This is a genomic window from Streptomyces sp. NPDC013157 (assembly GCF_042899865.1).
In the GTDB taxonomy this organism is placed as follows: domain Bacteria; phylum Actinomycetota; class Actinomycetes; order Streptomycetales; family Streptomycetaceae; genus Streptomyces.
Map to the genome: position 1 here is coordinate 270,538 of NZ_JBIBAK010000015.1, position 51,341 is coordinate 321,878.

The window sequence follows — 51,341 nt, forward strand, 5'->3', positions numbered from 1 at the left end:
CGGCAGTCGGCGCAGTGTGGCACTTCGCGGCGGAGCACGCGGGTCCGGCGGCGCCCTTGAAGGGGCGCGGGGAACTGCGCGACCTGCCATGACGGCGCGGCGGTCGGCAGTCGGCGCGTCGCGGCACTTCCCACGGGAGCGCTCGGGCCCCGTGGCAAGTGGGGGGCGGCCGCGTCGTACCAGCGGCCGCCCCCCACGGAGTGTCACGCGCTGACCGTCTCCCCGGGGAGCGCGAGGTCAAGGTCGACCGCCCGGTCGTCCCCGGCGTGGGTCGCGGACGAGGCGAGCGGACCGTGGCCCGCCGCCTTCGCGGCCAGCACGTACGCCCCCTCGGCCGGCACCGCGAGCGCGTACGTGCCGTCCTCCGCGGACAGCGTCGCCCCCGCCTGCCGCCCGCGCCGGTCGATCAGGGTCACCTTGGCGCGGGCCACCGGCACGCCCGTGGCGTCCAGGACGCGGCCGCGGAAGCCGCGCAGCACCGCCTCGGCGCCCGCGAGCACCGCCTCCTCCTCGCTGCTCGCCCGCAGCTGCGTGTGCTGGGCGACCTCGGCCGGCCGGCCCCGCTTCGGCAGGAGCAGGGCGAGCACCAGACCCACCGCGACCGCCCCGGTGGCGATCAGGAACGAGACCCGGAAACCGTGCATGGTCGGGATCGCGACGCCGCCCACGTGGTTCGCCGTGTTGGCCAGCACCATGCCGATGACGGCGCTGGACACGGACGTGCCGATGGACCGCATCAGCGTGTTGAGACCGTTCGCCGCGCCCGTCTCCGAGGCCGGGACCGCGCCGACGATCAGCGCGGGCAGCGAGGAGTAGGCGAGGCCGATGCCCGCGCCGAGGACGACCGCGATGACCAGGCTCTGCCAGGGCGCGCTCATCAGGCCGAGACCGGCGCCGTAGCCGATGCCGATGATCAGCATGCCGAGGATCAGGGTGGTCTTCGGGCCGTACTTGGCCGACAGGCGGGCGTAGACGGGGGCCGTGAACATCATCGTCAGGCCCAGCGGGGCGACCAGCAGGCCGGCGGTGACCATCGACTGGCCGAGGCCGTAGCCGGTGGCCTTCGGGAGCTGGAGCAGCTGCGGCAGGACCAGCGAGACGACGTAGAAGCTGACGCCGACCATGATCGAGGCGAGGTTGGTGAAGAGCACGGCCGGGCGGGCCGTGGTGCGCAGGTCGACCAGCGGGGCCGAGTGGCGCAGTTCGAAGACGCCCCAGAGCAGGAGGACGGCCACCGAGGCGGCGAACAGGCCGAGCGTGGTGCCGGACGACCAGCCCCAGTCGCTGCCCTTGGTGATGGGCAGCAGGAGCAGCACCAGACCGGCCGACAGGCCGATCGCGCCGGGCACGTCGAAGGAGCCCTCCGCGCGCATCGGGGATTCCGGTACGACGAGGAGGGTCAGGGCTATGGAGAGCACACCGAGGCCGGCGGCGCCGTAGAACAGGGCGTGCCAGTCCATGTGCTGCGCGACCAGGGCCGCGGCGGGCAGCGCGAGGCCGCCGCCGACGCCGATCGAGGAGCTCATCAGCGCCATGGCCGAGCCGAGCTTCTCGCGCGGCAGCATGTCGCGCATCAGGCCGATGCCCAGCGGGATCGCGCCCATGGCGAAGCCCTGGAGGGTACGGCCCACGATCATCGTGAGCAGGTCGCTGGTGAGCGCGCTGATCAGCGCGCCGACCACCATCACGGCGAGGCTCAGGATCAGCATCCGCCGCTTGCCGTAGAGGTCGCCGAGGCGGCCCATGATCGGGGTGGCCACGGCGCCCGACAGCAGCGTCGACGTCAGGACCCAGGTGGCGTTGCTGGGTTCGGTGCCCAGCAGCTGCGGGAGGTCCTTGATGACCGGAACGAGCAGGGTCTGCATCACCGCGACCACGATGCCCGCGAAGGCGAGGACCGGGACCACGGCCCCGCTCGCGCCCCGGGCGGGCTGGTCGGTCGTGTGCGTCATGGGGTGGGGCCTCCGGGCCGAGAGAGTGACGGGAAGTACGGCATGCGTGCGGGATAAGTGCTCGGTAAACCTCGTATGCACAGGCAACTATTCCGTTGCTTCGAGCTGCTAACGAATCCTTGACCCTCCCATGGGTTTCTGACCCACCGTCAAGGTCTGGTCTGTTGGTGGAACGTGTTCTACTCTTCCGCGTCATGGCTGCTGCGAAGGCGTACGTCGCCGGGGTCGGAATGACCAAGTTCGAGAAGCCCGAGAGCCGTGACTGGCAGTACTGGGACATGGTCCGGGAGGCCGGCGGCTCCGCGCTCGCCGACGCCGGGATCTCCTACACCGATGTGGAACAGGTTCCCGTCGGCTACTGCTTCCAGCCCTCGACCGCCGGCCAGCGCGCCGCCTACGAGCTGGGTCTCACCGGCGTCCCCGTCTACAACGTCAACAACAACTGCGCCACCGGTGCGACCGCGCTGATGCTCGCCCGCCAGCTGGTCGAGGGCGGGGCGGCCGACTGTGTCCTGGCCCTCGGCTTCGAGAAGATGAAGCGGGGCGCGCTGGGCGGCGGGGCCGACGGCGGCGACTTCGCCACCTCTCCGGTCGCCCGGCACTACGGCGTCATGGCCGCCCGGCACGGCTTCGAGATGACCCCGCCCACCGCGCAGATCTTCGGCGACGCGGCCCGCGAGCACATGGAGCGGTACGGCACGACCGAGGCGCAGCTCGCCGCCGTGGCCGCCAAGAACCACCGGCACTCCGCGGACAACCCGTACGCCCAGTTCCAGGACGTGTACGACGTCGCCGGCATCCTCGCCGCCCGCACCGTGCACCGCCCGCTCACCAAACTCCAGTGCTCGCCCACCTCCGACGGCGCGGCGGCGGCCGTGGTCGTCTCCGAACGGTTCGCCGAACGGCGCGGCCTCACCGGTCTGGTCGAGATCGTCGCGCAGGCGATGACCACCGACACCGAGGAGTCCTTCGCGTCGGGCTCGTGCATCGACGTCGTCGGACAGCCCATGTCACGGGCCGCGGCCCGGCAGGTGTACGACCGCTCCGGCCTCGGCATCGAGGACGTCGACGTCGTCGAACTCCACGACTGCTTCTCGGTCAACGAGCTGCTGACCTACGAGGCGCTCGGCATGTGTGCCGTCGGCGAGTCGGGCAAGCTCGTCGAGTCCGGCGCGACCACGTACGGCGGCCGGTGGGTGGTGAACCCCTCCGGCGGGCTCATCTCCAAGGGGCATCCGCTGGGCGCGACCGGACTCGCGCAGACCGCCGAACTGGTCTGGCAGCTGCGCGGCACGGCCGGCGACCGGCAGGTGACCGGGGCCCGGGTGGGGCTCGCGCACAACATCGGGCTGGGCGGCGCGGCCGTGGTGACCCTGTTCCGGCGGGCGGCGTAGGCCGTACGACCGAGGGCCGGGGACCGAGGGCCGGGCGGGTCGCATGGGCCGAAAAGCCGATGCAAGGACCGCAACCGGCTTGAGAGCATCACACCCATGCTCGAAGCCGCGGACACCTCACACATATCCCGCCGTGTCGCGTCCCCCGCCTGGCTGGTGGTGTCGCTCGCGTGCGCCGGGCAGTTCCTGGTCGTGCTCGACGTGTCCGTGGTGAACGTGGCGCTGCCGTCGATGCGGACCGACCTGGGGCTGAGCGCCTCGGGCCTGCAGTGGGTGGTGAACGCGTACGCCATCGCCTTCGCCGGGTTCATGCTGCTCGGCGGCCGGGCCGGTGACCTGTACGGGCGCAAGCGGATGTTCCTGGTGGGGCTGGGCCTGTTCACGCTGGCCTCGCTCGGCGGCGGGCTCGCCCAGGACGGCTGGCAGCTGCTGCTCGCCCGCGCCGTGCAGGGGCTGGGCGCCGCCGTGCTGGCGCCCTCGACGCTGACCCTGCTCACGGCCGCCGTGCCGGAGGGACCGGCCCGGGCACGGGCGATCGCCACCTGGACGGCGGTCGGCGCAGGCGGCGGCGCGGCCGGCGGACTGGTCGGCGGCGTCCTGGTGGACGTGCTGTCCTGGCGCTGGGTGCTGCTCATCAACGTGCCGGTGGGCGCGGTCGTCCTCGCCGGGTCGTTGCGGTGGCTGACGGAGAGCCGGGCCGGGGACGGCCGGCGGCTCGACCTGCCCGGCGCGCTGCTGGTGACGGCGGGCCTCGGGACGCTGGCGTACGGCATCTCGCAGACCGAGGCCGAGGGGTGGACGGCCGCCGCCGCCCTGGTCCCACTGGCCGCCGGACTTGCGCTGCTCGGGCTGTTCCTGGCGGTCGAGGCGCGTACGGCGGCCCCGCTGATGCCGCTCGGGCTGCTCGGCAGGCGGCCGGTGGCCTCCGCCAACGCGGCCATGCTGGTCTCCGGTTCGGCCATGTTCTGCATGTGGTACTTCATGACGCTCTACGCCCAGAACGTCCTCGGTTACAGCCCGCTGGAGGCCGGTCTCGCCCTGGTGCCCAGCTCGGTCGCGGTGCTCGTCGGCTCCAAGGCGGCGCCGCGGCTGATGCGGCGGGCGGGGGCGCGGACGGTGGCGGTGTCCGGCACGCTGGTCGCGGCGGCCGGGTTCGCCTGGCAGTCGACGATGGGCCCGCACGGCGCCTATGCGACGGCCATCATGTTCCCCGGCATCCTGATGCTGCTCGGCGCGGGCCTGGCCGCGACCCCGCTGGCCGCGCTGGCCACGTCCGGGGCGGCGCCGGCGGAGGCCGGACTGCTCTCCGGGCTGGTCAACACCTCGCGCACGATGGGCGGTTCGCTGGGGCTCGCGGTGATGTCGACGGTCGCGGCGGCCCGGACGGGCGGGGGCGAGGGGGCGGCCGCCCTGACGGCGGGGTACGCGGCCGTCTTCCGCGCCGGCACCGGGGTGCTGCTGGGCGGGGCGGTGCTGATGCTGCTGTGGCTGCCACGCCGGAGGGTCCCCGCGAAGTAGGGCGGAAATTCCGGGACGGCGGGCAACGGTCCGGGCGGCTCGTGGACTCCTTTGTGTATCTAGGAGGTGCCCATGGGGGAGCGGAAGGATGCTCGGAACGAGGAGTTCCAGAGCTTCATGATCGGCCGCTGGCCGCGGCTGATGCGTACGGCATTTCTCCTCACGGGGGAGCAGCACGCCGCCGAGGACCTGGTCCAGTCGACGCTCGAACAGGTCTTCGTGGCATGGCGGAAGGTCGGTTCGGCCGACGACCCGGAGGCGTACGTACGGCGCGTGATGATCAACGCGCACGCACGCAGGCACAGAAGGAAACTCAAGGAGTTCCTCGCGCCGAAGGACGACTCGGGCCTGGTGCGCGAGGTGCCGGACACGGGTGACCGGATCGCCCAGGCCGACGACCGCAGCGCCCTGATCGAGGCACTCGCCCAACTGCCGCCACGGCAGCGGGAGGCGGTGGTGCTGCGCTACTGGGAGGACCTGACGGAGACCCAGGCGGCGCAGGCGATGGGCTGTTCGGCGGGCACGGTCAAGAGCAACGCGGCCAAGGGCATCGCGAAACTCCGTGCCATACCGGGACTGGCCGACATGGTGACGCAGGGAGGGCGTAACTGATGAGCGCGGACCGGGAGAACCACGACATGACACAGGCGGAGTCGGACATCGCCCTCCTCCTCGCGGACGCCGCGGACGAGGTCGAGATCGGCATAGCCCCCGTACAGGCGGTGCTGCGCGGCGGCCGGCGGCGCAGGTCCCGGCGGTGGGCGGTGGCGGCGGCCACGGCGGTGGCGGTGCTGGGCGGATCGGCGGGGGTGACGCTGGCGTTCGCCGGGCTGCCCGGGGAGCACCGGGCGCAGGAAGTGGCGAAGCCGGCGTCTCCCGAGGCACGGCACGTGTACGAGCCGCAGGTCACCGAGCTGTCGAGGGGCGTCTACAAGGGTCAGGAGTGGCACGTCTCGGTGCAGGTCTGGGGCGCGCCGCGTACCAGGGCGGAGGCAGAGCGGCAGTGGCATGCCATGTCCGCGCTAGGCATGGCGCCGGCCGTCGGCAAGCCCGCGGAACTGGTCGGAAAGATCTCGTACTTCGCGGTCCGGGCCCATGGCGGTGACCACCCGCAGCAGTTGATGTTCAACTCGGTGAGTGCACCGGAGCCGCAGGTCGGCACGGACCTTCAGTCCATGGCGACCCGCTTCACGCCCGACGCAGCCAGCTCCGGCCAACTGGTGATCGGCGAGGTGGCCACGACTGCGCGGGAAGTCACCTGCTGGTGGAAGGACGGCACCTCGACCGTCGCCCGGGTGGCGACCGGCCATACCCCCGGCGACCCCGTGTCGGCGATCCGGCCGGCCGCCGGCTCCTCGTGGGCCGACTGGTTCGTGTGCGTCTCCCCGGAGGGCAAGACCTTCAAGGAGGTGAAAGTGACGAAGTGATGCCGTCGGCGACCCGCCGGGAGGTCACAGCCACCCCTGCTGCCGGGCCTCCCGTACCGCCTCCGCGCGGTTGCGGGTGCCGGTCTTGCCGATCGCGGCGGAGAGGTAGTTGCGGACCGTCGACTCCGACAGATGCAGCTTCGCCGCGATGTCGGCGACGGTCGCGCCGTCCACCGACGCCTTCAGCACGTCGCACTCGCGGGCGGTGAGCGGGTTCGGCCCGGCGCTGAGCGCGGCGGTGGCGAGCGCCGGATCGACCACGGTCTCCCCGGTGAGCACCCGCCGGATCGCCCGGGCCAGTTCCTCCACCGGCCCGTCCTTGACGAGGAACCCGGCCGCCCCGGCCTCCATCGCCCGGCGCAGATAGCCGGGCCGGCCGAAGGTGGTGAGGATCAGGACCCGGCAGTCCGGCGCCTGCTCGCGCAGCTCCGCCGCCGCGTCCAGGCCGCTCATGCCCGGCAGTTCGATGTCGAGGAGGGCCACGTCGGGCCGGTGGACGAGCGCGGCGTCCACGATCGCGTCGCCCGTCCCGACCTGGGCGACGACCTCTATGTCCGGCTCCATCCCGAGCAGTAAGGCGAGAGCCCCGCGCATCATCCCCTGGTCCTCGGCGAGGAGCACCCTGATGGACTTGGCGGGCCGGTGGTCCCGGGGCATCTCGTTCGCAGGCTCGTACACAGCCCAAGCGTAGCCTCGGGCCCGGCAATTAAAGAATAGCCATTGTTCTGCGCCGCAGGTCTTGACGGCGGTTGACGGTGCTCAAACAATCGCCTCTGCAATTCCCCGAATGGTCGGCGAATGGTCGGCATTTCGACAGCTGAATAGGTTCGGTATTTCGATCGAACGACGTTCGGGATACCGGACGCCCAGAACCCGCACCGCCCTACGAGGAACCAAGAAGAGGTGCACCGTGTTCTCAGTGCCCGTACGAGCCCTGCGCTCCTGTCCGCCGCGCATCCGGAGAGCCGTCCTGTCCGTGCTCGCCGCGTTCGCCACGATCGCCGCGCTCGTCGTCGGGGCCGGCGCCCCCGAGGCGTCCGCCGCGAGTTCGCTGCCCTGTGACGTCTACGCCGCCGCCGGCACCCCGTGCGTCGCCGCGCACAGCATGGTCCGGGCGCTGTACTCGTCGTACAGCGGCTCCCTCTACCAGGTGCAGCGCGCCTCGGACGGCGCCACGGCCAACATCGGCCTGCTGTCCACCGGCGGCTACGCCAACGCGGCCGCGCAGAACTCCTTCTGTGCCGGTACGACCTGCATCGTCACCAGGATCTACGACCAGTCGAGCAAGCACAACGACCTCACGGTCGAGGGTGCGGGCGGGGCCGGCGCGGCCGATGTCGGGGCCCCGGCGGACGCGCTGCCGGTGACCGTCGGCGGGCACCAGGTCTACGGCCTGGAGATCTCGGCCGGCATGGGCTACCGGGACAACTCCACCTCGGGAGTCGCCACCAACGGCGCCGCCGAGGGGATGTACATGGTCACCTCCGGCACCCATGTGAACGGCAGCTGCTGCTTCGACTACGGCAACGCCGAGACCAACAACAAGGACACCGGCAACGGCCACATGGACGCCATCAACTTCGGCACCGAGTGCTGGTTCTCGCCCTGCTACGGCTCCGGCCCCTGGGTCCAGGCGGACCTGGAGAACGGGCTGTTCGAGTCCAACCTCGGCTACAGCACCAACTCCTCCAACACAGGCACCGGCGCGATACCGTTCGTCACCGCGCTGCTGAAGAACAACGGGCAGGACCATTTCGCACTGAAATGGGGAAACGCACAATCGGGCGGTCTCACCACCACCTATTCCGGCAGTGAGCCCAGTACCAGCAGCGGTTACTCGCCGATGCACCAGGAGGGCGCGATCGTCCTCGGCACCGGCGGCGACAACAGCAACGGCTCCATCGGCTCGTTCTTCGAGGGCGTGATGACCTCCGGCATCCCGACCGACGCCGCCGACGACGCCGTCCAGTCCGACATCGTCTCCGTCGGCTACGGCGGCGCGACCGGCTCCACCGGCAGCCTCGGCTCCGCCTCGGAGATCTCCCTGAAGGCCACCACGTCCTGCTGCACCACCGACTACGTCCGCCACCAGAACAACGCCGGCGTGCTGTCCGCCATCACCTCCAGCAGCGCCACCCTGGACAAGAACGACGCCACCTGGATCGTCCGCCCCGGCCTCGCCGACAGCTCCTGCGTCTCCTTCGAGTCCCGGAACTACCCCGGCGACTACCTGCGCCACTACAACTACAAGATCTACCGGCAGCCCATGGACGGCACCACCACGTTTCGACAGGACGCGACCTTCTGTCCGACGACCGGCAAGAGCGGCACGGGCACGTCCTTCGCCTCGTACAACTATCCGACGAAATACCTGCGCCACTACAACTACAACCTCTACATCGCGAGTGACGGCGGCTCCAACGCCTGGGACAGCGCCACGTCCTGGACCGACGACGTGAGCTGGGTCGTCAGCTCGCCCTGGGCGCCGTAGCCGCCGCCGAGGCGAGCAGTTCCAGCGCCTCGGTGGGAAGTTCCGCGGTGACCGTGAAGCCGCCGCGCGGCGCCGGGCCGGCCGTGAGGGAGCCGCCCGCCGCCGCGAGGCGCTCGGTCAGCCCCTTCAGGCCGGTGCCGCCGATGCCCTCCGGGCAGGGCTCGGCGGCCACCGCGCCCGAGCCGTCGTCGGTGACCGTCAGCCGGGCCCGCCCGGCGGTGCTGTCGACGGTGATCTCGCAGCGCGTGGCGTCGCTGTGCCGGACCACGTTGGTGACCGCCTCGCGCACCACCCAGCCCAGCAGCGTCTCGGTCTGCGGGACGAGCGGCGCCCCCGTCTGCCGGACCACCGGCTCCACGCCCGCCGCCGTCAGGGCCGAGCGGGCCCGGACGAGATCGGCGGCCAGACTGCCCTCCCGGTAGCCGGTGACCGCCTCACGGATCTCGGTCAGCGCCTGCCGGCCGACCGACTCGATGTCGGAGATCTGCGTCAGCGCCGCGTCCAGGTCCCGGGGCGCAACCCGCCGGGCCGCCTCCGACTTCACGACGATCACCGACAGGGTGTGCCCGAGCAGGTCGTGCAGATCCCGCGAGAAGCGCAGCCGCTCCTTCTCCACCGCCCGCCGGGCCAGCTCCTCGCGGGCGGCGCGCAGTTCCCGCACGGCCTCGGAGAGGGAGAGGATCGCGGCGGTGATCATCGTCGACAGGAAGGTGCCGTAGGCGATGGTGATGGCGTCGGAGCCGTCCCGGTACCAGGAGACCGCGCCCGCGAAGCAGGCCAGCAGGATGCCGGTCCGGCCCAGCCAGGGTCCGCGCAGTGCCGCGCCCGCGGCCAGGCCGAGCAGCGGGAAGAACATCAGCCAGCTGCCGCCGTAGCCGAGGGCCAGGCACGTGGTCAGCAGGCCCATCAGCAGCAGGGCGACACGGGTGGAGGCGGCCTCCCGGGCCTCCTTCCGGAAGGAGCGGAAGGTCACGTAGATGTAGAGGGAGTTGAAGGCGAGCAGGCCGACCCCGCCGATCCACGGGTCGGCCGTCTTGCCCTGGAGCAGGTTGGAGAGGGAGCCCAGCCCCATCAGCAGCCACGGGAGCAGGGCGAACCCGGAGGGTGGCGGCCCCGCCTGCTCGGGCAGCTCACCCTTCTTCCGGGCGGCCTTCTGCTGCTCCTTGAAGCGGGTCATGTCCTCCCGCCACTGGGCACGGGCCGTCCGCCACCCGTCCGCCTGACACTTCACCTGCTGCCACCACGCCATGCCACTCTTCCCCCGATCTGTACGGATCTGACCCGCTGTGCTCCATCCGGCCGTACTGTCCGGCGGTACGACCCTACGGAAGGCGGCGCGGGTTCGGCAGAGGCGGATGTACGGCGGCGGGCAGGACAAATGTCATGGTCCGGCGGCGCAGCATCTGACACTACGTCAGGAGCCTTCACAAGTGCGGAGCGCTGGGCTATACAAGGTGCGCTGGAATGGAACGCGTTCTAGATCTGCACCCGTGGACGACCTCGGTGCGGCCGACGGTGCGGACGGCCGTGCCGAGGTCTTGAGACATCTCAGGAGCCGTATGCCCATCGACGCCGCCAAGGCCCTCGCCGCCGAACCCAGGTCAGGGGAGATCCGCTGGGAGCGCCGGGACGTCCAGCTCTACCACCTCGGCATCGGCGCGGGCCGCCCCGCCACCGACCCCGACGAATTGCGCTACACCCTGGAGACCCGGCTGCACGTCCTGCCCAGCTTCGCCACCGTCGCGGGCGCCGGCTCCCCCGGGGTGATCAGCGGACTGTCCATGCCCGGCGTCGACGTCGACCTCGCCAAGGTGCTGCACGGCGGCCAGTCCCTCACCCTGCACCGCCCCATCCCGGCCGCCGGCACCGCCACCGCCACCGGGCGCATCGCCGCGGTCTACGACAAGGGCAAGGCGGCCGTCCTGGTGATGCGCACCGAGGTCGCGGACGCCGACGGCCCGCTGTGGACCAACGACGCGCAGATCTTCGTACGAGGGGAGGGCGGCTGGGGCGGCGACCGCGGCCCCTCGACCCGGCTGGAGCCGCCCGCCGGTGAACCGGACCGGACCGTCGAGCGCCCGGTCCGCGAGGACCAGGCCCTGCTCTACCGCCTCTCCGGCGACTACAACCCGCTGCACGCCGACCCCGAGTTCGCCAAGCTCGCCGGCTTCGACCGCCCCATCCTGCACGGGCTGTGCACCTACGGGATCACGCTCAAGGCGGTCGTGGACACGCTGCTCGGCGGGGACGTCGGCCGGGTGCGGTCGTACACGACGCGGTTCGCCGGAGTGGTGTACCCGGGGGAGACGCTCCGGGTCCGCATGTGGCGGGGCGACGGGCGGATCCGGGTCGCCGTCAGTGCCGTAGAGCGCGAGGACGCGCCCGTCCTCGCCGACACGATCGTCGAACACTCTTGATCAGTTGAGCAGCTGAGCAGTTGAGGGGAGCCGCACCATGCGCGCAGCCGTACTGCACGAGATCGGCCAGGAGAAGCTGGACGTCCTCGACGACGTCGAGGCGGTGGGATTCGGGCCCGGCAGGGTGCGGATCCGGGTGCGCGCCACGGGGCTGTGCCACTCGGACCTGTCGGCGATGAGCGGGGTGCTGCCGCAGCCGGGACCGTTCGTGCCGGGCCACGAGGGCGCGGGCGAGGTCCTGGAGGTGGGCGAGGGCGTCACCCGGGTGAAGCCCGGCGACCGGGTGGTCGTCTGCTGGCTGCCGGCCTGCGGTGCGTGTCCGGCGTGCAAGCGCGGGCAGACCGAGCTGTGCCTCGCCGGGTTCATGAACGCCGGCACCCCCAACTTCCGGCGCCCCACCGGCGACGTCTTCGGTTTCGCGGGCACCGGCACCTTCGCCGAGGAGGTCGTGGTCGACGCCGGGTGCGCGGTGCCGATCCCGGACGACGTGCCCTTCGACATCGCCGCGCTGATCGGCTGCGGGGTCACCACCGGACTCGGCGCGGCCCTCAACACGGCCGACCTGGAGGCGGGTTCGTCGGTCGCCGTCATCGGCTGCGGAGGCGTCGGGATCTCGGCGATCCAGGGGGCGCGGCTCAAGGGTGCGGCCGAGATCGTCGCCGTCGACCCGGTCGAGTCGCGGCGCGAGTCGGCGCTCAGGTTCGGGGCGACGAAGGCGGTGTCGCCGGACGAACTCCCCGGCGCCAAGCAGGAGGTCACCGCGGGCGAGGGCTTCGACTACGTCTTCGAGGTCGTCGGCAAGTCCGCCACCGCCCGGGCCGCGTACGAGAACACCCGGCGCGGCGGCACCCTCGTGGTCGTCGGCGCGGGAGCCATGGACGACTTCCTCCAGCTGAACATGTTCGAGCTGTTCTTCGACGAGAAGCGGATCCTGCCGTCCATGTACGGCGGCGGGGACGTGGTCCGCGCCTACGAGCGGACGATCGCCCTGTGGCGGGCGGGCCGGATCGACCTGGAGGGCCTGATCACCCACCGGGTGCCGCTGGCCGACATCAACGAGGCCCTGGACCAGATGCGCACGGGCACCTCCCTGCGTACCTGCATAGAGATCTGAGGGGCCGCCGTATGCAGGAGAGGCCGCTGGAAGGACTGACCGCCGTCGTCACGGGGGCGGGCCGGGGCCTGGGCCGGGCCGAGGCGCTCGAACTGGCCCGGCTGGGCGCGGCCGTCGTCGTCAACGACTTCGGCCAGCCGGGCCGGGACGGCTCGGGGGCGGCCTCCGCGGCGCCCGCCGAGCAGGTCGCCGAGGAGATCCGCGCGGCGGGCGGCCGGGCCGTCGCCCACACCGGGGACGTCGCCGACTTCTCCCAGGCGCGAGACCTTCTCGCCCTGGCGACAGCCCATTACGGAAAGCTGGACATTCTCGTCAACAACGCCGGGATCCTGCGCGACCGCATGGTCTTCTCCATGACCGAGGACGAGTGGGACTCGGTGATCAGGGTCCACCTCAAGGGCCACTTCAACACCACCCACTTCGCGGCCGCGCACTGGCGGGACCGCGCCAAGGCGGCGGGGGGCGGGAAGGTCTACGGCCGGATCGTGAACACCTCCTCCGAGGCCTTCCTCGCCGGCTCCGCCGGCCAGCCCAACTACGCGGCCGCGAAGGGCGGCATCGTCGGCCTGACCACCTCCACGGCCCTCGCCCTCGCCAAGTACGGCGTCACCGCCAACGTGATCTGCCCGCGCGCCCGCACCCGGATGACCGAGGACGTCTTCGCCGGCTTCGAACAGCCCGCCGAGGGCCTCGACCCGCTGGCCCCCGAGCACGTCGCCCCACTCGTCGGCTACCTGGCCTCCCCGGCCGCCGGACGGATCAACGGGCAGCTGCTCGTCGTGCACGGCGGCATGGTCGCGATCGTCGAACGACCGCGCGTGCAGGCCAAGTTCGACAGCAAGCAGGACACCTTCGACTACGCCGAACTCGACGCCGTGCTCACGCCGCACTACGCGGAGCGGCCGGCGGGGGAGACGTTCGCGGCGGCGGAGGTGCTGGGGCTGAAGCGCCAGTGACATGTGACATACCACCGGTTGGTATGCCGCAGTGAGCGAGGCGCGGAACGCGAGCAAGGCGAAGAACGCGCGCACGACACAGAACGCGCGCACGACACAGAACGCGCGCACGACACAGAGGAGGGGCCCGCCGGTCACCCGGTGGGCCCCTCCTCCTTACGTACCGTCAGGCCGCCGACTCGACCGGCTCCGGCTTGCGGTGCCGGCCGCTCGGGGCCGTCTCGCTGTCCTGGGCCGAGACGTGACCACGGTGCTTGCCGTGGCCGTCCGTCTCCGGAGGCTCGGCGGACAGCTGCTGGGACGTGCTGGCGTCGTTCATCGGAAGAATTCACCCCGTCAACATGATCTTTCTTACAGCGCGGCGAGTCTAACCGGCCCACCACGGGGCGAATCCAGGCGGCCACGCCGACCGCAGCTAGTTCGTTACAAGCCGTGCCAGCGGGGCCTGTTGGAGGGGTACCGGCCGGGCCGCGACAGGTCCCGGAGGATCCGGTTCCGCCGGCTCCCCGGGCGTACCCGACGCCCCGGCAGCCGTGCCGTCCCGAACCGGATCCCCCGGGCCCGCGTCCCCCGGCCCCCCGTGTTCCCCCGTCTCCCCCCAGGGCACCGCCACCGCCGCCACACCGCACGGGACCTCCCCCGTGGCGTACGGCAGTCGCAGCACCCCGTCCTGCGTCCACACCCCGGCGCCCGTCAACCACCCCTCGGGCGCCGGGAGATGCCAGATCCTGCGCGCTCTGGGCCGCCAGGCCCCCACCCAGCTGCCGAGCGGACCGTCGATCCGCAGTGCCACCGCGCAGCTCTCCGGCACCAGCACCTGCCCCGGCTGGGCGGCGAACGGGGTGACCACGCAGTCCGGGCACTCCGGCACCCGCAGGCTCTCCGGGAAGCGCACCGGCAGCGTGGAGCCGAGGACACCCCAGCCCAATCGTTCCTGCCCGGGGCTGGGTGCGTCCGAGCCGACCAGGATCAGCCCGCTGTCCGGGTCGGCGAGCAGCAGCCGGTCGTCGCTGTCCGCCGCGATCTGCAGCAGCGGCGACACCTCGCCGGCGCGCTCCAGATCGACCACGACCGCCTTGGTCCGCCCGCCCAGCTCCCGGTCCAGGGCCAGCATCCGCCGGGCCCGGTCCAGCCAGACCCCGCCCGAACACCGCCCCGGCACCACCGCGAGCTGCTCCGGCCCGAAGGCCCCGCCCGCCACCAGCCAGACGGCGGAGGAACGCGGCCCCACCGCGAGCGCGTAGGCGTGCACGCCCCCCGGCGCCGGCGGCAGCAGCCGTAGCGAGGCACCTTCGTCCCGGCACTCCACCGCGCCCAGCGGCAGCTCACCGGTGCCCGGTCCGGTCGGATAGAGGAGGGCGAAGTGGTGCCGCCCGTCCACCAGCCGGCGGATGAGCACCCGCCCGTCGCCCAGCGGCTGCACCTCCGTGTCCGGCTCCTCCGGCTGGTTGCAGGGGAGCGGTACGGCGTAGGGCTCGGGGCCGTCCAGCGTCCACCGCTCCGGGTACCAGGAACCTTCCTGCTGGGTCAGCCGGGCCGCGTACGCCCCGTCCACCGTGATCGTGCAGCCCGCCCCCGGCACGCTGTCTTCCTCGTCCGCAGCCGGGGGTTCGATCGCACAGGCCGTCATCGTTCGGTCACCTCCGGCCACGAAGCTAGTTTTCGTACGCACAGGCGGGGCACCGGCTGCAGACGGCTTCACACATACGGGTGCACACTCGACGATTCGCCTGAGGAAACCGGGGCGGGTGTGCTGGGCGTCGCCTCCGGTGGGCGAGCAGGTACAGCCCCGCGGAACAGGCAGGTAGCCTTTTCCCCGTGCCCCGTCTGTCAGAAGTCATCGCCGCGCTGGAGAACCTGTGGCCCGCCGAGCGGGCCGAGTCCTGGGACGCGGTCGGTACGGTCGTGGGCGACCCCGACCAGGAGGTCACGCGGGTCCTCTTCGCCGTCGACCCGGTCCAGCCGATCGTCGACGAGGCGGTGAAGCTCGGCGCCGACCTGCTGGTCACCCACCACCCCCTCTACCTGCGCGGTACGACTACGGTCGCGGCCTCCCACTTCAAGGGCCGGGCGGTGCACACCCTGATCAAGAACGACATCGCGCTGCACGTCGCCCACACCAACGCCGACACCGCCGACCCGGGCGTCTCCGACGCCCTCGCGGGCGCCCTGGACCTGCGCGTCGTACGGCCCCTCGTCCCGGACCCGACCGACCCGGAGGGCCGCCGGGGCCTCGGCCGCGTCTGCGAGCTGGACCACCCGGTGACCGTCCGCGAGCTCGCCGACCGGGCCGCCGCCCGCCTCCCCGCCACCGCCCAGGGCATCCGCGTCGCCGGCGACCCCGAGGCCCTCGTCCGTACGGTCGCCGTCAGCGGCGGCTCCGGCGACAGCCTCTTCGACGTCGTACGCGCCGCCGGCGTGGACGCCTTCCTCACCGCGGACCTGCGCCACCACCCGGCGTCGGAAGCGGTCGCCCACAGCCCCCTCGCGCTGCTCGACGCGGCGCACTGGGCCACCGAATGGCCCTGGTGCGAGCTGGCCGCGACCCAGCTCGACGAAATCTCCGACCGCCACGGCTGGGACCTGCGCGTGCACGTCTCCAGGACGGTCACCGACCCCTGGACCAGCCACTCTCCCTCCCTTGGAGCCCCCAACTGAACGCAGCGCCCGCCGACCAGATCCGACTCCTCGACGTCCAGGCCCTGGACGTACGCCTCCAGCAGCTGGCGCACAAGCGGAAGTCACTGCCCGAGCACGCCGAGATCGAGTCGCTGACCAAAGACCTGACCCAGCTGCGCGACCTGCTGGTGGCCGCGCAGACCGAGGAGAGCGACACCGCCCGCGAGCAGACCAAGGCCGAGCAGGACGTGGACCAGGTGCGCCAGCGCGCCGCCCGCGACCAGCAGCGCCTGGACTCCGGCGCGGTCACCTCCCCGAAGGACCTGGAGAACCTCCAGAAGGAGATCGTCTCCCTCGCCAAGCGCCAGGGCGACCTGGAGGACGTCGTCCTGGAGGTCATGGAGCGCCGCGAGTCCGCGCAGGAGCGGGTCGCCGAGCTGACCGAGCGGGTCGGCGCGGTCCAGGGCCGGATCGACGAGGCCACTGCGCGCCGGGACGCGTCCTTCGAGGGGATCGACGGCGAGGCGGCGACGGTCACCAAGGAGCGCGAGGTCATCGCGGGCTCGGTCCCGGCCGACCTGCTCAAGCTCTACGACAAGCTGCGCGAGCAGCAGGGCGGCATCGGCGCGGCCAAGCTCTACGCCCGCACCTGCCAGGGCTGCCGCCAGGAGCTCGCCATCACCGAGCTGGCCGAGGTCCGCAAGGCCGCGCCCGACACCGTGGTCCGCTGCGAGAACTGCCGCCGGATCCTGGTGCGCACGTCCGAGTCGGGCCTGTAGAAACAGTCGAGGTCTTAAGGGGCGTACGTGGCAAGGGAGTTCATCGTCGAGGCGGACGGCGGCTCCCGGGGCAACCCGGGGCCGGCCGGCTACGGCGCGGTGGTCGTCGACGCGGCGACCGGCGAGACGCTGACGGAGGCGGCCGAATACCTCGGCGTCGTCACCAACAACGTCGCCGAGTACCGCGGCCTGCTGGCGGGCCTGCGCGCGGCCCACGACCTGGACCCGGCCGCCACGGTCCACGTCCGCATGGACTCCAAGCTGGTCATCGAGCAGATGTCCGGCCGCTGGAAGATCAAGCACCCCGACCTGAAGCCGCTGGCGACGGAGGCGTCCCGGGTGTTCCCGCCGGGCCAGGTCACGTACGAGTGGATCCCGAGAGCCGAGAACAAACACGCCGACCGCCTGGCGAACGAGGCGATGGACGCGGGCAAGCGGGGCGAGCAGTGGTCGGCTTCGGGGTCTGCCGCGGAATTCGACGCCCGCGCCACAGCGCCCCGTAAGGGGCGCGGGGAACTGCGCGACAAGCCCCCACCGGCCGGCACGGTGACGACTGCCGAGACGCCCCGCGTCGACTTCCGCGCCGCGCGCAACGTAGCGACAGCGCCCGTACCCAGGCCCACCGTCGGCTGGGCCTCGTCGCCAGACATGGGCGCCCCCGCCACCTTCGTCCTCCTCCGCCACGGCGAAACCCCCCTCACCCCCCAGAAACGCTTCTCCGGCAGCGGCGGTACCGACCCGGAACTCTCTCCCGTCGGCCTGGAGCAAGCGCAGCGCGCGGCCGTCGCCCTCGCCCGCCGCGGCACGATCGAGACGATCCTCGCCTCCCCCCTCACCCGCACCCGCCAGACCGCGGCGGCCGTCGCCGAGCGCCTCGGCCTCGGCGTCACGATCGAGGAGGGCATCAAGGAGACGGACTTCGGCGCCTGGGAGGGCCTCACCTTCGGCGAGGTCCGCGAGCGCTACCCCGACGACCTGACCGCCTGGCTGGCCGACCCGTCGGCCCACCCCACCGGCGGCGGCGAGAGCTTCGCCGAGACCGCCACCCGCATCGCGGCCACCCGCGACAAGCTGATCGCGGCCTACGCGGGCCGCACGGTCCTGCTCGTCACGCACGTCACGCCGATCAAGACGTTCGTGCAACTCGCCCTCGGCGCCCCGCTCCAGTCCCTGTTCCGGATGGAACTGTCGGCGGCCTCGTTGTCCGCGGTGGCGTACTACGCGGACGGCAACGCGAGCGTACGGCTCTTCAACGACACGTCCCACCTGCGTCCCTGAGGCCCGCCGCCGCCCGGGCCAGCACCTCGACGCGGGCCCAGTCCCGGGCGGCTACGGCATCGGCGGGGACCATCCAGGTACCGCCCACGCAGCCGACGTTCGGGAGGGCGAGGTACTCGGGTGCGTTGTCCGGGCCGATCCCTCCCGTCGGGCAGAACCGGGCCTGTGGCAGCGGTCCGGCAAGGGACCTCAGATACGCCGTGCCGCCCGCGGCCTGCGCCGGGAAGAACTTCATCTCCCGCACCCCGCGTTCGAGCAGCGCCACCACCTCGGAGGCGGTCGACACCCCCGGCAGGTACGGCACCCCGGACGCGGCCATCGCCGTCAGCAGCCCGTCCGTCCAGCCGGGACTGACCAGGAACCGCGCCCCGGCCGCGACGCACTCCGTCACGTGCGCGGGCGTGAGGACCGTACCCGCGCCGACCACCGCGTCCGGCACCGCGGCGGCCACGGCCCGGATCGCGTCGAGCGCGGCCGGCGTCCGCAGCGTCACCTCGATGACGGGCAGCCCACCGTCCACCAGCGCCCGCGCCAGCGGTACGGCGTCGGCGGCGTCCTCGACCACGACGACGGGCACGACGGGCGCGAGATCCAGCACGGAGGTGGGCATGGCGAACATCCTGCCCACGCGATGCAGAGCACGCAAAGGGCATTGCGCATGCTGCAATGCGGCTTTACGGGCGCCTCAGTGGACCTCTGTCACCAGCACGTCCAACGCCCACGGCTGCCCCGCCTTCGCGGGCGCCTCCGCCTCCGCCTCGTACCCCAGCTCCCGCAACGCCTCCACCAGCTCGCCCGGACCGGCCGGCGCGATCCCGGCGGCCAGCAGACTCCGCACCATCCGCCCCTTCGTCGCCTTGTTGAAGTGGCTGACCACCTTCCGGGTCGGCGCGTGCAGCACCCGCACGGTCGCCGTCCGCCCGGCCACCTCGCCCTTTGGCTTCCACGCGGCCGCGTACGCCGCCGACCGCAGGTCCAGCACCAGCCCCGTCCCGGCCGCCTCCGGCAGCACCTCGGCCATCGGTCCGCGCCAGTGCGTGCCCAGCGCGCCGAGACCCGGCAGCCTGACCCCCATCGAGCAGCGGTACGACGGGATCCGGTCCGTCACCCGGACCGCGCCCCACAGTCCGGAGAAGACCAGCAGCGACCGCGCGGCCCGCCGCTTCGCGGCCGCGTCGAGGGAGGCCAGGCCCAGGGCGTCGTACAGCACCCCGGTGTAGATCTCCCCGGCCGGCCGGGCGCCCGCCGTCCGCAGCGCCGCGTTCTTCGCGACCTCGCCGCGCAGCCCCTCGCTCAGCCCGAGCACCTCGCGCGCCTTCTCCTCGTCACCGGCGCACAGGTCGGCCAGCTCGCCGAGCACGGCCTCGCGCGCCGCCGCGAGTCCAGGCAGGGACAGCGACTCCGGCTTCAGCGGGGCGCCACGGCCCGAGGACGCCTTGCCTTCCGACGGCGGCAGCAGGACCAGCACGGATACTCCTCTTCACCAAGGACGTTCATCATCAACGCTCCGCGCCAGCGTAGAGCGCCGGAGCGGTGCGATGTGACTACGCTCGTCCTATGCCCCGCCGCCACATCCGTGTCAAGGGTGCCCCCGAGGCGCCCCTCCGGGCTGCGCTCGCCGCCCTCCGGACCGACCTCGGCGTCCCCGAGACCTTCCGGTCCGAGGTCCTCGCGGAGGCCGAGAGCACCGCCAGGTTCCCGGCCGTACCCGGCCACGACGCGACCGACATCCCCTTCTTCACGGTCGACCCGCCCACCGCGAACGACCTGGACCAGGCGATGCACCTGTCCCGGCACGACGGCGGCTACCGCGTCCGGTACGCCATCGCCGACGTCGCCGCCTTCGTCGTACCGGGCGGCGCGCTGGACTCCGAGGCGCACCACCGCGTCAACACCCTCTACTTCCCGGACGAGAAGGTCCCCCTGCACCCCGCCGTCCTCAGCGAGGGCGCGGCCAGCCTGCTCCCCGGCCAGACCTGCCCGGCCGTGCTGTGGACCATCGGCCTGGACGGGGAGGGCCGGACCGTGACCGCCGACGTCCGCCGGGCCCTCGTCCGCAGCCGGGCCAAGCTCGACTACGCGGGTGTGCAGAAGCGGATCGACGAGGGGACCGCCGAGGAGCCCGTCGCCCTGCTCAGGGAGATCGGCGAGGCCCGCGAACGCCTGGAAGTCGCGCGCGGCGGTATCTCCCTCAACGTGCCCGAGCAGGAGATCGTCGAGTACGACCACACCTACGAGCTCACCTACCGCGCCCCGCTGCCCGCCGACGCCTGGAACGCCCAGATCTCCCTGCTCACCGGCATGGCCGCCGCCGACCTGATGCTTGCTTACGGCACCGGCGTCCTTCGCACCCTGCCGACCGCCCCCGACGGCGCGGTCGCCCGCCTGCGCCGCACCGCGCACGCCCTGCGCATCGAGTGGCCGCACCACGTCTCGTACGCCGCCCTGATCCGCTCCCTGAACCCGCGCCGCCCCCGCCACGCGGCCTTCCTCCAGGAGTGCACCACGCTGCTGCGCGGCGCCGGCTACACGGTCTTCCGGGACGGTGTCCTCCCCTCGAACACCGCCCACGCGGCCGTCGCCGCCCCCTACGCCCACTGCACCGCGCCACTGCGCCGCCTGGCCGACCGCTACGCCTCGGAACTGTGCCTGGCGGCGGCCGCGGGCGAGGAGCCGCCCGACTGGGTGCTGATGGCGCTGGACACGCTCCCCAAGCAGATGGCCGAAGGGGCACGGCGCGCCGGCACGGTGGAGCGGGAGTGCGTCGACATCGTCGAGGCGGCCCTGCTCAAGGACCGGGTCGGAGAGGTCTTCGACGGGTGCGTGGTGGAGGTCGAGCCGCGCCGGCCGACCGTGGGCAGGGTGCTGCTGCAGCAGCCCGCCGTCATAGGCCGGATCGAGGCCGCCCACCCTCTCCCACTGGGCGAGCGGCTGCCGGTGCGGCTGACCGAGGCCGATCCGGGGACGACGAAGGTGCGGTTCGCGCCCGCGTGAGCCGTCGTCCGGCGGCGCGGAGCCGCCGGACGCGAGCGAGGCGAGGCTCAGGCGGCGACGAACCAGCGGGTCAGGACGGCGTCGAGGTCGGCTCCCTGGCCGTTCGCACCCTGGTTGCTCTCGTCCTGGCTGTGCCCGTCCGCGGCCCAGGCCACGAACCCGTCGGGCCGTACGAGGAGACCGGTCAGCTCCGGCCGCCCCGGGCAGGCCGCGGTGACGACGTCCACCCGGTCGCCGTACCCCTCCGCGCGGGCGCGCAGCTTCGGGTCGTCGGCGAGGTCGAGGAGCAGGGCGCGGCCGTCGTGCAGGTGGTCGCCGAGCCGGGTGCCGTCGGAGAGCTCCAGGTCCGGGGCGCTCTGCCCGGTCAGCGGGTGGTCGCCGGGCAGGTCGTAGTGCTGCCAGACACCGGAGATCTGCTTGACGAGGTACGTCGTCCCGGTCGTCGTCAGCGCGAGGTCGGTGACCACCCGGCGCAGGGCGCGGGCGTGCCGGTCCGGGCGCATCACGGCGATCTGGGCGCGGGTCCAGTCCAGCACCCAGGCGCCGATCGGGTGCCGTTCGGCGGTGTAGCTGTCGAGGAGCGAGTCGGGGGCGGCTCCGCGCACCACGGCGGCCAGCTTCCAGCCGAGGTTCATGGCGTCCCCGAGCCCGAGGTTGAGCCCCTGCCCGCCGAACGGCGAGTGCACGTGCGCCGCGTCCCCCGCGAGCAGCACCCGGCCCTTGCGGTAACCGCTCGCCTGCCGGGCGTTGTCGGTGAACCGGGTCGAGGAGTGCACCTCGTGGATGGTCACCTCGGCCACGCCCGACACCCGGCGCAGAGCGGCCTGCAACTCCCCGGCGGTGACGGGCGCGGAGCGGTCGGCGGGCGGCCCGTCGAACTCGACGGTGAGGATCCGGCCCGGGAAGGGCCCGTTGACGTACGTCCCCACGTCGGTGGTGTTCCACCCGGCCCCGAGCCGCTCACCGCCGCTCATCTCGACGACCGCCTGGTAACCGGTGATCTCCGGCTCGGTCCCGGGGAAGTCGAACCCGGCGAGCTTGCGGACGGTGCTCCGCCCGCCGTCGCACCCCACCAGCCAGCCGGTGCGGACGGTGTGGTCACTGCCGAGACGTACGGACACCCCCTCGTCGTCGGCGTCGAAGCCGGTCAGCTCCACGCCCCGGCGCACCTCGACGCCGAGCCGCTCGGCGCGGGCGCCCAGGATCCGCTCCAGCTCCACCTGCGGCACACCGAGGCCGACGCCGTCGGCGGGGCCGATGTCGGCGAACGCCGGGTCGGAGCCGTCGAACAGGTCACCCCGCATCATGATCCCGGCGAAGTGCCCGGCGAACTTCGGGGGAGTCCGGGGCGCGTCGGCCGCCCCGGCCCCCTGCTCCCGGTCCCGGTCCCGGTCCCCGAGGAAGGCCCGCATCCGCCACCGGTTCCGCTCCCAGGCCGCCGCGAGGTCGGGCAGCAGCCCGCGCCGGTAGAGGCTCACCGCGCCGGCCGTGTTGATCCCGCCCGCCTTGATGGTCTCGTCCACCTCGGCCAGCCGCTCCACGACCAGCACCTTCGCCCCGCCGAGCCGCAGCTCGCCGGCGAGGAAGAGACCGACGGGCCCGCCGCCGGCCACCACCACGTCGTAGTCCGTGCCGGTGTCGCCGTTCTTGTCATTCCTGCTGTCCGCAGTCGTCATGCTCTCGTTCATGACTTCACTGTAGTCACTAAAACTTTCGAGCGGCTATAGTTTTCTCGTGATCGATGAAAACAGGCCGGGCGGGCCGCGGGAGTCCCTGCGGGAGCGCAAGAAGCGGGAGACGCGGCAGCGGATCTCGAACGTCGCGACGGTGATGTTCCGGGAGCGCGGCTTCGACCATGTGACCGTCGCGGAGGTCGCGCGGGCGGCCGGGGTGTCGGCGATGACCGTGTTCAACTACTTCCCGCGCAAGGAGGACCTGTTCCTCGACCGCATCCCGGAGGCCGTCGCGGCCTTCGCCGGTGCGGTGCGGGACCGGGCGCCCGGCGAGGCCCCGCTCGCGGCGCTGCGCCGCCTGGCCTTCCGGTTCATCGACGCGCGGCATCCGCTGGGCGGCGTGGGGGAGAACTTCGGTGGCTTCTGGCCGGTCGTCGCCGACTCGCCGGCGCTGCGGGCCCGCGCCCGTGAGGCGGTCGAGGAGGTGGAGCGGGCGCTGGCCGGGGCGCTCGCCGAGGCCGGGGTGGCCGACCCGGAACTGGTGGCGGCCGTGACCGTGGCCGCGTACCGCTCGGTGTGCGTCACCTCGGTGAGCCGTCAGCTCGCGGGCGACCCGTTCGCGGAGATCGTCGAGGACCACCGGCGGCGGATGGGGGCGGCGTTCGACGCGCTGGAGCGGATGGTGCGGTAGTCGCCCCTCTCCCTTGACGGCTAACACCGTTAGCCTTACCGTTATGGCTAACGGCGTTAGCTGAATTGCCTCTGGAGGCAGCCATGACCGGCACCACGAACGTCACCCCCGCCCTCCGCACCGCCACCACGGTGGCCCGCCGCACCGCCTGGCTGGCCGCCGCCCTGTTCTGGACGGCGTTCGCGGTCCTGGAGGGCGTGAACCACGGCTGGCTCGCAGGCGCCCTCGCCCTGCTCTTCCTTCTCCTCCCGGACCTCACCTTCCTGGTCGCCCTCGACGAGGCGCCCCGGATGGCCAAGGGGCAGCTGGCGCCGCGCGCGGTGCCGTACTACAACGCGATGCACCGGGCGCCGGTCCCGCTGGCGCTGCTGGTGGCCTACGCCTTGGGGCCGTTCGCCTGGCCCCCTGCCTTCGCCGCGCTGTGCGGCTGGCTGGCCCACATCTCGTACGATCGCGCCTTCGGGTACGGGCTGCGGACGAAGGAGGGCTTCCAGCGTGACTGAGGCGACTGGCATGACCGGTGGGACCGGTGGGACTGGTGGGACTGGTGGGACTGGTGGGACTGGTGGGACCGGTGGGACCGGTGGGACCGGTGGCGTGACCGACGCGACCGACCGGCTGACGCCGAGGGCGCGGGAGATCGTCGCGGCGGCCAGAGAGCTGCTGGAGGAGTCCGGACCCACCGTCCTCACCATGCGCACCCTCGCCGACCGCCTCGGCATCAAGGCCCCGTCGCTCTACAAGCACTTCCCCGACAAGCACGCCGTGGAGGTCGAACTGGCCGCGCAGATGCTGGAGGAGTCGGGGGAGGCACTGGAGACGGCCGCGTCCCGGCACCCCGGCTCACTGGAGGCCCTGGCCGAGGCGTACCGCGACTACGCCCTGGCCCACCCGCACCTCTACTGCCTCGCCACCGAACGCCCCCTGCCGCGCTCCCTGCTGCCCGCCGGCCTGGAGGACCGGGCCGCCCTCCCTCTCCTGCGAGCCTGCGGCGGCGACCGGGACCTGGCCCGCGCCACCTGGGCGTTCGCGCACGGCATGGTGGTCCTGGAGATCCACGGCCGCTTCCCGCAGGACGCCGACCTGGACGCGGCATGGAAACGGGGCCTGAAGGCGTTGCACCCTTAGCGCAAGGGGGGTGCCGAGAATGGCTGAACACGCACGGTGGACAAGAGCACGGCTGGGCCGCTGCGGCCCGTCGCTCGACATGCTGACGGCCCGCTTCGACAAACACGTGTACGCCCCGCACACCCACGCCGAGTTCTCGATCGGGGTGACCGTGGGCGGCGCCGAGGTGATCGCCTATCGGGGCGGCCACATCCACACCGGACCCGGCGCGATCGTCGTCCTCGCCCCCGGCGAGATGCACACCGGCGGCCCGGCCACCCCGGCCGAGGGCTACGCCTACCGCGCCCTGTACGCGGACCCGTCCCTGCTGGCGGACGGCACGCTGGACGCCGTACCGCACTTCCGGGACCCGGTCGTCGACGACCCGGAACTGACCGCGGCCATCCGCCAGGCCCACACCGACCTGGCCGCCTGCCCGGACCCGCTGGAGGCCGAGACCCGCCTCCCCTGGCTGCTGACGGCCCTGTCCCGCCGCCACTCCACGGCACGACCGGCGCGGGACGTGGTCCCCGGCGCCCACGGCATATCCCTCCTGGTCCGGGACCGCCTCGCCGACGAACTCACCTCCCCGCCGACCCTCGCCGACCTGGCGGCCGACCTGGGCCTGTCCCGCTACCAACTCCTGCGGGCCTTCCGTACGACGATGGGCGTACCGCCGTACGCCTGGCTGGCCCAGTACCGGGTGAACCGCGCCCGCTGCCTGCTGGAGGCGGGCGTGCGCCCCGCGGAGGCGGCCACGCTCGTGGGCTTCGCGGACCAGGCGCACCTGACCCGCTGGTTCCGCCGGGTGCTGGGGGTGACCCCGGCGGCCTACCGCAACAGCGTTCAAGACGCGGCACGGTCCTGACAGCGAAGCTTCCGGTATGACTGCACGCGGCTGGTTCCTGTTCTCCCTCATGGGAGTGATCTGGGGCATCCCCTATCTGATGATCAAGGTGGCGGTGGACGAGGTGTCCCCGTCGATGGTGGTGTTCGCGCGGTGCGCGGTCGGCGCCCTGCTCCTCCTCCCCCTGGCGATCCGCCAGGGCGGCCTGTTCCGCACCCTGCGCACCCACTGGCGCCCGATGCTGGCCTTCGCGTGCATAGAGATCATGGGCCCGTGGTTCACCCTGACCGACGCCGAACGCCACCTGTCCAGCTCGACGGCGGGCCTGCTGATAGCGGGCGTACCCATCGTCGGCGTAGTGGCGGCACGCTACTTCGGCGGCGAACGGGAACACCTGGGCGTACGCCGGATCACGGGCCTCCTGATCGGCCTCGCCGGCGTCGGCGTCCTGACCGTCCCCCACCTGACCGGCGGCGACGCCCGCTCCCTGGGCGAGGTCCTGCTCACCGTCATCGGCTACGCGACCGCACCCCTGATAGCGGCCCGCCGCCTCAAGGACGTCCCGACGCTGCAGCTGATAGCACCGTGCCTGACCCTCGCGGCCCTGGTCTACGCCCCGGCGGCCGCGGCCACCTGGCCGACCGCGATGCCCTCCACGAACGCGTTGCTCTCCCTCCTCGCCCTGGGCGTCCTCTGCACGGCGGTGGCCTTCGTGGCCTTCCTGGAACTGATCAAGGAGATAGGCCCGACCCGTTCCACGGTGATCACGTACGTCAACCCGGCGGTGGCGGTGGCGGCGGGCGCCCTCTTCCTGGGCGAGAGCTTCACCGCGACGATCGCCGTGTCCTTCGCGCTGATCCTGACGGGGTCGGTGCTGGCGACGATGGCCTCGGCACCGAAGGGGGCGGCACGCCCGGTAACATGGTCGACACGGCAGACGAGCCGGGCGGACGGCCGCGTGGAGTCCCCTTGACGGGGGGCTTCCCGAGGAACGTCCGGGCTCCACAGGGCAGGGTGGTGGCTAACGGCCACCCGAGGCGACTCGCGGGACAGTGCCACAGAAAGCAAACCGCCGGGGACCTCGGTCCTCGGTAAGGGTGAAACGGTGGTGTAAGAGACCACCAGTGCCCAGGGTGACCTGGGCAGCTAGGTAAACCCCACCCGGAGCAAGGTCAAGAGGGGCCGCTGTAAAAGGCGGCCCTGCGGGGACGTTCGAGGGCTGCCCGCCCGAGCCCCCGGGTAGACCGCACGAGGCCGGTGGCAACACCGGCCCTAGATGGATGGCCGTCGCCCCGACTCCCGCGAGGGACCGGGGTACAGAACCCGGCGTACAGCCCGACTCGTCTGCCGCCACCTGCGGCTTTGCCTGGGAAAGGGCCTCTGACCTGCGTCGGAGGCCCTTTCCGGTCTTTCGGAGGCTTGCCGCGTTACGCGGCGGAAAGTCCCTCGGAAGTCCCTCAGACAGCACTGAAAGTCCCTGAAAAGTCCCTGGAGCGGAGGGGCGGGCGAGGCTCCTGGCCTGGGCATTCGCGACAGCCATTGGAGCAGCATCCTGGGGTCGCAGAGCTTGGTGCGGCCTTGGCCCGATGGGATTACGCGGCCTCGGTGTCGGCCGTCGCGTCAGCCCGCACGGCTCATTCGGCGCTGGCTGAGTCGGGGGTGCATCCTTCGAGGCTCTCCCAGCTGCCCGGCCACCGTTTCGATGAACGCGGCCAGCTGGTCCATCCACTGGGCCGGCCTGGCCGAGCGTGAGGTGGAAGCACAGCGGGAGGCACTGGCCGTCTGCGGCGAGGTGGATCTTCGTGCTCAGCCCGCCGCACGAACGTCCGATGGCGTGGTGGGCGGGTTCGTCGGCCGGGGCCCCTCCAAGCCCATGAAAGGGCGAGGCTAGTGACGCGCCGTCCTGAAACGGCACGGCCCTACACCCGGTCGTGCCTGAGAGTCGTCTCGCCGAGTCCGAGGGCCATGCTGCCTATGAGCTGACGAGCGAAGTCCTCCAGGATCGAGGGGTGGTAGCGAGGAACTCCATGACCCGCTCGGTTCGCTGCTCAGGCGAAAGCTCTTTCAGTTCCTGCTGCCATGCCAGGGTGGCAGCACCGCCATCCTCGACCTCGGCATTTACGATGAGGCTCCAGAGCGCCTGCTGGGCGTCCTCACGAGCGAGCCAAGTCATGAACATCTGCTGGAACTGCTCGCTCGTCACAGTGACCTTCGGGTCGCTGGGCGCGGTGGCCACATCTTGGGAAGGCGCGTCAGCCTCGACCCCCGGGACAGCAACAGGAGGTGTCGTCGTGATCCCGGCCCGCAAGGCCTTCTTCCGGGCTCTGCGGGCCTGCTGCTTCAGCACCAAGGCTTCGCGCTTGGCAACGAGGACCGGCACGGCCTGGGTGTGCCACCAGTGGGCAAAGAGAGGTTTTGCGATTTCTACGAGACCATCGATGATCTGGCCCGCGATGTCAGCCACGAACTGTTGGCCGGGGGTGAGCTGAGGACGCTGATCCTCTACGTACTCGGTGACGTAGACGATCTCGGGCCTGTCTGCGAAACCTGACTCGTCTTCGGCCTTCAGGCGGATCTCGACGTGCTCCGGTCCCTTGTCACTCGTCTTGGGAGTGAACCCACGACTCCAGCCTTCGCTCTTCCGCGAGTCGGCGAGACGCTCACCCTTGGGGATGCGAACAACTGCGTCGACCTCGTCGTACTCCTGGTCCTCGGCCATGCGTCCTCGTCAGTGCTCGGGTCTTCCTCGGCGCTCGGTCGACTAGGATGTCGCGGTAGTAGAACCTCATCCATAACCGTAGCTGTACCGTCCGACGATTCGGCAGGTTCGGCGAGCATCGCATGAGCCGCCACAGAGCCGCAGGTCCAAGGTTGTCACCAGTCTCCTTGCCGGATCCGCTCGTCGGACACGATCCCGTAGACGTACCGCCCGGAACGTTCGGGGCATCGTGGAATCTCCGACGGCCCCGCGATCGGCCATGCCTCCAGCGCTGACCTGATCTCGTGCCACTGCACGTTGCGCCGGCTCTCGACGATGACCAGGGTGTAGCGGTTGGTCCGGTAGGTGAAGGGCTTGCCGGTCTTCGTGTAGAAGACCTCTCCCTGGTGCTCCTCGATCCGAGGCCTCGCCGTCTCCATGTTGGGACCGACCGGCGCCGGCTCGGGCGGAGGTGGCGGTGGCACTGGATGCCCTGCCCACCGGAGCCGTTCCTCCGGCGTTGGCTCCCGGCTACTCCGATGCCAGGATGCGCTCCCTCGCACGGTGGTCGACGTGACTGCCAGCTCTGTGCCGTCCGGCAGCACCCCACGGCCAGGCTCTCGGTAAGGCTCCGCAATCGTGATGTCACGTCGTTCATAGCCGAGCCTGTTGGCAACTGACTCCAGGGTGCCCATCTGAGTGTTCCCGACGTACGACCACTGGTCCTCGCTCGCATCGTCCGAGAACTCCACGACGCCGACAAGGTAGACCCCGTCCTCGTTCGGGTCGCCGAAGAGCTGCCGCAAGCGGTCGGGTCCAAAGTCGCCTGTCATCTATCCGTCCACCCCTGCATCGCCGCTATCAGATTCTCCGTCGATCAACGCGATCACAGTCTCCTTGGCTTGCGGCTGAGTCGCGTGCTGTGCCATCCGTGACCCGATCACGGCCACCCTGCTGAGCACCTCGGCGGCTTCCTTGAGTGTGGTTGAGGGCGGCAGCACGAAGCGCGCGCCAAACTCGACCTCACCGCTGAGCTTGGCCTGCCCCTCGCCATAGCCATTGCCGAGGAACGCTGGAGCGCCGAGTTCCTTGAGCCGAGCCACGCCATCCTTCTCCCACTGCAACGTCTTGCGCGGCGGATGGGGTCTCCACGGAATCCAGTCCTCTTGGGCGAGGTACTCCTGCCAGAGCAGCGCCAGCCATCTCCCAGTTGTCCCCCCGGTCGGTCAGCAGCGTTCGCGGCCATCGCCGTCAAACCGTGACCTGGCCGCCTTCCACGCCTGCATGCCGACCGATGCGCCAGACCCACAGGCCGCCCGTCCCGTCCGTGCCCCCGTCACGGATGGGACGGGCTTCGGTTCTATACCAGGGCCGCCACCCCACCAGTCCCAGAGGTCACTCGCTTATCCACTCTCGGCGATTCGGCCACGTTCCGTGGCTCGGCAAGCGCGCTGGATACGCCACGCATGACACCGAGGTGGGGGCATGACCGGACAGCAATCACCACCGGCACCCGTCATGGCCTGGGCAGAACGAACCCTGGGCCCGCTCGCCGTGCTGCACAGCGCCGCGGCCGATCCGTCGCTCGCTCGTACCTGGCACGTCGTACGACTGCCACCGGTTCGGCTTGTCGAAGACCGGACCGGGGCACTGCAGCCGAGCCGGTTCGAGAGTGTGCGGGCTGGGGGCCGCCGGTTGATGGGTTTGATTCAAGCCATGATCTGTCCCTGCCAATTTGGATAGCCCAGAAGTGTTGACTCGTTACAGTGCGGCGGCTTAGATCTTCAACTCGTAAAGATCTTATAAAAGTAGGGTGGGGGCTATGGGGTGGGGTGTGTCGCGCCGTCATGCCGGTGCGCACGGGGGGCAACGCAGTTCCGCCGGACACCACGGGCGGAGCGCGAGACGAGTCCTTTCAGGCGCGGTGGCAACGGCATTATTGGCAGGACTCCCCGTGGTGGTCGTGTCAGCACCGACGGCTCACGCGGATGCGATGTCGGAGGCGCAGGCCGCCTCGGCGCAGGCAACTGAGTCCGGCGAGCAGGTCGAGGTGGTGGGCCAACGCACCGAGTACTCGACAACCTATGCCAATCCTGACGGCTTGACGTTCAAGCTGGTGCAGTCGGCGGTTCCCGTGCGGGCCAGGCTCGCTGACGGTTCGTGGGCGGCACCGGACGCGACGTTGGAGCGGCGAGCTGATGGTTCGATCGGGCCGAAGGCCGCCGTGTTGGGTATCTCGCTGTCCGATGGTGGCGATGATGACGCGCTGGTGAAGCTGTCCGAGCGTGGGGCGTCACTGTCCTTGGGCTGGCCGGGCAAGCTTCCGCAGCCGACGCTGGATGGTGCGTCCGCGCTGTACGCGGACGTGCTGCCGGGTGTGGACCTGCGGATGACGGCCACCGTCGAGGGCGTTCGGCAGGTGCTGGTGGTCAAGAACGCGGAGGCGGCTGCCAACCCGGAGTTGAAGAAGCTCGACTTCTCAATGCGGGCCGATGGGCTCACTGTGCGGGACGGGGGCGGTGGCCTGTCGGCAGTGGACGCGGATGGCAACACGGTCTTCCGTGCCCCGGCTGCGCAGATGTGGGACTCCGCGGGTGATGCGATCGCCCCGTCGGGGACTGCCTCAACGGCGACCGCGTCGCAGGCTTCGTTCAGCTTGAGGTCGGTGAGTGATGCATCGGTGTCTGCTCAGGAGACGCCGGCCAAGGACGGCTCCGGCGAGACGTCGGCGGACCCCACGGCAGGCCCGAGCGACGGTGACACTTCTGTGGTGCTGCCCGTGTCGGCCGACACGGATTCGGTCACGGTGGTGCCGGACGCGAATCTGCTGACCGGCGCGGACACGGTGTACCCGCTGTACATAGACCCGGAAGTGTCGTGGGGCGAGTCGGAGCGCACACTGCTGTCGTCCGACGGGGACACGTTCTACAACTTCTCCGGTGGCGACGACGGCAAGGGCGTCGGCTACTGCGGCACTTATGTGAGCGGCGGGTACGCCTACCCCTGCGGTTCGGGCTACAGGAACCGGATGTACTTCGAGTTCTCGCCGGCCCAGCTGGCGGGCAAGCAGGTGCTGGATGCCACCTTCAAGGTCACGGAGCGGTTCTCGATGTCGTGCGAGCCGTCTTGGGTGGATCTGGTGCGCACCGGGAACATATCGTCGTCCACGACCTGGCCGGGCCCGACGAAGAACTGGGACCTGATGGTCGACCGGTACGTCTCGGCCGGCCGGGGCTCGGCGTGCGAGCCGAGCCAGCCGGACAAGGCCATCGAGTTCAACGACAACCCCACCGAGACCAACGAAAACCTCACCTCGACGGTGAAGAAGTTCGCCGCCGGTGACATTTCCCGTCTCACGCTGATGTTGAAGGCTCACGACGAGTCCGACCCCAATGGCTGGAAGCGGTTCGACGACGACGCGGTCCTGGTCGTGGATTTCGTCGGCATCCCGGCCAAGCCCACCTCGATTGGCCTGGTCACGGGCGATGGTACCCAGTGCGAGACGAAGCAGAGTGACCCGCTGATCGTCTCGACCCCGAATGCGCGGCTGACAGCGACCGTGCAGACGGCCAAGGGCGGCGAGGACGACGCCCTGCTGCGTGCGGCGTTCGACGTCGACAAGTACACCGCCAGCAGCGACTCCTGGTCCCAGGCCATCGATGAGATGGAACGGCCCACCAGCGGCCATGCCTCCGACAACGAGAAGTTGTACGCGGACACTCCGACGCTGACCGACGGCACCCTGTATAGATACCGGTCCTGGACCCGTTCGTACTACAACAGCTACGCCAGCCATCTCTCCTCAGCATCCAACGCCTCCACCAACAGCTGGTGCTACTTCAGGGTCGACTCGACCCGTCCGAAGGCTCCCGGTATCACGGTGGCGAGCCCCTACTCCCGGTGCATGACCAACGCCTGCGAACCGGGCGGTGGCCCTGGCACCAAGGCGACCTTCACCTTCACCCCCCACTCCGGGGACACCAACACCGCTTACCAGTACAAGCTCTCCACTGAGAACGCCTGGTCCTCCGCGATCTCCGGCGCGACGGTGACCACGGACCTCACCCCCACCACATCGGGCACGTACACCATCTTCGTACGAGCCAAGGACACCATCGGCTGGGGCGCCCAGAACGCGATCGACTTCGTGGTTGCCGAGGGCCCAGGCCCGGTCGGGCAGTGGCATTTCGATGAGTCCAGCGGTGCCGCGATCGACACCTCGACGACCGTGACGGCCAACCAGGACAACGCCACCCTCTCCGCTTCTGGAGCCTCCCGCGACGGACGCGGTCGGCGCGGCGTCATCACCAAGGACGCCAGCGGCAACGACCTCGCTACCCCGATCACCGACACCGGGCTGACTCTCGACGGCTCCGCCGGCTACGCGGCCACCTCTGGGGCGGTGCTGGAGACACGGGCCTCTTACACGGTGTCGGCCTGGGCCCGTATCGCCTTGGCCCCGGCACACAACTACGCCGTTGTGTCACAGGTGAGCGCAGATGCCACCGCGTCGGGATTCTCGCTCTATTACTCCACCTCCTACAAGGGCTGGATCTTCAACTGGCACTGGCGTGACTCGGCCGGAACCTCACACATCATCCGGTCGTACGCCAACCAGACGTCGATTCCGTTCGGGGTATGGACCCATCTGGCTGGCGTCTACGACTCGGACGCCAACACCATCCAGCTGTACGTCAACGGAAAGCCCCAGGGTTTCCCCGTCGTGCTGGACACCGGGCAGCCCACGGCCGCAAACGGCAGTTTCCTGATCGGCCGGACCCTTTACACGGCAGGATCTCCCACCGATTACTTCGGTGGCCAGATCGACGAGGTCCGGGCCTGGCAGGTCAAACTCAGCGATGACCTGGTTTCTCAGGATGCACGGCTGCTGAACTCCACCGGCTATGCGGGGGCCGAACTGGTGGCCTCCTGGAATCCGGCCACCGCCGCCGGCACCACCCTCGCGGACACCGACTCCGGCTACGGCCGCTCACTCGCCCTGTCGGGCGGTGCGTCCCTCGATGGTGAGGGGATCGTGCTCGATGGAACGGACGACGCAGCCACGGCCTCCGGGCCACTGGTGGACGAGACCGGCTCGTTCACCGTGACCACCGCTGTACAGCTGGACAGTGACGCGCTCCTTGCCAAGAGCGTGGGCTACACGGCTCAGGTGATCGGACAGCGTAGTGCCGACGGTTCCGCCTGGGGCTTCTGGTACGAGCTGAAGAGCATCGAGGACGACCCTGAGACGGAGACGACGGTGCCTGTCGGCGTGTGGCACTTCGGGCGCCTCAACGCGGACGGCACCTTCACTGGTGTCACTTCCAACGACGCGGCCACGCTGGGCAGTCCGGTGCGTATGACCGGGGTGTACGACGCTCAGTCCGGCACGATCAGTCTCTATCTCGGGCTCAACCAGAACGGTGACGACACGGTTTACACGGCCGTCGTCGGATCCGGTGACTTCGCGGTCGGCAAGGGCTTTGTGGGCTCTTCCTGGGGCCACTACCTCCCTGGATCCATCACCGACATCCGGGTCTGGGCCGGTGCCATGGCCAGTCAGGACCAGATCGCCAACACCGTCGGGGACTAAGCCCGCCACTACATCACCTGGGGGTGGCGGCGGCAGTCGCCGCCACCCCACTTCACCATCACACGGGTTGGGGCCCGTGCCACCACCGGCCCAGTCACGCCGAGGTGTTGACGCCTGCCGCAGCCGCTCCGCCCCGCTCTCGGTCTTTCCCGATCCTTCTTCACCTGGGGGTTTCGTGCGTTCCCGAATACCAGCCCGCTGGGCGCCGCTAGTGGTGACCCTCTCCTTGGCCCTGAGCGTCCCGGCCGCGCTGACACCGGTCGCGGCCGCCGCGACGGGTGGCCTCAGCAAGCCCGCGGTGGCCGAGCAGCGCGTGAGCAAGGTCCGGACGGTGACGGGGCTGGGCGCCAAGAAAGCCCGTGCCACGGTCGCCAAGGCCAAGGCCGACAACACCGCCCAGGCCAAGAAGGCATTGGCGGAACAGAAGACGACCTGGCCCACAGCGGCCGAGGACACAGCACAGATCCCGGCACGGGGGAAGGCGAAGCTCACCGCCGGCGGACTGCCGGTGACGATCACCCGGTCCGGAGGCAAGGACACTGTCGCCGGCCCGGCGCGGGTGCGCGTCCTGAGCCACAAGGCCGCCGAGGCCGCTGGCATCAAGGGAGTCCTGCTCACCGCGACGGCAGCCAGCCCCGGCAAAGCCGATCTAAGCGTGGACTACTCGGCGTTCGCGTCCGCATACGGTGGTGGCTGGTCCGGCCGCCTGAAGCTGGTCCGGTTGCCCGCTTGCGCCCTGACCACGCCGGAGAAGGCGGCGTGCCGGGTGCGAACCCCGCTCGCTTCGCACAACGACATCTCCGGCCAGTCCGTCTCGGCCGAGGTGAGCCTTTCCTCCACTTCGACCGCCACCACCAGCCTGATGAGCGCTTCTGCGTCCTCGGCCACCGTCCTCGCGGTGACCGCTGCCGCCGGCGAGTCCGCTTCCGGCTCGGGTAACTACTCCGCCTCGCCCCTGTCGTCCTCCTCCAGCTGGGAAGCGGGCGGCTCTTCCGGCGCGTTCACCTGGTCCTACCCGTTGAACACGCCCCCGGCCGCGGCCGGTCCCTCCCCGACACTTTCGCTCTCGTACGACTCCGGCAGCTCGGACGGAAAGACGGCGTCCACGAACAACCAGTCCACTCAGATCGGCGAGGGCTTCGACATCACGTCCTCCTACGTCGAGCGCTCCTACGGTGCCTGTGACGACGACGGCCAGGACGCCAAGTACGACCAGTGCTGGAAGTACGACAACGCCTCGCTCGTCCTCAACGGCAAGTCCAGCGAACTGGTCAAGGACGACACCACCGGCGTGTGGCGGCTCAGCGACGACGACGCGTCCACCGTCACCCACTCCACCGGCGCCGACAACGGCGACGACAACGGCGAGTACTGGACGGTGATCACGGGCGACGGCACGAAGTACGTCTTCGGCCTCAACAAGCTGAGCGGTGCCGACAGCGAGCGGACCAACTCCGTATGGACGGTCCCGGTCTACGGCGACGACTCCGGCGAGCCCGGCTACGACAACGGCGACTCCTTCTCCGGCCGCTCCCTCAACCAAGCCTGGCGCTGGAACCTGGACTACGTCCAGGACCCGGTCGGCAACGCGATGACCTATTGGTACACCGCAGAGACCAACTACTACGCCAAGAACGGCGCCGCCACCGCCACCACCGCATACACCCGAGGCGGCTACCTCACCAAGATCCTTTATGGGCAGAACAAGGACAGTCTGTTCAGCGGGGTCACCTCGGACAAGGTCACCTTCTCCTATGACGAGCGCTGCACCGCCGCCGACTGCTCGTCACTGACGGACTCCACCGCGGACAACTGGCCGGATGTCCCCTACGACTCCATCTGCGCCAAGGACGCGGACTGCGACGCCAAGAGCCCGGCGTTCTTCACCCGGAAGCGCCTGACCGGCATCGACACCTACGCCTGGTCGGCCGCGTCGAGCGCCTTCACCGCCGTCGATTCCTGGGCGCTGACCCAGGCGTTCCTGGACGGCGGCGACATCGGTGACACCTCCGACCAGACTCTGGTGCTGAAGTCCATCAAGCACACGGGTAAGAACGGCACCGACATCGCCCTGGACCCGGTCACCTTCGGCTACCAGATGCGGGTCAACCGGGTCGACTCCAACTCCGACGACATCCTCCCGCTGACCCGCCCGCGCATCGAGACGGTGACGTCCGAGACCGGCGCGATCACCACCGTCACCCTGTCCGACCCGGAATGCGTCCGCGGCTCCAACATGCCGGCCGCCGAGGACAACGACACCAAGAGCTGCTACCCGAGCTACTGGCACATCAACGGCGCCAGCGAATCGTCGATCGACTGGTTCCACAAATACCGCGTGACGGCGGTCCTCTCCTCCGACCCAACCGGCCAGAACCTCGCGGTCGAGCACGCCTACAGCTACTCCGCCCCTGCCTGGCACTACAACGACGACCCGATCACCCCGGCCGACGAACGCACCTGGTCCATCTGGCGCGGCTACGGCAAGGTCACCGACACTACCGGCGACTCCGACGGCACCCAGTCCAAGACGGTCTCGCTCTACCTGCAGGGCATGAACGGCGACAAGCAGAAGGACGGCACGACGCGGTCCGTCTCCGTCGCCGGCATCGACTTCACCGGCCTGGACGTGACCGACCAGACCGACAGCGACCCCTACGCCGGCCAACTGCGCGAGCAGATCACCTACAACGGCGCCACGCCCGTGACGGTCAAGGTCAACGACCCCTGGCTGAAGAAGACGGCCACCCAGCACAAGTCGTACGCCGACACCGAGGCGTACTACGTCCGCACCGCGAAGACCTACACCCACACCTATCTCAACGCCACGGCGAAATGGCGGACCAGCGCCACCTCGACCACGGACTTCGACGACTACGGCATGCCCACCAAGGTCTACGACGAGGGCGACACCTCCGTCACCGGCGACGAGACCTGCACCCGCACCTGGTACGCGCGCAACGACGCTCTGGGCATCAACTCCCTGGTCTCCCGCACCCGCAAGGTCGGAAAAGCGTGCTCGGTCGCCGAGACCTCCCTGGCCCTGCCGGCCTCCTCCGCCACCCGCGGCGATGTCCTGTCCGACACGGCCACCGTCTACGACGACACCACCGCCACCGCCTGGACCACCTCCCAGACACCGACCAAGGCCGAGATCACCTGGACCGGCCGTGCCTCCGCCTACCCGGCCACGGTCACCAGCGGCGAGCGCGCCCCGAGCTCCTGGCAGACGCAGTCCAAGCTGACGTACGACACCCTCGGCCGTGTCCTCACCTCGACTGACGCCGGTAACAACACCACGACCACGGCCTACACCCCCACCGCAGCCGGCCCGCTGACCCGGACCAAGGTCACCAACCCCAAGTCGCAGAGCATCTACACCTACGCCGACTACGCCCGGGGCACGCCCACCAAGGTCTACGACGTCAACAACAAGATCACCGAGAGCACCTACGACGCGCTGGGCCGCAAGACCGCCACCTGGCTGCCCAACCGCTCGCACTCGCTGTCGCAGAGCGCCAACTACACCTACGCCTACTCGGTCACCAACGACGCCCCGTCCTGGACGTCGGTGTCGACGCTCAAGGCCGACGGCACCACGTACAACACCACCTACACCCTCTACGACTCCATGCTGCGCACCCTCCAGACGCAGTCACCGACCGCGGTCGGGGGCAGGCTGCTCACGGACACCCGGTACGACAGCCGCGGCCTGGCGTACGAGACGTTCGCCGACATCTTCGACTCGACGGCGACCCCGTCCGGCACCTACACCCGGGCGGAGTACGGCGAGGCACCCAAGCAGACCGAGATCGTCTTCGACGGAGCCGAGCGCCCCACATCGAACACCCTCCTCGTCTACGGCTCGCAGAAATGGTCCACGTCCAGCACCTACACGGGTGACTCCACCGCCACCACCGCCGTCTTGGGCGGCTCGGCGGTACGGACCATCACCGACGCCCAGGGCCGGACCGTGGAACGCCGCGAGTACGCCGGCACCTCCCCGGCCGACACCGGCTTCGGGGCCACCGTCGGCGCCGCCTACACCTCCACCGCGTACACCTACACCCGCGACGGCAAGCAGTCCACGATCACCGGCCCCGACGGCAACTGGTCCTACATCTACGACCTCTTCGGCCGCCAAATATCCGCCACCGATCCCGACAAGGGCGCCACCACCACCGGCTACACCACCCTCGACCAGACCTCCTGGACCAAGGACGGCGCAGGACGCGTCACCGTCTTCGCCTACGACGTCCTCGGCCGCACCACCGACACCTGGAGCGCCGCCTCCAACGCCGACCTGACCTCCACACTGGAGGAACAGGTCGACGCGAACAAGCTCACCCACTACGCCTACGACACCCTGGCCAAGGGCCAACTGGACTCCTCCACCCGCTATGTCGGGGGAGTCTCCGGCAGTGCCTACACCAGGCAGGTCACGGCGTACGACAACCTCTACCGCGCGACCACCACGCAACTCGTCCTGCCCGCCAGCGACACCCTGGTCACGTCCGGCGCGCTCTCGTCCCCGACGCTTACCTCCTCCACGTACTACAACCTCGACGGAACCCAGCAGTACACCTCCGAGCCCGCAGCCGGCGGCCTCGGCGCCGAAACCATCAACACTGACTACAACAGCCTGGGGTTGCCCACAGCCGTCACCGGATCCACCGGCTACCTCCTCGGCGCCAGCTACTCCGCTCTGGGCCAGACCGAGCAGCTCACCCTGGGAACGTCGTCCGCGTCCGGCACCAAGAAGGCGTACATCACCAACAAGTACGAGGAAGGCACCGACCGGCTGATGGAGTCCTCGGTCACCGACCAGACCCACAGCTACCAACTCCAGGACCTCAACTACACCTACGACGACGCAGGCAACGTCACCGCGATCAACGACCCCACCACCCTGGGCGGCACGAGCGCGGCCGACAACCAGTGCTTCACCTACGACGGCTACCGCCGCCTGACCAACGCCTGGACCCCCTCCACCGCCGACTGCGCCACCAGCAACCGCACCACCGCCAACCTCGGCGGCGCCAGCCCGTACTGGACCTCATACACCTACACCGACTCCGGCCTGCGCAAGACCGAGACCACCCACACCACCAGTGCCACCACCACCAAGACCTACTGCTACAGCACCACCAAGCCCCATCAGCTCGCCGCCACCACCACCGGCAGCACCTGCACCGGCGTCACCGCCACCTACGGATACGACGACACCGGCAACACCACCACCCGCCTCGACGGGACCGCCTCCCAGTCCCTGGCCTGGGACAACGAAAGCCGCCTGAGCAAACTGGTGGAAGGCAGCTCCACCACCGGATACGTCTACGACGCCGACGGAAACCTCCTCATCCGCCGCAACACCGCGGGCGAGACCGTCCTCTACCTCGGCGCCACCGAAGTCCACCTGGACACCAGCACATCCACCACCAAGTACTGGGCCCAGCGCTACTACTCCGCCGGATCCACCACCATCGCGGTCCGCACCAACAAGTCCGGCACCTCGACCCTCTCCTACCTCGCCGCAGACCAGCACGGCACCGCCACTCTGTCCCTGGACGCCACCACCCAGGCCGTGACCAAGCGCTACACCACCCCCTTCGGAGCCTCCCGCACCGGCGGCACCGGAACCTGGCCGGACGACAAGACCTTCCTCGGCAAGACCGCCGACTCCTCCTCCGGCCTCATCCACCTCGGCGCCCGCGAGTACGACCCAACCCTGGGCCGCTTCATCAGCGTCGACCCGCTCCTCACCCTCGACCAGCACCAGTCCCTCAACGGCTACACCTACGGCAACAGCAGCCCCGTCTCGAACTCGGACCCGAGCGGTCTGAAACCGGTACCGGACCCCGGCGGCTCCGCGCCAGTCAGCTGCCCCAGCCTGATCAACCCGTCCTGCCCCGAGTACACGGGCGGCGGCACCACATCCACCAGCCACACCAACAACGGCACCGCCACCACCAGCAACACCGGCAGCACCAGCAAGAGCAGCAGCAAAAGCAACGGAGGTGGCGGCGGGCTCCTGCACTGGGTGTCCAGCGCCGTGGACACCACCATCAACTACGGCACCGCCATCCTCACCAACACCGACATCCTGACCGGCGGCTTCGAGACAGCCCTCAGCATCTTCGCCATGAATCTCGGCGGCGATATAGCTGTCGGCGGAGCGATGCTCTGCACCACCGTCGCCGGCTGCGTAATCGGCGCCCCCGCAGCAGCAGGCGGCCTGGCCATCACAGGCGCCGGCGCGATGGGCGCCGCGGACGGCATCAACCGCATCGACAACGGCCTCAACAAGGCTCTCAACGAGGCTAGTTCAGAGTCTGGCGCTGCGTCCCCTAAGCCAGCGCCGAAGCCCAAGCCAGCGGATTTGGGCGCCAGCTGGAAGCCGTCCAAGCCATCAAACATCTGCGGCAGTAACGGATGTGAGGACGTGGCGGTTGATATCCAGTCGAAGATCGGCGGCGACCGAATGCGCATCACGGATTCGATGGGTGCGCCAAATCTCGGAAAGTACCGCAACCAGGAGACAGGTTGGGCCCATCACGACGTCGTCGTCCGAGACGGCAGGGTCTATGATGCTTGGACAGGTCGTCACGGTGAGGCCATGGACGATTATATGAGCCATTGGCAGTACGGTGAATACTTGCAAATGACGCCTAGCCCGTACACACCGTGAGGTCGCGGAAATGGATTTCAGCCGGTTGCTTAGGGACGTGCAAAAGCGTCCAGACGCCTACGGACTCAACGGAGGATATCGCGAGTTTGTCGCGTTCGTAAACGGATGCAATTCGGCAACCGGTGGCCGTCTACTGGACGGATTCTCTGCCTACCTAGCGCAGAGCTTCGGTAGCGGCGGAAATCTCTACTGGGCGCTTCTAGTTGCCAAACTGGGAGTTGCTCCGAACGAGATCCGTCACGTGGATGATATTTCCGGGGCGGCTGAGATGCAGGTAGTGTCGCGGCTCTTCGTGGAGCTGCTCAAATTCCTAGAAAGTCGTGAGTCGGTGGACATAATGTCGAACTGATGGCCTGCGCCGGGCGGCTGTGCTAGTTGCCCGGCGTACCGATGGTGCCGCTCCGGAGTCTCCGAATCGACTTCACCAATCGATGGCGCTTTAGTACCTTTGAGATATTGCGCTGGCGCAAGAAGCAATGGAATCGCGAATTTTCAATATGATAGGCGAGCCGGAGAGGGAGGGCGGATAAACTCGCCCTCGCGGTCTCATTATCTCGGTACTCCAGAGTGTCTCATCGGCGAAGCCATCTCTGAACTGAAACTGATACGGGTCCTGGGAATCAAATGTGAATCGGCGATGCTGGTTCAATGCAAGGGTCAACTCTCTGTTTGCGGCGCGAGCCGCTTCGGCTTCTTCCGTCCTTTCTTCAAGCTCTTCGTTTTTCTCGGCGACTTCCTGTTCCAACATGACGATGCGTCGATGGAGTTGGTCGATATCCGGCGGAGCGCCGAGCCCCGACTCTCGCCATGTCTGCTCGCCGAACAGTCCGGAAAGGCGCTTCTCCAGCTGGCGTACTCGTGCGGAGAGTCGAGTGTTCCGCTCCAGTGCGTTGGCCAAGTCGGCCTGCAGGGAGGCTCGCGTGACAGCAGCCTGCCCGCCCTCCGTAACAGGCGTGGTGGCGGCAGCGTGGACGCGTTCGAGCAGATCGCGGTGACGGTAGAGGAAGCTGCGATCGACTCGGGCCGCGCGGGCGAGGCCGGAAACGGTGATGTCGCCACCGGTCCGCAGGACAGCGTCCAGAGATTTGAGCACGCGCTCCCGGCGCCGTGCGGAGTCGGCTCGCTTGCCTTCGATCATGCTGGAGGTCATGCGGTCCTCTCGGGGCGGAGATCGGGCAGGGGCTGTCTTACCTTCGGCATGCCGAGCGGGACGACGCCCGCCCGTGTTATGCGGACAACGGTGACGGCCTGCTGGATCTGGGCTCGGTCCTCGTCGGTGAGGTCGTCGAGTTCTCCGCGAACGCGCTTGACCAGGCGGCGCACTCGGCTGATCTCGTCGTTCGAGGGCATCGCCTCGTCCTTGGCCCAGTCGTCGGCCGTGGTGAAGGCGGCCAGCCGCTCGCGGTTGCGCAGGAGATCCGCCAGGTAGGCTTCCAGGTCGGGCAGGTAGGACACGTCGGTGCGGAAGTGACTGCAGCCGACGCAGCGGAAGCGGACGGGGCAGTCCTGGCCGCCGGCGGCGACGTTGGAGGGTTCGGTGCAGGTGCCGTAGGGGACCTGGGTCTCGCCGATCGCCCGGCGGGCGTGCTCGGAGTCGAGGACGGCCTTGGCCTGGCGCCACACGCGGTTGCCGTGCCGGTCGAGCTGCATCGCCGTGACCCGCTCGACCGCTTCCCGTTGGCGTTTCTCGCCGACCCGGTAGTAACGCTGCGTAGTGGCGAGTTGGCGATGATCCATCAAGGCTCTGAGGGCGTCGACGGGGACGCCGGCATCGGCGCGACGCTGAGCGTAGGTGTGACGGTAGGCGTAGGCAAAGATCTTTGCCTTGTCGAAGGGCAGCATTTTCGTGACGCGCTCGCCGGCGACCGCGACGACGGTGGGAGAAGGAAGTCTGGCAGGGAGTCGACCCACCCTCGGTGGCTGTCGCCGAGCCAGCTGGCGGTCAGCGACTTCGTGCCGTGCGGGTTCGCGACCGGCGACGGCAGGAGTGCGAGGTCCTTGTCCGGGGTGTGGGGGAAGCGGGTCCGTACTCGCTGCTGCTGTTCGGTGATGAGGGCCGCGGTGCCTTGGCGATCGGCAGGCTCGGCCGTTCCTGAACGCCTTGCGGTTGTCGTAGATCAGGACGGGCTCGCCGTCGCCGTCCCGTTCGAGGCAGTCGAAGGGCAGTTTGCAGATCTCATCCGGTCTCCGGCCGGTGTCCATCAGCAGCTCGACCGCTGTCCGGGCCTGCGGGGCGCCATTGCCCAAGACGTCCAGGTGATCGCAGAGTTGGCGCATCACCTCGGGCGGCAGGTCACGGCCGGCCTCGGTGTCCTCGGGATCGTCGGGGATGTCCTCGGGCCGGAACGTGAACTGTTCGGACAGGCCGTGCAGCAGCTGGCCGGGCTGGGTCAGCCCGAGGCTTCACATCCGGATGAGCATGCGCCGCAGGTGCCGGACATCGACGACGTGACGCGTGGCGGCGACCTCTCCCTTCTGCACCAGGTAGCGCATCCGGTTGAGGAAAGCCACGATGTCGTCGCGGCCCAGGAGCCGCGGGTCCGTGCCCTTGTCCGGCCGGTTCAGACGGAGGCTCTCCGAGAGCCTGACAATGCAGTTGATCTGCGTCTGCATCGCTCCGCAGGGATTGGTGCCTCTGTGGCGGGGAGCGTCGTCGACCGCCCAATCCTGGGCGGCTCTGCGCAGCCAGGGCTGGCTGATCTGCTCTGGGAATTCGGCGTACACGCCTACGGCCCCAAGCAGACGGCCTGGCCGACACGATGGCCGACCTCGTCACGGCCTGGGACCGCACGGCCCGTGACAGCACCCCCACGCTCACCGTCCACCCCGCCCACGCCTGTCACCCCGTCGAGTCCAACCCGCATGTGATCAGGAAGTCCCACGCCCACCTCGTGTTCGACTGGGAAACATCCGGCCTCGCGGACGGCTGACGCAGCGTCCCGGTGCCTATCGCCGAGCGGCGGATGGATCTCGTCGACGCTGTCCAGGGCGAGGGAGGCGCCCTCCTTCAGGAGGGAGTGCAGTTCGGCCGGGTGGAGGCGGTGCCACACGGTGTGCCGGCGGGTGGCCACCGGCGCGGTGTAACCGCCGACCAGCAGCGTCTCGCCATCGCGGGACAGCCTCACGCGCGGCGGCTCCAGCCGGTGGGCAGCGAGGATCTGGCTGCGGTCGTCCCAGGTCATCAGTCCGGCGACACCGAGGGCGCCGGGGACGTGGCGGTGTTCGTGGTGCGGTGCCTGGGCGAGGAACGCCTCCCCGCTCAGGCACGCCGCGATGGACACGTGCGTCATCGCATGGGGCTCCCGATCGTCAGTCGTTGCCGTCGTGCTTGTCAATGCCTCCGCCGTCCGAGGGGATGGTGTCGCGGCCCCGGGCGGCGACGATCAGCCGACGGGAACGGACCAGGCCGGCCGTCGACGGCGCAGCGGGACTCTGCATGAGGACCCTGCTCGATCAGCCCACAGCGGGAATCGGACAGATCACTCGGAAAACCACAACGGTGGTCATGACCAGGAAGCGCCGTCGGTCGGGCGTGCACCCAGGCGCGTGTCCGCCAGCGGCAGACGCCGCCCTGCCGTCAACGACCGCACGCCATTTCGCTCAACTCCTCCCCCAAAAGCATCCCTTATGGGACTGTTCTCACAGGCCGTCAGTAGTGACACCGGGGGAGGCATCTAGTCCATGGCAGACCTGAGTCCCACTCAACTGATCGTGATAGCCGTCATCGTCGTTGTCGTCGTGGCGCTGATCGTTCTCGGCCTGCGGCGCGGGTCGCTGAAGAGCGCGAGCTTCCAGGGCCTGGGCGTACGCGCGGATGTGAAAGGGGGGCAGGAACCTGCGCCGCTGGCGGACCAGACCCTGCAGACGGACGGATTCAAGGCCAAGCGATCGTTCCTGCTAACGGTGAAGAGCGCGAAGATCTCCCTCAAGAGGACCCACCTGAACGAGAGCACCGTACAGATCCTGCCGGACGACGGAAGCATTCAACCCGTGGTTCCGCCCACCTGGAATAACCCCGGCACTTCCGACGACCCGGGGGCAGATGGAAGCCAAGGGAGCACCGAGCCGGGCCGTACCACGCCGTGAAACATCGCAGCGTCACCACATGACGGTATGAGGGATCGACGAAACGAAGTAGATCAGGGGACGGGGAGATCGGGTGCCCGAACCGGTGGAAGAGCACCAGCACATCGACCGTGCCGAACAACTGGCTCGCGTGGCACGCCTCACGGCCCGGGACACACAACAGAGCGACGAGCGGGCGGCACTGTTTTTCGAGGGACCCGCGGACATCGGCAAGTCGTCCCTGCTCTTCGAGATTTACGAACGGCACTCCGACCAGGGGGTCTACTTCGTCGATCTGTCACGCGTCGACGGGGAGCGGGACGTACTGGAGGCACTGGCGATGCAGGCGCGTGGCCAGCGCGTCGACGTGCCGAGCTATCGCACCACGCGAGGCCGGTTCGCGGAGCAGTCCGCTTCGACGCAGGTCAGTTTCACCAACGTACGGGCCCGGAACTCCGCGATACAACTGCTCACCCAAGGTGAGGACCGAGGCCTGCAGACCGACGCGCTGAGCGACGCCCTGCTGGACAATTTGATGAGTGAATCCCGCAGGCCCGTGATCTGCCTGGACTCCTTCGAGGCGTGCGCACAGCCGATGCGACAGTGGCTCGGTCGAAAGCTGCTACCGAACCTGCTGACCCGCCGCGAGGCCAGCGTGTTCGTCGCAGGAAGGGAGCTGCCTCGTCTGTCCCATCCGTACTCCCGTGCCGTGCACACTCTGGTGCTGCCGCCGTTCGATGTGGATGCCGTGCGCGACTGGATCGAGGCACTTGGCTTGGCCAGTCTTCAGGACAAGGCTGTGGCCATCCAGCAGACGCACGGCGGCGTGCCGGGATTGCTCGCAGAATTCTTCGCCTGTCACATAGAGCCGGAGGCGGCAGTCCCCGCACGTACGGACGCCCACCGGCCCGGGGCCGGTACCGGGAACCAGGACGGTTGAGCCCATGACACAGGAATCCGTCATCCGGCAGGCTCTGGCAAGCTTCGACGAGTTGCCTCCCCCCGAGGCTCGACTGCTGGAGGCACTCGCCGTACACCAGTGGTTCACGGCGGACCTCGTCTCCCACACCGCGGCCGATCTCGGCGTCGCGGTAACGCCCGAACAAGTGGTCTCCACCCGCTTCGTCGTCAAGGACCGGGTTCCCTTCCCGGTGGGGCCGTCCCGCGACGTACAGTACGGCCTCCGCTCCGTCCTTCGCGTCGCGCTGCACGACCGCATGCGGACAGAGCGGACTGAGCGCTACCGGCAATCACACCGAATCGCGGCCACCTACTACAACCAGTCGCTGGATCCGCTGCGTACCGAGCGGCTCTCCTGGTACGTGAACGAGATCCGGCACCTGACGGCCTGCCGCCCGGACCTGGCGGTCGAGCGGCTCGCGGCGTTCGCCCACACCGCCCTCGTCGCTGGATGCGCCGAAGCGGCCAGCCGAGCCGCTGCCGAGGTGTCCGCCGCCCCCTCGGCAGCCGACGACGATCAGGCTCTGGCCGGCATTATCGAGGCGGTCGCGCAGATCTTGAACGCGCCAGCCCACATCGACCACAGCACGGTCGTATTACTCAACGACCTCCTCACCCGCTACAGCACACCCGCCGGCCCGGCCGCGACCCGGCTCGTTCTGCTCGCCCGTGACCTCGTCGTCCACTACACCGAACGAGCGACGCCAGCCACCCCCCTGACGGCGTTGGTCGCTCCTGCAGCCACTGCCACGGTCGATCCGCGGGGCGTACCGGTCCTCGGGGGCGAACTCCGTCTGCTGGAGGATCTGTCTCATCCGTCGAGAATCATCAAAACTCGCAGTCTGCGCGTCGAGCTGCCTTCCAGAAAGGTGGCCTACCACCGGGTCACCACCAGGCTCGCCACGGAGGACCGGCCCGGCCGCAGCCCTGTGCTCGCCGACGTCCTGCCGAGGAACAACTGGCACCTGCTCGACAGCATTGACCTCAGCGAACGGGGCGTCCGGCCCGTGGATGTGCTCCGGACGCCCGAAGCCGCCCGCATCCTGGCCCAGGGCCTCGGCCGCCTCTTGGACCCCGGCGGCCACGCCCCGGGCACCTCGGGCCGGGCCGAACTGTCCCGGCGGCTGAACTCGCTCGGCTGGTACGGCGGGGACGACGAGCTCAACGATCTCCTAGAGCGCACCCGGCAGTCGGACGACGTGGAGGAACTGCTCCGGAACCGCGCTGCCGAGCTGATGCGCTACACGCCCGTCGTGGCCCTGCTGGACGTCTATCCGGGACTTCCCTCCGAGGTGTCGTACGAACATCAAGAGGAGTGCGCCGCGCGCCGGGACGGCCTCGGACGTGTGGTCGTCTCGATCCCCCTCACCCTTCCCCTGCAGGTGCGCAACCAGTTGGAATTCGTCGCTCCCGACGGCCTCGTGCCCGTCCTCCACCCGGTGGCGGAAGGAGTCCAGTTCACGCCGGTGCGCAGCGAGCGCCCTGCCTCCACGGAGCGGCGGTACGAGGTCCAGACAGAACCTCGCGAGGAGGAGGCTGCGGCCCGCATTAACATCGAGCTGGGCTACCGGCTGCCGGACCGGGAGTTCAGGGACGCGGCACGCACGGCTGTGCTGTGCATGATGCTGTCCCTGCTGCCGCCCCTGATCCTTCTGACGTTCGACACCAGCCTGGTGGTCGTCTACAGCTCGCTCATCGCGGGTGTCGTGGCGGCGGTGGAAACACCCAAGGATGGCTTCCACCAGGACAGGACCGAGCCGCTCCAGGCGTACGCGGGCAAAAGCCTCCGCCGGCTCCGCCAGACCAACACGCTGGTGGCGGTCGCCGCGGCGGCGGCGGCCGCGCCCTCGATCGCGGCGAGCGTGTTCATCTCCGGCGCCGCCTTCCTGTGGTGCCTGGGCACTTTCATCGTGGTGTTGAACGCACAGAAAGGGGCGGAACGGCCCCTGCACGGACCGTCGCGCTCAGGAGGTCGCACTCTGACCGGCTGAGGAACAGCTCCCAGCGCTGTGACCGCAGAGGTTCGCCGGGTCGGTGGTCGTGTCGAGTTCGTAGCCACCCGGCAAGACGCAACGGACGTGATGGGTGTGGACCGACGTGTCGAACGTGGGCCGCCTGGACGCGACGGTCGTCGGCTACTCGATCTGGCGCGACATCCCGGGCCACTGCCTCCGGCGGGCCCTGCGGCGGCTGCGGGCCGTGCAGACGTTGGGATGGAAACGCGCCCGGCGCACTGAGCTGATCTTCAACCCCGCCGTCACCTTCTCACGTCTCGACCAGGAGCACCGCCCCGGCTTGCGAGGCGACTCCGTGACCGGTGCCCTCAACGCGGACACGCGGGTAGGACCCGATACGCATCTCCACCTGGAAAGGGCCTCCGACGGTGAGGGAACAAGGACCTCAACAATCTTCATTCTCGCTGGTCAGATGCGCCTTCTGCTTTCTTGATCACCAACCGGGCAGTCCGCCTCATGAAAGCGCGAGGTCAAGAAGGAACCGGGCAGACGGGTAGCGCTGCCAGGCCCCGAACCAGGCGAGTCCTTCGCCAGGTGAGCTGTTCGACCGGCACCGCGAGTTGCATGTCGGGGAACCGGCTGAGCAGCTTCCGGAGAGCGATGTCCGCCTCGGCCTTGGCCAAGGGGGCCCCGATGCACCGGTGGATCCCGTGTCCGAAGCTCAAGTGACCGGCAGCGTTTCGGTCGAGATCGAGGTCGGATGGTTCCGGCCAGCGTGCCGGGTCGCGGTTGGCGGCACCGATGGAGACCAACACCGGCTTGCCCGCCGGGATCTCGACGCCGCCAAGCGTGACTGCCTCGGTGGTGAACCGAAACGTCGCCATGCTGACGGGCGAGTCGTACCGGAGTAGTTCGTCGAGCGACGAAGCGATCTCGGCAGGGTGTCGAAGGAGCCGCTGAAATTCCGACGGGTGCTGAAGCAGTGCCAAGACCGCGTTCCCGAGGAAGTTGGTCGTCGTCTCGTGGCCGGCGACCAACAGCAGCACCCCCAGGGACAGCAACTCCTCCTCGGAGAGCCGCTCGTCCCCGTCGCGGGCCGAGATGAGGCGGTCGAGAAGGGCCTGCCCCGGCCAAGAGTGCTTCTCAGCGATCAACCCCTTCATGTAGTCCGCCAAGGAGTGGGAGGCTGCGTCGATGACGGCGGGTGCCCCGGAGGCGAACAGCTCGCCAGACCACTGCCGGACCTTTGCGCGGTCCGGCTCCGGGACACCGAGCAGCTCGCAGATCACGATGACGGGGAGCGGCACCGCCAACTTCGCGACGAGGTCGACGGGGCCTTCGGCCGGCCACCTGTCCAGCAGTGCGTCGGTGGTCCTGGCGATGAATGGCCGAAGCTCCTCCACTGCCCGAGTGGTGAACGAATTCATCACCAACCTGCGCAGGCGGGTGTGGTCCGGCGGATCGGTGGCCAGCATGTTGTGTGCGACGGCAGGATGGAGACGCCGCCGCGACTCCTTGCCCGCGAAGAACCCTGCGGTGTCCTTCGAGAGCCGCGAGTCCGCGAGGGCTTCCCGAGCCTCCTCGAACCCGGTGACGAGGTAGCTGCCGCGCCCACCCGAGCCGGCCGGAACGTGCTGCACCGGGCACTGAGCGCGCAGTGCGGCGTAGGTCGGGTAGGGGGCACGCAGGAAGGCCGGGTTTGCAGTCGGGTCGCTCATGCCATCAGGCTCCGACCGGCTCGGGCTGGCCGCCGTCGGCGACACGCAGGGGTCCGCGTTGGGCGTAGGAGTCTGCTACCAGGAGCAGCCACTCAGTGTCGTCCCGGAGGGTTTTCCTGACGGAAGCGTTCGTCGTCGGGGCGGCAACGACAAGGGGAAGCCTGCCTGTTCGCAGGGCGGCCAGCGCATCCTGGACGATGGCCGCCTCCACGAGGGCTGCACTCTTCACACCGGAGTCGGGTGAAGCCTTCCTCGCTGCTTCCTCCACCTCTCGCGAGCGGTACGGACGGAGCGCGAGTATGCCGTCACTGATCTCGATCACCCGCCGTTGCAGAAGGAAGTCGGGCTCCGCGGCCGCGCCGTCGCCCTGGTTGTCAACGGCGAGGACAATCTGCGGCATAGCCCGCGACAGGTCCCGCCAGAGCGGTGCGAGCGCTTCGAAGGAACGCTGCTCCCAACGGCGCCGACGATACTGGGCGACCGGGTAGGCCACAGCGGGCAGAGTGAGGCCGACACAGATCAGGAGCACGGCCAGAGCGGGCGAGGTCAGGCTGAACACGCAAGGGCCTGCCACCAACGACGAGCACTCCGAGTGGTCGGGAACCAGGTGGAAACCGAACCCGAGGGTGATGAGCACCGTGAGCTTGTAGGCCGTGTAGACGATGGCGAAGCCGCGTCCCACGGCGGCTGTGCGGAAGCCGAAGCGGACGCTGGTCTTGCGGGAGGACCTGGATCGCAGGAGGGCCTGGCGCAGGAAGTCGATGACGGCGAAGCCGAGGTAGGAGATGAAGAGAAGCAGGTAGAGCGCATAGACCTGCGGGGAACGGTGCGTCATCTCCTCCACGGCGAACAGGACTGTCATGCCGGACACGACGGCGGCCAGGAGGCTGATGCGCGAGCGGGTGCGGCGACGGGCCTCCTCGTGCGCAAGGTTCACCTGGTAGGAGATCGCCAAGACGGAGGTGGCTGCTGCGAGAGAGGCGCTGTTGCTCAGGAGACGGGCCACATGCGGGACGACCGCCTCGACCGCGTGCTCAACCAGAGGCGCATACGAGGCGAAGGCGGCGGCGAACGATGCCAGGAGCGCCCCCATGGCGCCGGCGCCAGCGGGCCTGGGCGTACCTCGACCGAAGATCCAGTATCCGGCGGCGGCTGCGAGAATGCAGGCCATACCAAGGAAGAGAGAATTCATCGGAAGCGAAGCCGACCTTTCTTGACTGGTTGTGAGAACAAGGCATCCCAGCTGTCTGCACCCTTATGGGGATTAGGGGGCGGGAGTTCTTTTTCGCGGTAGATGCGATGGCGAATGACGCTAGCCATGGTTTCCGCTTATCGCTCGTCGGCGGTCGAGTAGCTTGTCCGTCCGGACATCCGCATGACCAGCGTCGGATTGACCCCGAGCGAGTGGGCCGTATCCGCGTCCACTTCGATGCTGCCGGGGTGGTCGAAGAAGACATGGCACAGTTCGTGCGTGAGGATATGGCGCTGATGATGGACGGACGTTCCCTCCTCGTAGAACAAGAGGTCTGCCGTCGGCGTCTCAAGTCTGATGCCGCACGGAGCATCGACAGCACCGAGCGTTTTCAGAGGTCTCAACACGATGGGCTTGCCGCGAAGCTCGGCTATGGATTCGCGCAAATCGCGCGTGCTGAAGCGATAGGGAAGACGCAGGTGCTCGACCTGCTCCTCGCACCATTCGCGAAGTTGGCTCCCGTCAATCTCGGGCAAGGGTAAACCAACTCCTCCTTGGCCTGGTCTGCACGCCGACTTGCTCGCGGCCCCGGTAGGAGAATGCCAAAGGATGTCTGGAACTCGCGCTTCCAGGAACGCCCAGTTCCGGTTACGCCCAGTGATCGATTACTGGTAAGTGTCGTGGAGATCGAGCGAGCTGTTTAGCCGGATTGGTGCTGAGGTCTCCGGAGGATTCGGTACAGAGACTCGGAGTTGAGGGACGGCGAGACGCGTCGGCCGAATGAATGGCCACCGTGAGATCCGACTGCTCCGAGTGAGGGCCCAAGGAACTCTGGAGCGTGTTGTGACTCAGGTCATGCGAGAGTGAAGCCTAGAGTCTCGCGCCATGGAGTCCAGGGGCGGCCAGGGTGACATCGACGATCCTGGCGAGGAGTCTTTGTCCGAGCTGCTGCGATCGTGGCGCAGGCGCGCGGATCCCCGGACCTTCTCGGGCCTGCCGATGCACGGTCGGCGAGGTGAAGGCCTGACGCACAGCGATGTGGCTCGGGTTGCGTCCAGGGAAGTGGTGTACGGGTTTGACCTGATCCGGGGGTTTGCTCCGGCGTTGGGATGGTGCCCGCATAGATGAACGGCCACCGGCTGATCTTCGAGATGTCGAGTCACGAAGGAGATCAGCACGATGACCGCACCCGACAGTCTGCCTCTGCACGCCCTC

42 protein-coding genes, 1 other RNA gene and 1 pseudogene are annotated in these 51,341 nt (G+C 69.5%); 25 read left to right on the forward strand and 19 right to left on the reverse strand.

Features of this window, described 5'->3' with window-relative positions:
• Window positions 1–203: 203 nt before the first annotated feature.
• Window positions 204–1,952, reverse strand: coding sequence for an MFS transporter (locus ACFY6U_RS37005; RefSeq protein WP_390045402.1), 1,749 nt, complete (start codon window positions 1,950–1,952; stop codon window positions 204–206).
• Window positions 1,953–2,146: 194 nt separating this feature from the next.
• Between ACFY6U_RS37005 and ACFY6U_RS37010 the strand changes: the two genes are divergently transcribed.
• The 4 genes from ACFY6U_RS37010 to ACFY6U_RS37025 all read left to right on the forward strand — a co-directional run bounded on the left by ACFY6U_RS37010 (window position 2,147) and on the right by ACFY6U_RS37025 (window position 6,291).
• Window positions 2,147–3,346, forward strand: coding sequence for a lipid-transfer protein (locus ACFY6U_RS37010; RefSeq protein WP_390045404.1), 1,200 nt, complete (start codon window positions 2,147–2,149; stop codon window positions 3,344–3,346).
• A 96-nt stretch (window positions 3,347–3,442) separates the two neighbouring features.
• Window positions 3,443–4,864, forward strand: coding sequence for an MFS transporter (locus ACFY6U_RS37015; RefSeq protein ID WP_390045406.1), 1,422 nt, complete (start codon window positions 3,443–3,445; stop codon window positions 4,862–4,864).
• 72 nt (window positions 4,865–4,936) lie between these two features.
• On the forward strand, window positions 4,937–5,476 hold the full coding sequence (locus ACFY6U_RS37020; RefSeq protein ID WP_351490808.1) for a SigE family RNA polymerase sigma factor: 540 nt from the start codon (window positions 4,937–4,939) through the stop codon (window positions 5,474–5,476).
• Window positions 5,476–6,291 carry a hypothetical protein gene (locus ACFY6U_RS37025; protein ID WP_390045408.1) on the forward strand — a complete coding sequence of 272 codons (816 nt, stop codon included), beginning with the start codon at window positions 5,476–5,478 and terminating at the stop codon, window positions 6,289–6,291. The genes ACFY6U_RS37020 and ACFY6U_RS37025 overlap by 1 nt, the downstream gene beginning before the upstream one ends.
• Window positions 6,292–6,315: 24 nt before the next feature.
• Here the strand turns inward: ACFY6U_RS37025 and ACFY6U_RS37030 are convergent, their stop codons facing one another.
• A complete protein-coding gene (locus ACFY6U_RS37030) occupies window positions 6,316–6,948 on the reverse strand; it encodes a response regulator transcription factor (protein WP_351490902.1) in 633 nt (210 codons plus the stop codon).
• Between the two features lie 262 nt (window positions 6,949–7,210).
• On the opposite strand from ACFY6U_RS37030, the gene ACFY6U_RS37035 reads away from it, so the two are divergent.
• Window positions 7,211–8,782, forward strand: coding sequence for an alpha-L-arabinofuranosidase B (locus tag ACFY6U_RS37035; RefSeq protein WP_390045410.1), 1,572 nt, complete (start codon window positions 7,211–7,213; stop codon window positions 8,780–8,782).
• Here the strand turns inward: ACFY6U_RS37035 and ACFY6U_RS37040 are convergent.
• Window positions 8,760–10,031, reverse strand: a complete 1,272-nt coding sequence (locus ACFY6U_RS37040; protein WP_390045412.1) for a sensor histidine kinase — start codon at window positions 10,029–10,031, stop codon at window positions 8,760–8,762. The genes ACFY6U_RS37035 and ACFY6U_RS37040 overlap by 23 nt on opposite strands.
• A 310-nt stretch (window positions 10,032–10,341) precedes the next feature.
• Between ACFY6U_RS37040 and ACFY6U_RS37045 the strand changes: the two genes are divergently transcribed.
• Genes ACFY6U_RS37045 through ACFY6U_RS37055 form a run of 3 tightly spaced genes read left to right on the forward strand, consistent with a single transcriptional unit; the run spans window position 10,342 to window position 13,269 of the window.
• Window positions 10,342–11,199 carry a MaoC/PaaZ C-terminal domain-containing protein gene (locus ACFY6U_RS37045; RefSeq protein WP_351490814.1) on the forward strand — a complete coding sequence of 286 codons (858 nt, stop codon included), beginning with the start codon at window positions 10,342–10,344 and terminating at the stop codon, window positions 11,197–11,199.
• A gap of 37 nt (window positions 11,200–11,236) precedes the next feature.
• Window positions 11,237–12,313 carry a Zn-dependent alcohol dehydrogenase gene (locus ACFY6U_RS37050; protein WP_390045414.1) on the forward strand — a complete coding sequence of 359 codons (1,077 nt, stop codon included), beginning with the start codon at window positions 11,237–11,239 and terminating at the stop codon, window positions 12,311–12,313.
• An 11-nt stretch (window positions 12,314–12,324) separates the two neighbouring features.
• On the forward strand, window positions 12,325–13,269 hold the full coding sequence (locus tag ACFY6U_RS37055; protein ID WP_390045416.1) for a 3-oxoacyl-ACP reductase: 945 nt from the start codon (window positions 12,325–12,327) through the stop codon (window positions 13,267–13,269).
• Between the two features lie 166 nt (window positions 13,270–13,435).
• Here ACFY6U_RS37055 and ACFY6U_RS37060 read toward each other — a convergent pair whose 3' ends face one another.
• Both ACFY6U_RS37060 and ACFY6U_RS37065 read right to left on the reverse strand, forming a co-directional pair.
• On the reverse strand, window positions 13,436–13,588 hold the full coding sequence (locus tag ACFY6U_RS37060) for a hypothetical protein (RefSeq protein WP_390045418.1): 153 nt from the start codon (window positions 13,586–13,588) through the stop codon (window positions 13,436–13,438).
• 96 nt (window positions 13,589–13,684) lie between these two features.
• Complete coding sequence (locus ACFY6U_RS37065; RefSeq protein WP_390045419.1) at window positions 13,685–14,899, reverse strand: hypothetical protein; 1,215 nt, start codon at window positions 14,897–14,899, stop codon at window positions 13,685–13,687.
• A gap of 188 nt (window positions 14,900–15,087) precedes the next feature.
• Between ACFY6U_RS37065 and ACFY6U_RS37070 the strand changes: the two genes are divergently transcribed.
• From ACFY6U_RS37070 to ACFY6U_RS37080, 3 genes are read left to right on the forward strand one after another with little or no spacing between them, the layout of a single operon-like run.
• Entirely contained in the window at window positions 15,088–15,927 is an 840-nt protein-coding gene (locus ACFY6U_RS37070) for a Nif3-like dinuclear metal center hexameric protein (protein WP_390045421.1), read from the forward strand.
• Entirely contained in the window at window positions 15,924–16,667 is a 744-nt protein-coding gene (locus tag ACFY6U_RS37075) for a C4-type zinc ribbon domain-containing protein (protein ID WP_362596030.1), read from the forward strand. Before ACFY6U_RS37070 ends, ACFY6U_RS37075 begins: the two co-directional genes overlap by 4 nt.
• Before the next feature lie 27 nt (window positions 16,668–16,694).
• A complete protein-coding gene (locus tag ACFY6U_RS37080) occupies window positions 16,695–17,945 on the forward strand; it encodes a bifunctional RNase H/acid phosphatase (RefSeq protein WP_390045423.1) in 1,251 nt (416 codons plus the stop codon).
• On the opposite strand, the gene eda is transcribed toward ACFY6U_RS37080, so the two are convergent.
• The gene (gene eda, locus ACFY6U_RS37085; protein ID WP_390045425.1) at window positions 17,917–18,564 is read right to left on the reverse strand and encodes a bifunctional 4-hydroxy-2-oxoglutarate aldolase/2-dehydro-3-deoxy-phosphogluconate aldolase; all 648 of its coding nucleotides are present in this window, start codon (window positions 18,562–18,564) and stop codon (window positions 17,917–17,919) included. The genes ACFY6U_RS37080 and eda overlap by 29 nt on opposite strands.
• Before the next feature lie 66 nt (window positions 18,565–18,630).
• Window positions 18,631–19,413 carry a peroxide stress protein YaaA gene (gene yaaA, locus ACFY6U_RS37090; RefSeq protein ID WP_390045427.1) on the reverse strand — a complete coding sequence of 261 codons (783 nt, stop codon included), beginning with the start codon at window positions 19,411–19,413 and terminating at the stop codon, window positions 18,631–18,633.
• A gap of 89 nt (window positions 19,414–19,502) precedes the next feature.
• Between yaaA and ACFY6U_RS37095 the strand changes: the two genes are divergently transcribed.
• Window positions 19,503–20,939, forward strand: coding sequence for an RNB domain-containing ribonuclease (locus ACFY6U_RS37095; protein ID WP_390045429.1), 1,437 nt, complete (start codon window positions 19,503–19,505; stop codon window positions 20,937–20,939).
• Between the two features lie 47 nt (window positions 20,940–20,986).
• Here the strand turns inward: ACFY6U_RS37095 and ACFY6U_RS37100 are convergent, their stop codons facing one another.
• Window positions 20,987–22,615 (reverse strand): FAD-dependent monooxygenase, encoded by a 1,629-nt coding sequence (locus tag ACFY6U_RS37100; RefSeq protein ID WP_390045492.1) that lies wholly within the window; start codon window positions 22,613–22,615, stop codon window positions 20,987–20,989.
• 58 nt (window positions 22,616–22,673) lie between these two features.
• Between ACFY6U_RS37100 and ACFY6U_RS37105 the strand changes: the two genes are divergently transcribed.
• The 6 genes and pseudogenes from ACFY6U_RS37105 (at window position 22,674) to rnpB (ending at window position 26,604) form a co-directional block, all read left to right on the forward strand.
• Window positions 22,674–23,303, forward strand: coding sequence for a TetR/AcrR family transcriptional regulator (locus tag ACFY6U_RS37105; protein ID WP_390045431.1), 630 nt, complete (start codon window positions 22,674–22,676; stop codon window positions 23,301–23,303).
• An 83-nt stretch (window positions 23,304–23,386) separates the two neighbouring features.
• Window positions 23,387–23,806 (forward strand): DUF4260 family protein, encoded by a 420-nt coding sequence (locus ACFY6U_RS37110; RefSeq protein ID WP_390045433.1) that lies wholly within the window; start codon window positions 23,387–23,389, stop codon window positions 23,804–23,806.
• 94 nt (window positions 23,807–23,900) lie between these two features.
• Entirely contained in the window at window positions 23,901–24,431 is a 531-nt protein-coding gene (locus tag ACFY6U_RS37115; protein WP_390045435.1) for a TetR/AcrR family transcriptional regulator, read from the forward strand.
• A 19-nt stretch (window positions 24,432–24,450) separates the two neighbouring features.
• Window positions 24,451–25,278: an AraC family transcriptional regulator gene (locus ACFY6U_RS37120; protein WP_390045437.1), complete on the forward strand. Its 828-nt coding sequence runs from the start codon at window positions 24,451–24,453 to the stop codon at window positions 25,276–25,278.
• Window positions 25,279–25,357: 79 nt separating this feature from the next.
• A pseudogene (locus ACFY6U_RS37125) lies at window positions 25,358–26,080 on the forward strand (DMT family transporter); the annotation flags it as partial.
• 115 nt (window positions 26,081–26,195) lie between these two features.
• Window positions 26,196–26,604, forward strand: an RNA gene (rnpB, locus tag ACFY6U_RS37130) — RNase P RNA component class A.
• A 625-nt stretch (window positions 26,605–27,229) separates the two neighbouring features.
• Here rnpB and ACFY6U_RS37135 read toward each other — a convergent pair.
• From ACFY6U_RS37135 to ACFY6U_RS37145, 3 genes are all read right to left on the reverse strand, one after another.
• Window positions 27,230–27,976, reverse strand: a complete 747-nt coding sequence (locus ACFY6U_RS37135; protein ID WP_390045439.1) for a hypothetical protein — start codon at window positions 27,974–27,976, stop codon at window positions 27,230–27,232.
• Between the two features lie 155 nt (window positions 27,977–28,131).
• The gene (locus ACFY6U_RS37140; protein WP_390045441.1) at window positions 28,132–28,788 is read right to left on the reverse strand and encodes a hypothetical protein; all 657 of its coding nucleotides are present in this window, start codon (window positions 28,786–28,788) and stop codon (window positions 28,132–28,134) included.
• Window positions 28,789–29,058 carry a hypothetical protein gene (locus ACFY6U_RS37145; protein WP_390045443.1) on the reverse strand — a complete coding sequence of 90 codons (270 nt, stop codon included), beginning with the start codon at window positions 29,056–29,058 and terminating at the stop codon, window positions 28,789–28,791.
• Window positions 29,059–29,909: 851 nt separating this feature from the next.
• Between ACFY6U_RS37145 and ACFY6U_RS37150 the strand changes: the two genes are divergently transcribed.
• The 3 genes from ACFY6U_RS37150 (at window position 29,910) to ACFY6U_RS37160 (ending at window position 40,585) form a co-directional block, all read left to right on the forward strand.
• Complete coding sequence (locus ACFY6U_RS37150) at window positions 29,910–33,548, forward strand: LamG domain-containing protein (RefSeq protein WP_390045444.1); 3,639 nt, start codon at window positions 29,910–29,912, stop codon at window positions 33,546–33,548.
• A gap of 214 nt (window positions 33,549–33,762) precedes the next feature.
• Entirely contained in the window at window positions 33,763–40,236 is a 6,474-nt protein-coding gene (locus ACFY6U_RS37155) for an RHS repeat-associated core domain-containing protein (protein WP_390045446.1), read from the forward strand.
• A gap of 10 nt (window positions 40,237–40,246) precedes the next feature.
• On the forward strand, window positions 40,247–40,585 hold the full coding sequence (locus ACFY6U_RS37160) for a hypothetical protein (RefSeq protein WP_390045448.1): 339 nt from the start codon (window positions 40,247–40,249) through the stop codon (window positions 40,583–40,585).
• A gap of 90 nt (window positions 40,586–40,675) precedes the next feature.
• Here ACFY6U_RS37160 and ACFY6U_RS37165 read toward each other — a convergent pair whose 3' ends face one another.
• From ACFY6U_RS37165 to ACFY6U_RS37185, 5 genes are all read right to left on the reverse strand, one after another.
• The gene (locus ACFY6U_RS37165; RefSeq protein WP_390045450.1) at window positions 40,676–41,386 is read right to left on the reverse strand and encodes a DUF6262 family protein; all 711 of its coding nucleotides are present in this window, start codon (window positions 41,384–41,386) and stop codon (window positions 40,676–40,678) included.
• Window positions 41,383–42,078, reverse strand: coding sequence for a hypothetical protein (locus ACFY6U_RS37170; RefSeq protein ID WP_390045452.1), 696 nt, complete (start codon window positions 42,076–42,078; stop codon window positions 41,383–41,385). The genes ACFY6U_RS37165 and ACFY6U_RS37170 overlap by 4 nt, the downstream gene beginning before the upstream one ends.
• A gap of 561 nt (window positions 42,079–42,639) precedes the next feature.
• Complete coding sequence (locus tag ACFY6U_RS37175; RefSeq protein WP_390045454.1) at window positions 42,640–42,960, reverse strand: hypothetical protein; 321 nt, start codon at window positions 42,958–42,960, stop codon at window positions 42,640–42,642.
• Window positions 42,961–42,962: 2 nt separating this feature from the next.
• Complete coding sequence (locus tag ACFY6U_RS37180; RefSeq protein ID WP_390045455.1) at window positions 42,963–43,526, reverse strand: hypothetical protein; 564 nt, start codon at window positions 43,524–43,526, stop codon at window positions 42,963–42,965.
• Between the two features lie 19 nt (window positions 43,527–43,545).
• Window positions 43,546–43,674, reverse strand: a complete 129-nt coding sequence (locus ACFY6U_RS37185; protein ID WP_390045457.1) for a hypothetical protein — start codon at window positions 43,672–43,674, stop codon at window positions 43,546–43,548.
• A gap of 243 nt (window positions 43,675–43,917) precedes the next feature.
• Between ACFY6U_RS37185 and ACFY6U_RS37190 the strand changes: the two genes are divergently transcribed.
• The 4 genes from ACFY6U_RS37190 (at window position 43,918) to ACFY6U_RS37205 (ending at window position 47,709) form a co-directional block, all read left to right on the forward strand.
• Entirely contained in the window at window positions 43,918–44,322 is a 405-nt protein-coding gene (locus tag ACFY6U_RS37190; protein ID WP_390045459.1) for a hypothetical protein, read from the forward strand.
• Window positions 44,323–44,395: 73 nt separating this feature from the next.
• Window positions 44,396–45,241: a hypothetical protein gene (locus ACFY6U_RS37195; protein WP_390045461.1), complete on the forward strand. Its 846-nt coding sequence runs from the start codon at window positions 44,396–44,398 to the stop codon at window positions 45,239–45,241.
• A 4-nt stretch (window positions 45,242–45,245) separates the two neighbouring features.
• Window positions 45,246–47,252 carry a hypothetical protein gene (locus ACFY6U_RS37200; RefSeq protein WP_390045463.1) on the forward strand — a complete coding sequence of 669 codons (2,007 nt, stop codon included), beginning with the start codon at window positions 45,246–45,248 and terminating at the stop codon, window positions 47,250–47,252.
• A gap of 94 nt (window positions 47,253–47,346) precedes the next feature.
• Window positions 47,347–47,709, forward strand: coding sequence for a hypothetical protein (locus tag ACFY6U_RS37205; RefSeq protein ID WP_390045494.1), 363 nt, complete (start codon window positions 47,347–47,349; stop codon window positions 47,707–47,709).
• 37 nt (window positions 47,710–47,746) lie between these two features.
• Here ACFY6U_RS37205 and ACFY6U_RS37210 read toward each other — a convergent pair whose 3' ends face one another.
• The 3 genes from ACFY6U_RS37210 to ACFY6U_RS37220 form a co-directional block, all read right to left on the reverse strand.
• Window positions 47,747–48,934, reverse strand: coding sequence for a cytochrome P450 (locus ACFY6U_RS37210; RefSeq protein WP_390045465.1), 1,188 nt, complete (start codon window positions 48,932–48,934; stop codon window positions 47,747–47,749).
• A gap of 4 nt (window positions 48,935–48,938) precedes the next feature.
• The gene (locus tag ACFY6U_RS37215; RefSeq protein WP_390045467.1) at window positions 48,939–50,105 is read right to left on the reverse strand and encodes an MAB_1171c family putative transporter; all 1,167 of its coding nucleotides are present in this window, start codon (window positions 50,103–50,105) and stop codon (window positions 48,939–48,941) included.
• 158 nt (window positions 50,106–50,263) lie between these two features.
• Window positions 50,264–50,662 carry a regulator component gene (locus ACFY6U_RS37220; RefSeq protein WP_390045469.1) on the reverse strand — a complete coding sequence of 133 codons (399 nt, stop codon included), beginning with the start codon at window positions 50,660–50,662 and terminating at the stop codon, window positions 50,264–50,266.
• Between the last annotated feature and the right edge of the window lie 679 nt (window positions 50,663–51,341).

Bases quoted from the DNA above. Each gene is read 5' to 3' on its own strand.
- ACFY6U_RS37005 (WP_390045402.1), bottom strand. From the start codon at position 1,952: ATGACGCACACGACCGACCAGCCCGCCCGGGGCGCGAGCGGGGCCGTG.
- ACFY6U_RS37010 (WP_390045404.1), top strand. From the start codon at position 2,147: ATGGCTGCTGCGAAGGCGTACGTCGCCGGGGTCGGAATGACCAAGTTC.
- ACFY6U_RS37015 (WP_390045406.1), top strand. From the start codon at position 3,443: ATGCTCGAAGCCGCGGACACCTCACACATATCCCGCCGTGTCGCGTCC.
- ACFY6U_RS37020 (WP_351490808.1), top strand. From the start codon at position 4,937: ATGGGGGAGCGGAAGGATGCTCGGAACGAGGAGTTCCAGAGCTTCATG.
- ACFY6U_RS37025 (WP_390045408.1), top strand. From the start codon at position 5,476: ATGAGCGCGGACCGGGAGAACCACGACATGACACAGGCGGAGTCGGAC.
- ACFY6U_RS37030 (WP_351490902.1), bottom strand. From the start codon at position 6,948: ATGCCCCGGGACCACCGGCCCGCCAAGTCCATCAGGGTGCTCCTCGCC.
- ACFY6U_RS37040 (WP_390045412.1), bottom strand. From the start codon at position 10,031: ATGGCGTGGTGGCAGCAGGTGAAGTGTCAGGCGGACGGGTGGCGGACG.
- ACFY6U_RS37045 (WP_351490814.1), top strand. From the start codon at position 10,342: ATGCCCATCGACGCCGCCAAGGCCCTCGCCGCCGAACCCAGGTCAGGG.
- ACFY6U_RS37050 (WP_390045414.1), top strand. From the start codon at position 11,237: ATGCGCGCAGCCGTACTGCACGAGATCGGCCAGGAGAAGCTGGACGTC.
- ACFY6U_RS37055 (WP_390045416.1), top strand. From the start codon at position 12,325: ATGCAGGAGAGGCCGCTGGAAGGACTGACCGCCGTCGTCACGGGGGCG.
- ACFY6U_RS37060 (WP_390045418.1), bottom strand. From the start codon at position 13,588: ATGAACGACGCCAGCACGTCCCAGCAGCTGTCCGCCGAGCCTCCGGAG.
- ACFY6U_RS37065 (WP_390045419.1), bottom strand. From the start codon at position 14,899: ATGACGGCCTGTGCGATCGAACCCCCGGCTGCGGACGAGGAAGACAGC.
- eda (WP_390045425.1), bottom strand. From the start codon at position 18,564: ATGTTCGCCATGCCCACCTCCGTGCTGGATCTCGCGCCCGTCGTGCCC.
- ACFY6U_RS37095 (WP_390045429.1), top strand. From the start codon at position 19,503: ATGCCCCGCCGCCACATCCGTGTCAAGGGTGCCCCCGAGGCGCCCCTC.
- ACFY6U_RS37100 (WP_390045492.1), bottom strand. From the start codon at position 22,615: ATGACGACTGCGGACAGCAGGAATGACAAGAACGGCGACACCGGCACG.
- ACFY6U_RS37110 (WP_390045433.1), top strand. From the start codon at position 23,387: ATGACCGGCACCACGAACGTCACCCCCGCCCTCCGCACCGCCACCACG.
- ACFY6U_RS37120 (WP_390045437.1), top strand. From the start codon at position 24,451: ATGGCTGAACACGCACGGTGGACAAGAGCACGGCTGGGCCGCTGCGGC.
- ACFY6U_RS37135 (WP_390045439.1), bottom strand. From the start codon at position 27,976: ATGGCCGAGGACCAGGAGTACGACGAGGTCGACGCAGTTGTTCGCATC.
- ACFY6U_RS37140 (WP_390045441.1), bottom strand. From the start codon at position 28,788: ATGACAGGCGACTTTGGACCCGACCGCTTGCGGCAGCTCTTCGGCGAC.
- ACFY6U_RS37160 (WP_390045448.1), top strand. From the start codon at position 40,247: ATGGATTTCAGCCGGTTGCTTAGGGACGTGCAAAAGCGTCCAGACGCC.
- ACFY6U_RS37165 (WP_390045450.1), bottom strand. From the start codon at position 41,386: ATGACCTCCAGCATGATCGAAGGCAAGCGAGCCGACTCCGCACGGCGC.
- ACFY6U_RS37170 (WP_390045452.1), bottom strand. From the start codon at position 42,078: ATGCTGCCCTTCGACAAGGCAAAGATCTTTGCCTACGCCTACCGTCAC.
- ACFY6U_RS37180 (WP_390045455.1), bottom strand. From the start codon at position 43,526: ATGACGCACGTGTCCATCGCGGCGTGCCTGAGCGGGGAGGCGTTCCTC.
- ACFY6U_RS37185 (WP_390045457.1), bottom strand. From the start codon at position 43,674: ATGCAGAGTCCCGCTGCGCCGTCGACGGCCGGCCTGGTCCGTTCCCGT.
- ACFY6U_RS37190 (WP_390045459.1), top strand. From the start codon at position 43,918: ATGGCAGACCTGAGTCCCACTCAACTGATCGTGATAGCCGTCATCGTC.
- ACFY6U_RS37200 (WP_390045463.1), top strand. From the start codon at position 45,246: ATGACACAGGAATCCGTCATCCGGCAGGCTCTGGCAAGCTTCGACGAG.
- ACFY6U_RS37210 (WP_390045465.1), bottom strand. From the start codon at position 48,934: ATGAGCGACCCGACTGCAAACCCGGCCTTCCTGCGTGCCCCCTACCCG.
- ACFY6U_RS37215 (WP_390045467.1), bottom strand. From the start codon at position 50,105: ATGGCCTGCATTCTCGCAGCCGCCGCCGGATACTGGATCTTCGGTCGA.